The 56000-nt window shown below is 59.4% G+C and carries 56 protein-coding genes and 1 pseudogene (2 of these 57 cut by a window edge); 22 read left to right on the top strand and 35 right to left on the bottom strand.

What is annotated here, in order from left to right; all coding sequences use genetic code 11:
* The 5 genes from QRN60_RS23345 to QRN60_RS23325 all read right to left on the bottom strand — a co-directional run.
* Nucleotides 1-1030 carry the 5' portion of an NAD(P)/FAD-dependent oxidoreductase gene (locus QRN60_RS23345; protein WP_111784972.1) on the bottom strand. The gene continues 773 nt to the left of window position 1, outside the view, so the window shows 1030 of its 1803 coding nt (coding positions 1-1030); its start codon is at nt 1028-1030; the stop codon falls past the left edge of the window.
* Nucleotides 1031-1143: 113 nt separating this feature from the next.
* The gene (locus tag QRN60_RS23340; RefSeq protein ID WP_112278135.1) at nt 1144-2217 is read right to left on the bottom strand and encodes a 2,3-butanediol dehydrogenase; all 1074 of its coding nucleotides are present in this window, start codon (nt 2215-2217) and stop codon (nt 1144-1146) included.
* A gap of 158 nt (nt 2218-2375) precedes the next feature.
* The gene (locus QRN60_RS23335; protein ID WP_112278136.1) at nt 2376-4259 is read right to left on the bottom strand and encodes a sigma-54-dependent Fis family transcriptional regulator; all 1884 of its coding nucleotides are present in this window, start codon (nt 4257-4259) and stop codon (nt 2376-2378) included.
* A gap of 153 nt (nt 4260-4412) precedes the next feature.
* Entirely contained in the window at nt 4413-4724 is a 312-nt protein-coding gene (locus QRN60_RS23330) for a tetratricopeptide repeat protein (RefSeq protein WP_223568689.1), read from the bottom strand.
* A 96-nt stretch (nt 4725-4820) separates the two neighbouring features.
* Nucleotides 4821-5900, bottom strand: coding sequence for a LacI family DNA-binding transcriptional regulator (locus tag QRN60_RS23325; RefSeq protein ID WP_060727208.1), 1080 nt, complete (start codon nt 5898-5900; stop codon nt 4821-4823).
* A 237-nt stretch (nt 5901-6137) separates the two neighbouring features.
* On the opposite strand from QRN60_RS23325, the gene QRN60_RS23320 reads away from it, so the two are divergent.
* From QRN60_RS23320 to QRN60_RS23285, 8 genes are all read left to right on the top strand, one after another.
* A complete protein-coding gene (locus QRN60_RS23320; RefSeq protein WP_003521644.1) occupies nt 6138-7115 on the top strand; it encodes a substrate-binding domain-containing protein in 978 nt (325 codons plus the stop codon).
* 117 nt (nt 7116-7232) lie between these two features.
* Entirely contained in the window at nt 7233-8723 is a 1491-nt protein-coding gene (locus tag QRN60_RS23315) for a sugar ABC transporter ATP-binding protein (protein ID WP_060727324.1), read from the top strand.
* Entirely contained in the window at nt 8716-9732 is a 1017-nt protein-coding gene (locus QRN60_RS23310; protein ID WP_111791425.1) for an ABC transporter permease, read from the top strand. Before QRN60_RS23315 ends, QRN60_RS23310 begins: the two co-directional genes overlap by 8 nt.
* A complete protein-coding gene (locus QRN60_RS23305) occupies nt 9729-10724 on the top strand; it encodes an ABC transporter permease (protein WP_111791424.1) in 996 nt (331 codons plus the stop codon). The genes QRN60_RS23310 and QRN60_RS23305 overlap by 4 nt, the downstream gene beginning before the upstream one ends.
* A 1-nt stretch (nt 10725) precedes the next feature.
* Nucleotides 10726-11574 (top strand): sugar phosphate isomerase/epimerase family protein, encoded by an 849-nt coding sequence (locus tag QRN60_RS23300; protein ID WP_111791423.1) that lies wholly within the window; start codon nt 10726-10728, stop codon nt 11572-11574.
* A 29-nt stretch (nt 11575-11603) separates the two neighbouring features.
* A complete protein-coding gene (locus QRN60_RS23295) occupies nt 11604-12269 on the top strand; it encodes a nucleoside triphosphate hydrolase (protein WP_113100913.1) in 666 nt (221 codons plus the stop codon).
* Between the two features lie 64 nt (nt 12270-12333).
* The gene (locus QRN60_RS23290) at nt 12334-13203 is read left to right on the top strand and encodes a D-psicose 3-epimerase (RefSeq protein ID WP_111791421.1); all 870 of its coding nucleotides are present in this window, start codon (nt 12334-12336) and stop codon (nt 13201-13203) included.
* Between the two features lie 158 nt (nt 13204-13361).
* Nucleotides 13362-14357, top strand: coding sequence for a hypothetical protein (locus tag QRN60_RS23285; RefSeq protein WP_111791420.1), 996 nt, complete (start codon nt 13362-13364; stop codon nt 14355-14357).
* A 26-nt stretch (nt 14358-14383) separates the two neighbouring features.
* Here the strand turns inward: QRN60_RS23285 and ehuA are convergent, their stop codons facing one another.
* The 11 genes from ehuA to QRN60_RS23230 all read right to left on the bottom strand — a co-directional run bounded on the left by ehuA (nt 14384) and on the right by QRN60_RS23230 (nt 26310).
* The gene (gene ehuA, locus QRN60_RS23280; RefSeq protein WP_020009904.1) at nt 14384-15163 is read right to left on the bottom strand and encodes an ectoine/hydroxyectoine ABC transporter ATP-binding protein EhuA; all 780 of its coding nucleotides are present in this window, start codon (nt 15161-15163) and stop codon (nt 14384-14386) included.
* Complete coding sequence (ehuD, locus tag QRN60_RS23275) at nt 15160-15852, bottom strand: ectoine/hydroxyectoine ABC transporter permease subunit EhuD (RefSeq protein ID WP_111784952.1); 693 nt, start codon at nt 15850-15852, stop codon at nt 15160-15162. Before ehuD ends, ehuA begins: the two co-directional genes overlap by 4 nt.
* A 12-nt stretch (nt 15853-15864) precedes the next feature.
* The gene (ehuC, locus tag QRN60_RS23270) at nt 15865-16530 is read right to left on the bottom strand and encodes an ectoine/hydroxyectoine ABC transporter permease subunit EhuC (RefSeq protein WP_065695384.1); all 666 of its coding nucleotides are present in this window, start codon (nt 16528-16530) and stop codon (nt 15865-15867) included.
* Nucleotides 16531-16591: 61 nt separating this feature from the next.
* Complete coding sequence (ehuB, locus tag QRN60_RS23265; RefSeq protein ID WP_113100912.1) at nt 16592-17443, bottom strand: ectoine/hydroxyectoine ABC transporter substrate-binding protein EhuB; 852 nt, start codon at nt 17441-17443, stop codon at nt 16592-16594.
* A 61-nt stretch (nt 17444-17504) separates the two neighbouring features.
* Entirely contained in the window at nt 17505-18518 is a 1014-nt protein-coding gene (gene doeB, locus QRN60_RS23260; protein WP_020009908.1) for a N(2)-acetyl-L-2,4-diaminobutanoate deacetylase DoeB, read from the bottom strand.
* Nucleotides 18519-18522: 4 nt separating this feature from the next.
* Nucleotides 18523-19701 (bottom strand): ectoine hydrolase DoeA, encoded by a 1179-nt coding sequence (doeA, locus tag QRN60_RS23255; RefSeq protein ID WP_113100911.1) that lies wholly within the window; start codon nt 19699-19701, stop codon nt 18523-18525.
* A complete protein-coding gene (gene eutC, locus QRN60_RS23250; protein ID WP_113100910.1) occupies nt 19698-20711 on the bottom strand; it encodes an ectoine utilization protein EutC in 1014 nt (337 codons plus the stop codon). The genes doeA and eutC overlap by 4 nt, the downstream gene beginning before the upstream one ends.
* A complete protein-coding gene (gene eutB, locus QRN60_RS23245) occupies nt 20708-21727 on the bottom strand; it encodes a hydroxyectoine utilization dehydratase EutB (RefSeq protein ID WP_162690409.1) in 1020 nt (339 codons plus the stop codon). The genes eutC and eutB overlap by 4 nt, the downstream gene beginning before the upstream one ends.
* Nucleotides 21728-21795: 68 nt before the next feature.
* Nucleotides 21796-23244 (bottom strand): MocR-like ectoine utilization transcription factor EhuR, encoded by a 1449-nt coding sequence (gene ehuR, locus QRN60_RS23240; RefSeq protein ID WP_112589804.1) that lies wholly within the window; start codon nt 23242-23244, stop codon nt 21796-21798.
* Between the two features lie 170 nt (nt 23245-23414).
* Nucleotides 23415-24818: an aspartate aminotransferase family protein gene (locus tag QRN60_RS23235; RefSeq protein ID WP_111791416.1), complete on the bottom strand. Its 1404-nt coding sequence runs from the start codon at nt 24816-24818 to the stop codon at nt 23415-23417.
* A 13-nt stretch (nt 24819-24831) separates the two neighbouring features.
* Nucleotides 24832-26310, bottom strand: a complete 1479-nt coding sequence (locus QRN60_RS23230; protein ID WP_129567238.1) for an NAD-dependent succinate-semialdehyde dehydrogenase — start codon at nt 26308-26310, stop codon at nt 24832-24834.
* A 120-nt stretch (nt 26311-26430) separates the two neighbouring features.
* Here QRN60_RS23230 and QRN60_RS23225 point away from each other — a divergent pair, with 120 nt between their 5' ends.
* Complete coding sequence (locus QRN60_RS23225; RefSeq protein ID WP_020009915.1) at nt 26431-26898, top strand: Lrp/AsnC family transcriptional regulator; 468 nt, start codon at nt 26431-26433, stop codon at nt 26896-26898.
* A gap of 16 nt (nt 26899-26914) precedes the next feature.
* On the opposite strand, the gene QRN60_RS23220 is transcribed toward QRN60_RS23225, so the two are convergent.
* From QRN60_RS23220 to QRN60_RS23210, 3 genes are all read right to left on the bottom strand, one after another.
* Nucleotides 26915-27328: a curlin gene (locus QRN60_RS23220; RefSeq protein ID WP_026363551.1), complete on the bottom strand. Its 414-nt coding sequence runs from the start codon at nt 27326-27328 to the stop codon at nt 26915-26917.
* Nucleotides 27329-27496: 168 nt separating this feature from the next.
* Entirely contained in the window at nt 27497-27895 is a 399-nt protein-coding gene (csgH, locus tag QRN60_RS23215; protein WP_111784958.1) for a curli-like amyloid fiber formation chaperone CsgH, read from the bottom strand.
* A gap of 60 nt (nt 27896-27955) precedes the next feature.
* A complete protein-coding gene (locus QRN60_RS23210) occupies nt 27956-28393 on the bottom strand; it encodes a curlin (RefSeq protein WP_111784959.1) in 438 nt (145 codons plus the stop codon).
* A 420-nt stretch (nt 28394-28813) separates the two neighbouring features.
* Between QRN60_RS23210 and QRN60_RS23205 the strand changes: the two genes are divergently transcribed.
* Nucleotides 28814-30748: an ABC transporter ATP-binding protein/permease gene (locus QRN60_RS23205; protein ID WP_129565028.1), complete on the top strand. Its 1935-nt coding sequence runs from the start codon at nt 28814-28816 to the stop codon at nt 30746-30748.
* A 159-nt stretch (nt 30749-30907) separates the two neighbouring features.
* Nucleotides 30908-31720 carry a nickel-binding protein gene (locus QRN60_RS23200; RefSeq protein ID WP_111784962.1) on the top strand — a complete coding sequence of 271 codons (813 nt, stop codon included), beginning with the start codon at nt 30908-30910 and terminating at the stop codon, nt 31718-31720.
* Nucleotides 31721-31802: 82 nt separating this feature from the next.
* On the opposite strand, the gene QRN60_RS23195 is transcribed toward QRN60_RS23200, so the two are convergent.
* From QRN60_RS23195 to QRN60_RS23175, 5 genes are all read right to left on the bottom strand, one after another.
* Nucleotides 31803-32291: a cupin gene (locus QRN60_RS23195; protein WP_111820872.1), complete on the bottom strand. Its 489-nt coding sequence runs from the start codon at nt 32289-32291 to the stop codon at nt 31803-31805.
* Between the two features lie 135 nt (nt 32292-32426).
* The gene (locus QRN60_RS23190) at nt 32427-34430 is read right to left on the bottom strand and encodes an aq_1923 C-terminal domain (protein WP_111820797.1); all 2004 of its coding nucleotides are present in this window, start codon (nt 34428-34430) and stop codon (nt 32427-32429) included.
* Nucleotides 34431-34578: 148 nt separating this feature from the next.
* The gene (locus tag QRN60_RS23185; protein WP_060727185.1) at nt 34579-35472 is read right to left on the bottom strand and encodes a DMT family transporter; all 894 of its coding nucleotides are present in this window, start codon (nt 35470-35472) and stop codon (nt 34579-34581) included.
* Between the two features lie 250 nt (nt 35473-35722).
* Nucleotides 35723-36127 (bottom strand): hypothetical protein, encoded by a 405-nt coding sequence (locus QRN60_RS23180; protein ID WP_020009925.1) that lies wholly within the window; start codon nt 36125-36127, stop codon nt 35723-35725.
* Nucleotides 36128-36173: 46 nt separating this feature from the next.
* Nucleotides 36174-36392, bottom strand: coding sequence for a hypothetical protein (locus tag QRN60_RS23175; RefSeq protein WP_003505772.1), 219 nt, complete (start codon nt 36390-36392; stop codon nt 36174-36176).
* Nucleotides 36393-36674: 282 nt separating this feature from the next.
* Between QRN60_RS23175 and QRN60_RS23170 the strand changes: the two genes are divergently transcribed.
* Nucleotides 36675-37016, top strand: a complete 342-nt coding sequence (locus tag QRN60_RS23170; RefSeq protein WP_060727184.1) for an ArsR/SmtB family transcription factor — start codon at nt 36675-36677, stop codon at nt 37014-37016.
* Nucleotides 37013-37936 (top strand): SRPBCC family protein, encoded by a 924-nt coding sequence (locus QRN60_RS23165; protein WP_060727183.1) that lies wholly within the window; start codon nt 37013-37015, stop codon nt 37934-37936. Before QRN60_RS23170 ends, QRN60_RS23165 begins: the two co-directional genes overlap by 4 nt.
* A gap of 529 nt (nt 37937-38465) precedes the next feature.
* Here the strand turns inward: QRN60_RS23165 and QRN60_RS23160 are convergent.
* From QRN60_RS23160 to QRN60_RS23145, 4 genes are all read right to left on the bottom strand, one after another.
* Complete coding sequence (locus tag QRN60_RS23160; protein WP_129565030.1) at nt 38466-39275, bottom strand: transglutaminase-like domain-containing protein; 810 nt, start codon at nt 39273-39275, stop codon at nt 38466-38468.
* A gap of 132 nt (nt 39276-39407) precedes the next feature.
* Nucleotides 39408-39632: a hypothetical protein gene (locus QRN60_RS23155; RefSeq protein WP_003499608.1), complete on the bottom strand. Its 225-nt coding sequence runs from the start codon at nt 39630-39632 to the stop codon at nt 39408-39410.
* A gap of 128 nt (nt 39633-39760) precedes the next feature.
* Nucleotides 39761-39970: a cold-shock protein gene (locus QRN60_RS23150; protein WP_060725689.1), complete on the bottom strand. Its 210-nt coding sequence runs from the start codon at nt 39968-39970 to the stop codon at nt 39761-39763.
* A 117-nt stretch (nt 39971-40087) separates the two neighbouring features.
* Entirely contained in the window at nt 40088-40414 is a 327-nt protein-coding gene (locus tag QRN60_RS23145; protein ID WP_284766945.1) for a hypothetical protein, read from the bottom strand.
* Between the two features lie 107 nt (nt 40415-40521).
* On the opposite strand from QRN60_RS23145, the gene QRN60_RS23140 reads away from it, so the two are divergent.
* Both QRN60_RS23140 and QRN60_RS23135 read left to right on the top strand, forming a co-directional pair.
* Nucleotides 40522-40815, top strand: coding sequence for a hypothetical protein (locus tag QRN60_RS23140; RefSeq protein WP_060725691.1), 294 nt, complete (start codon nt 40522-40524; stop codon nt 40813-40815).
* On the top strand, nt 40812-41081 hold the full coding sequence (locus QRN60_RS23135; protein WP_129565031.1) for a DUF1488 family protein: 270 nt from the start codon (nt 40812-40814) through the stop codon (nt 41079-41081). The genes QRN60_RS23140 and QRN60_RS23135 overlap by 4 nt, the downstream gene beginning before the upstream one ends.
* 78 nt (nt 41082-41159) lie before the next feature.
* Here QRN60_RS23135 and katE read toward each other — a convergent pair whose 3' ends face one another.
* Nucleotides 41160-43307: a catalase gene (gene katE / locus QRN60_RS23130; RefSeq protein ID WP_129565032.1), complete on the bottom strand. Its 2148-nt coding sequence runs from the start codon at nt 43305-43307 to the stop codon at nt 41160-41162.
* Between the two features lie 427 nt (nt 43308-43734).
* On the opposite strand from katE, the gene QRN60_RS23125 reads away from it, so the two are divergent.
* From QRN60_RS23125 to QRN60_RS23115, 3 genes are all read left to right on the top strand, one after another.
* On the top strand, nt 43735-44052 hold the full coding sequence (locus QRN60_RS23125; RefSeq protein WP_129565033.1) for a PepSY domain-containing protein: 318 nt from the start codon (nt 43735-43737) through the stop codon (nt 44050-44052).
* A 21-nt stretch (nt 44053-44073) separates the two neighbouring features.
* Nucleotides 44074-44667 (top strand): general stress protein, encoded by a 594-nt coding sequence (locus QRN60_RS23120; protein ID WP_035228422.1) that lies wholly within the window; start codon nt 44074-44076, stop codon nt 44665-44667.
* Between the two features lie 65 nt (nt 44668-44732).
* Entirely contained in the window at nt 44733-45449 is a 717-nt protein-coding gene (locus tag QRN60_RS23115; protein WP_129565034.1) for a DUF72 domain-containing protein, read from the top strand.
* Here the strand turns inward: QRN60_RS23115 and QRN60_RS23110 are convergent.
* The 4 genes from QRN60_RS23110 to QRN60_RS23095 all read right to left on the bottom strand — a co-directional run bounded on the left by QRN60_RS23110 (nt 45427) and on the right by QRN60_RS23095 (nt 48579).
* Entirely contained in the window at nt 45427-45714 is a 288-nt protein-coding gene (locus QRN60_RS23110) for a hypothetical protein (RefSeq protein WP_060727319.1), read from the bottom strand. The genes QRN60_RS23115 and QRN60_RS23110 overlap by 23 nt on opposite strands.
* Before the next feature lie 656 nt (nt 45715-46370).
* On the bottom strand, nt 46371-46559 hold the full coding sequence (locus QRN60_RS23105; protein ID WP_060727175.1) for a hypothetical protein: 189 nt from the start codon (nt 46557-46559) through the stop codon (nt 46371-46373).
* Between the two features lie 27 nt (nt 46560-46586).
* Nucleotides 46587-47861, bottom strand: a complete 1275-nt coding sequence (gene fabF, locus QRN60_RS23100) for a beta-ketoacyl-ACP synthase II (protein ID WP_129565035.1) — start codon at nt 47859-47861, stop codon at nt 46587-46589.
* Nucleotides 47862-47991: 130 nt separating this feature from the next.
* Nucleotides 47992-48579, bottom strand: a complete 588-nt coding sequence (locus QRN60_RS23095; RefSeq protein WP_111791554.1) for a TetR/AcrR family transcriptional regulator — start codon at nt 48577-48579, stop codon at nt 47992-47994.
* Nucleotides 48580-48676: 97 nt separating this feature from the next.
* Between QRN60_RS23095 and QRN60_RS23090 the strand changes: the two genes are divergently transcribed.
* Together QRN60_RS23090 and QRN60_RS23085 are read left to right on the top strand one after the other, a co-directional pair.
* Nucleotides 48677-49786 carry an efflux RND transporter periplasmic adaptor subunit gene (locus QRN60_RS23090; RefSeq protein ID WP_111784215.1) on the top strand — a complete coding sequence of 370 codons (1110 nt, stop codon included), beginning with the start codon at nt 48677-48679 and terminating at the stop codon, nt 49784-49786.
* Nucleotides 49786-52893, top strand: a complete 3108-nt coding sequence (locus QRN60_RS23085) for an efflux RND transporter permease subunit (protein WP_111784214.1) — start codon at nt 49786-49788, stop codon at nt 52891-52893. Before QRN60_RS23090 ends, QRN60_RS23085 begins: the two co-directional genes overlap by 1 nt.
* A 475-nt stretch (nt 52894-53368) precedes the next feature.
* On the opposite strand, the gene QRN60_RS23080 is transcribed toward QRN60_RS23085, so the two are convergent.
* A complete protein-coding gene (locus QRN60_RS23080; RefSeq protein ID WP_111793034.1) occupies nt 53369-54091 on the bottom strand; it encodes a sulfite exporter TauE/SafE family protein in 723 nt (240 codons plus the stop codon).
* A gap of 309 nt (nt 54092-54400) precedes the next feature.
* Nucleotides 54401-54949, bottom strand: a complete 549-nt coding sequence (locus QRN60_RS23075) for a TetR/AcrR family transcriptional regulator (protein ID WP_111784212.1) — start codon at nt 54947-54949, stop codon at nt 54401-54403.
* A 113-nt stretch (nt 54950-55062) separates the two neighbouring features.
* Between QRN60_RS23075 and QRN60_RS23070 the strand changes: the two genes are divergently transcribed.
* Both QRN60_RS23070 and QRN60_RS23065 read left to right on the top strand, forming a co-directional pair.
* A complete protein-coding gene (locus tag QRN60_RS23070) occupies nt 55063-55851 on the top strand; it encodes an SDR family NAD(P)-dependent oxidoreductase (protein WP_284766929.1) in 789 nt (262 codons plus the stop codon).
* A 54-nt stretch (nt 55852-55905) separates the two neighbouring features.
* Nucleotides 55906-56000 (top strand): annotated as a pseudogene (locus QRN60_RS23065) (oxidoreductase) (its annotated part continues 163 nt past the right edge of the window); the annotation flags it as partial.

Here is a 56000-nt window from a genome sequence, read left to right as displayed (position 1 = left end):
CATGCGCCGAGTTGTTGGAGCCGATCACCACGACCTTTCTGCCGGCATAGGCGTCCGGACCCGGATGCTGCGAGGAATGCTGTTGCTCGCCCTTGAAGACATCCTGTCCAGGGAATTTCGGGATATTCGCCTTGCCCGACATGCCGGTCGCCAGCACCAGCTGTTTCGGCCGCAGTACGACCTCCTTGCCGGCGCGGTCGACAATCACGGTCCATTCGCCCGTCACCTCGTCATATTGTGCCGACTTGCAGGTGGTGGAGCCCCAATAATTCAGCTCCATGACCTTGGTGTACATTTCCAACCAGTCACCCACCTTGTCTTTCGGCGTGAAGACGGGCCAGTTTTCCGGGAAGGGAATGTAGGGCAGGTGATCGTACCAGACGGGGTCATGCAGGCAGAGCGACTTGTAGCGCTTGCGCCAGCTGTCGCCGGGCCGCTCATTCTTTTCGATGATGATCGCCGGCACACCAAGTTGGCGAAGACGCGCGCCAAGTGCAATGCCGCCCTGTCCGCCACCGATGATGACGACATAGGGCTGCTCCGAATAGCCGAGTTCGGCGGCTTCGGCCTCGCGTTTTTCCTTCCAGGTCCGGCGGTTGCGGTCGTGGCCGTGCTCTGCGCCCATCGGTCGGCGGATACCCTTCGGTTCCTCATGGCCCTTCAATTCGCTCATGGTGGTGAGCAGGGTCCAGATCAGCCCGTCCTTCAGGCGGATGTGGCCGTAACCGCGGGCGACACCGGTCTCGAACTCGAACCAGCCTTCGGTGACGCCATCGCCTTCCGAGGCTTGCTCCTTCACATCCTGCACCAAGCCCGAGGGTTTGATGGCGGAAAGCTGGCTCGTCAGCATGTCGCGGATCTGCTCACGGCCTTCCAGCGTCTTCAGGTTCCAGGTGAAGGTCACGAGGTCGCGCCAGTAACAATCGGCCTGAAACAGGTTGACGGCGGCGTCTATATCTCCATTTTCCAGGGCATTGCCGAGCTTGGAAAGAACCGTGTCGATTTTGGTGGCGGGACTGACATCAAGCATATTCATTTCCTCCATGGTGCTTGGTCTGGTGGTGGAGCGGCGAAGTCGCCGCCCCGAAAGCCAACGGCTCCCGCATACCGGGCTCCTCTTCCCGGCATGCGGAGGCGGAAAGCCTATTTCGAAAGATCGATCAGGATCTTCAGATGAGTGCCGGCGGGATCGAGCAGGGCATCGAAGCCCTCAGACACGGCCGTATCGAGCGTGATCCGCTTGGTAACGATCTTCGTCGCCGGCAGCAGGCCGGAGACGATGAGTCGGATGACCCGCGGCCAATAATGGGTCGGATAGGCCCATGAGCCCTTGATCTCCAGATCGCGGAATGTCACCTGGAACCAGTCGATCGGGTTTTCATGCGGATGCAAGCCGGTCTGTACGACGACGCCCTGTTTGCGCACCGCATCGACGCAGGCCTTGAGCGCATGTTCATTGCCTACGCATTCAATGGCGACATCGCAGCCGACCTTGCCTTCCGTTGCCGCGCGCACGACATCACCGACATTGTCGCGCTTCGGGTTGATAGTGATGACGTCGGGGACGATGCTGCGGGCAAGCTCAAGGCGGGCATCATTGAGATCGGACACGAAGAGCTGGACCGCGCCGGCCGCACGCGCGGCCAGAAGCGTGAGCATGCCGATCGGGCCGGCGCCCGTGACCAGAACGCTGTTGCCGGCGGTGACGCCGCCGCGGTCGCAGGCATAGACAGCAACCGCTGAGGGTTCCACGAGTGCGGCCTCTTCATCTGTCATCTCGTCGGGAATCTTCTGAACGTTATATTCGTTGACGAGTGCTGCCTGCGCCATGCCGCCGCCTTCCCAGCTGAGACCGACCAGCGCCAGCTGCGTGCTGAGATGAAAGAGGCCACGGTCGGCGAAATAGTCACCGGATCGCGGCATGATGAGCGGCTGGATCGAGACGCGATCACCGACGCCGACCGAGGTGACGCCTTCGCCTATGGCCTCCACGACACCGCCGAATTCGTGACCGAGAATTTGCGGGCCATGTGCGCCGGTAAAGGGGTGCGGTTCGGTGGGGATGAAGATCGGACCGTAACTATATTCATGCAGATCGGTGCCGCAGATACCGACGAACCGGTTGCGGACGAGAACCTGCCCCGGCCCCGGCCGTTTCGGCTCGGGAATGTCTTCGATCCGCAGGTCCCTGGCTGCGTGAAATCTGAGCGCGCGCATGTTTTCTCCTCGATGGCTCCTGATGCCGGAGAAGGTGCAATGCCCGTGCCAGCACGGTTTGCCGTGCTGGAAGCCTGAAATTGCGGGGTTTTACCAGAATGCCGGTTTTGTATGACGCCACAGCTGTGGCGCAACAGCCGTGGCATATGCCTTACCTGTTAGTGAGGTTTTCCGATGCCGAGGCGTCGCATTCGCCGGTGCATCGTCGTGCGATCGATGCCGAGCCGGCGTGCGGCCTCCGACACATTGCCGTTGCAGGCCGCCAGAAGCGCGCCGAGATCGGCACCGCGACTGTCGATCATGGGGGCTGACGTTGCGGAGACCAGATGATCGGGAAGGTCTTCAGCCGTAATCACCCCGTCATCGCAAAGGGCGGCGGCAAAGGCTATCGCATTGTCCAGCTCGCGGATATTGCCGGGCCAGGAATGGCCAAAGATCAACATCCGGGCTGCGTTGGAGAGCGTCAGAGGACGACCCGGCAGCCCATGTTTTTCCAGAAGCCTATCGAGGAGCCAGGGGAAGTCGTCGCGCTCGCAAAGCGCCGGCAAGGTCAGCACGGCCGCATTCAGGCGGTAGTAGAGATCTTCGCGGAAATCACCTGTCCGTACCATGTCGCTCAACGGGCGGTGCGATGCGGAAATCACCCTGAAATCCACCTTCTGTGGGGTGGAGCCACCGACGGGCAGAATCTCGCCTTCGGCCAGCACCCGCAAAAGGCGGCTTTGTGCCGCAAACGGCATGTCGCCGATTTCGTCGAGGAAAAGCGTTCCGCCTTGTGCCTCTTCCACCAGTCCCTTGCGTCCTTTCGCCAGCGCACCCGTGAAGGCTCCCGGCAGATAACCGAACAATTCGCTCTCGATCAGCTGTTCGGGAATGGCGGCGCAATTGACGGCGACGAAGCGGCCGGAAACGCCGCTGGCGTCATGAATGATGCGGGCGAGATGTTCCTTGCCAGTTCCGGTCTGGCCCTGCAGTAGGATCGGCAGTTTTGCAGGCGCCAGTTTTTCCACCTTGCGCCTGAGGTTTCGAACCGCCGGTCCATCGCCGCCGATCTCTTCCATGACAGGCTGGGATTTCGGATGGGCAAGCGGCACGGTCGACCGGCGCTGCTGCGGTTCGATCGCGTGCGCATAAAGCACCGTGCCGTCCTTCACGACGATGCGCCTCTCCTGCGGCAGGCTTGACCGGGTGAGGGAGGCGAGTTCATCGAAGCCGGCCTCGAAAAACTCCTCCACGCGCTCTCCGAGGAGGCGTTCCGGCATGCGCCAGTCAAGCCCGCGCGATGCGGCGAGAAGGCGGGCGGCGGCGTGCGTCATGCCCGTTATCCGGCCAGAGCCATCGACGGACAGGGCCGCTTCGGGGTCGACATCCAGAAATTCGGGCGCGCCAGCAAAGCGCAGCACGAGATCATGACGGCTGCTGGCCATCAGATTTGCCAGTTCGATCCTTCGCACGGTCGACGAAACCAGATGTCGCGCCATGTTCTGGCTGGTCTTGAGGATGGGGGAACTCAGCAGCGAAATATCGAGTACGGCGGTGAGTGCGCCCTGGGTATCGTAGATCGGGGCGGCGGTACAGGAAAGCGGCGTATGTGTCACATCAAAATGATCGGTCTGGTGGATCGTCAGCGCTTCGCCGGTGGCAATGCAGGCGCCGACGGCGCAAGTGCCGGCGCGCGGTTCCGACCATTCAGAGCCCAGGTAAAGCCCGGCCTTGCGCAGATTGTTGTTGAATGACGGGTCGCCCAGAAACTCGACCGTCACTCCCTGCTGATCCGACAGAAGCAGAACGTAATTCTGCTCCGCCACCTGCCGGTACAGCCGCTCCAGGCCGGAACGGGCGATGTGGACGAGGTCTTCCGCCCGCTGGCGATGCTCGCGCAGGCATGTTTCGGAAACGATGACGGCTTCGCGGGCCTTGGCCGGATCAAGCTGATAGGTATCGAGACAACGCCGCCAGGATTCAAGCACCACCGCATCGCGGCCGGTATTCCTGCCCTGTCCGACGTGCTCGATTTCCTTGATGTGATCCGAAAAACCCATAAATCACCGGCCCTCGACAGCCGCCTCCCGTGATTTTTCCGGCGATCATAGCCAGTTTTATGAAATCTGGCTAACCTTCCGGCGATTTTTTGCGCATGGGCTCGATTGTGCTGGCAACGACGCGACCGAGTTGCGCCCGTGATTCCCGTCTTATCAACTGACGCCCTTTAAACTGCGTGACCGTAAACGTCGCAGCCGGACCTCCATCTGCCTTTTGGCCTGAATGTCGCCACGCCTGATGGCCACCGACATGCCTTTCACCCACGCCGCAATGGCGCCGTCCTCATCTCCCAACCGTGCGCGGCATTCGCCGAGTTCGGCCCAGACCGCCGAATAGTCTGGGTCCTGCCGGATAGCCTCCTGCAGATGATGCGCGGCATCTTCGAATTGCCCTGCGCCCGCCAGAGTCCTCGCGATTGAAAAGCGCAGGAGCGGACTGTCCCGTCCGTCTTCCAGCATCTTCATGAGTTTTTCTATCATCGTTATCCCGTTGCAATGGTGAAGCACCATGCAATCGGTACGACCTCAAGCACAGTTGAGGTCAAGCGGTATTCCGCGCGTTCATCTGCCCATGCGGCGTAATGCAACCGGGTCCCAGATATCGTCGAGCGGGCCTTCCAGCGCGGTTCGCGGGGGAATGAGCTGCGGTTCGATAATGATGACCTCGGGTTCGCTCCGGTTCTCTTCCAGCAGTTCGAAACCCTTTTCGAGCATCTGCGCGATATCGGGCTTGATCATATAGACAGGGAAGGGAAGGAACGATGCGAACGGGTCGTAGTCGAAGCAGCCGACCACGATGTCGCCGAAGGTCTCACCGTCATGACGCCCCATGAAACGAAGCAGCCCTTCGAAATTTATCGATGAGTTGACGAAGAAACAGCGGGGCAGGCGGCCCCTGCGCTCGAAGAAACCTTCGAAAGCCAGTTCCGTCATGCGAGGGGAATAGCCGGTAATCTCGATATCGTCTCCACTCTCAGCCCCGAAATAGGCGGCCTTGGCAGCGTGGAAGCCGTCGATGCGGGCGCGGCTGGCGTGGTCGTCGTGACCACCGAACAGGATGACGTCATCAGGACCGAGAGGCCCGCCTTTTGCCGCATGGGCAAGGATTGCCGATGTCAGTATTTCCGCGCCGCGCCTGTTGTCGGAAATGACCGAGGACGCAAACTTGCCGGGAAGATCGATATTGACGTGCGGCAGCGCCGCGCGGGCGCAGACCTGGTGCACGCCGTCGGGATCGGTCACACCGGCAATGAAGAGCGCATCGATCGAATAGGCGATCAGGGTCTCCACGGTGCGACGTTCTTCCTCGGGATCGCGCCGACCGGAGACGACCATGGGCGACAGGCCGCGTTTGCGCGCCTGCCCCTCGAAGGTCTGCGCCATAGAGGAAAAGAACCGGTTGTCATAAACGGGCACCAGAAGCCCGACGAGACCGGATTTCGAGCTCCTCAAACCGCGGGCCTGCAGGTTGGTGGTGTAGCGATGCGCCTTGGCAAGCGAGAGAATCTTATCGGCAGTCTCCTCGGAAATCCGCCGCTTGCGCCATGATCCGTTCAACACGGCGCTTACCGTCGAGGCTGATGCGCCCGACAATATCGACAAGTCATAAATGGTGGCTTTCTTGGAACTTATGCCCGTCACTGTGATCTCCCCAACTGATTCCAATTATTAGAGCAGGCGTCCCCTTGACGGAAGGGAGCTTCATGATATGGTTATTGCACCATCGATTGTGCAACTTGGCAATATCGATTGTGCAAGATGGTTGCTGTGGGAGTGGCAAGGGAGAGTCTCGAATAAGCGAGATGAGAAATTTTGAACGCGCCAGATGAGAAATGGCTGCGGCGGGTTTCGGTTGCCGATTTTTTGAGGAGGAACATCATGAAGAAAATTATTGCTGCAGCGGTCGGCCTGTCGCTCGCGCTGCTTTCATCCGCCGCCTTTGCCGAAGGGCCGAAGGTTGGCGTCGTCGTCAAGATCGGCGGCATTCCGTGGTTCAACGCCATGGAGGCCGGTATCAAGGAGCAGAGCAAGAAGCTCGGCGTTGACGGTTTCATGGTCGGCCCGACCAGCGCCGACCCGGCGCTGCAGGTTCGCGCCATCGAGGACCTGATCGCCCAGAAGGTCGATTTTATCGGCGTCGTGCCGAATGATGCAAAGGTGCTGGAGCCGGTGCTGAAAAAGGCCCAGGCAGCCGGTATCAAGGTCATCACCCATGAATCGCCCAAGCAGCTTGGCGCTGACTGGGATTTCGAGCTCGCCTCCGCCAAGGGTTTCGGTGAAGCGCATGGCAAGCTCCTGGCGGAAAAGATGGGCGGCAAGGGCTCCTATGCTGTCTTCGTCGGCTCGCTTACGGTTCCGCTTCATAACGCCTGGGCGGATGCCGCCATCGCCTATATCAAGGCCAATTATCCCGACATGAAGCTGGTCGGCGATCGCTACGGTGTCGCTGAAGACCTCGACAAGAGCCGTTCGACGGCGCTTGACCTGATGTCCGCCAATGCTGACCTGAGTGGTTTCCTCGCCTTTGGTTCGCAGGGGCCGATCGGTGCCGGCCGCGCCGTCGAAGAGCGGCGCAAGGATGGCAAGGTCTTCGTCATCGGCCCGTTCTCGCCGGGGCAGGGCGCGAAGCTCATCAAATCAGGCGCGCTGACGGGGGGCTTCATGTGGAACCCGAAGCAGGCCGGTGAAGTCTTCATCACCCTCGCCGATCGTATCGCCAAGGGCGAGACGCCCAAGGCCGGCGACAATATCGAAGGTCTAGGCACCATCAATCCCGAGGGTAACACCATCGTCGTCGACCAGCTTTTGAAGATCGACAAGGAAAGCATCGACAAGCTCGTTTCCATGGGCCTCTGATCCTCCCCAAGGCCAAGGGCGTCGCGCGGGTGCGATACGCGCGCGACGCCTCATCAGGAAAACATGCCGAGCGCCACGTCTGCAAAGCTGCCGTGGCGGAAGGAGATTTACGTTATCATGAGCGCAGAACCGCTCCTGTCCCTCAAAAATGTCAAAGTCACCTTCGGTGGTGTGCGCGCCCTGAAGGATGTTTCCTTCGAGGTCAATCCGGGGGAAGTGCATTGCCTTGCCGGCGAAAACGGCTGTGGCAAAAGCACGTTGATCAAGGTCATAACAGGCGTTTATACGCCCGAAAGCGACGCCGAACTCTATTTCGACGGCAAGCCGATAGCGGCGATGACCCCGACGCTTGCGCAATCGCTTGGCATCCAGGTTATCTGGCAGGATCTGGCGCTGTTCGATGAAATGACGGTGGCTGAGAATATCGGCTTCCAGTACGCGGTGAATGGAAAATACGGGCTGGTCGACAAACGCGCCATCGAACAGGCTGCCGAAAAGGCGCTGGCCCGGCTCGGCGTCGAGATCGATCTTGATAAGCCGCTGAAGGAACTGCCCATCGCCCAGCGCCAGATCGTGGCGATTGCCCGCGCGCTGGTCGGGGAAGCGCGGCTCGTTTTCATGGATGAACCGACCGCGTCGCTCACGCAGTCCGAAACCGATTATCTGATCGACATCGTCCGCAACCTCTCTGCCTCGGGTGTGGCGGTCGTCTTCGTCTCGCATCGTCTTGCGGAAGTGCTGGAGATTTCAGACCGCATCACCGTGCTGCGGGATGGATCGCTTGTTGGCGTCTTTCCCGTTGAAGGCATGACCCAGTCACGGGTGACCGAACTGATGACCGGTCGCAATTTCGACAGCGCCGTCATCGCCGCAGATCACGACGACAAACCCGTTGTTCTCTCGGTGCGCGGGCTGAGCCGGGCCGGCGAATTTGAAGATGTTTCGTTCGATCTGCGGCGGGGAGAAACACTCGGCATAACCGGTCTCTTGGGAGCCGGCCGCACGGAACTGGCCTTGACCCTGTTCGGCATGCATCGGGCGCAATCGGGTGAAATCCTCATCGATGGAAAGAGGGTGGATTTCCATTCCAACCGCGATGCGATCCGGGCGGGTGTCGCCTATCTTTCCGAGGACCGGCTCTCGCTTGGTCTGAACCAGCCGCAGTCCATTGCCGATAATCTCGTCATGGCCTCTCTCGACCGCTTGCTGAGCGGTGGCCTGATCTCTCCGTCGAAAAAGGCGGATGTCGTTTCCCGCTGGATTTCGGCGCTCGGCGTCAAGATCGGATTGCCGGAAGATCCGATCCGCACGCTTTCAGGCGGCAATCAGCAGCGTGTGGCGATTGCCAAGTGGCTGGCGATCGGGCCGAAAATCCTCATCCTCGACGCGCCGACCGTGGGTGTCGATGTCGGTGCCCGCGCCGGCATCTTCGAAATCGTCCGCAAGCTCGCCGCAGAAGGTCTCTCGATCATCGTGATCTCCGACGAAGCGCCGGAAGTTTATTTCAATACAGACAGGGTCATCCACATGGTCGAAGGCCGGTTCCACGCCACCTATGATCCGCGACGCCTGTCGCTTACCGAACTGGAGTCCGCCATCTATGCGTAGGCTCATCCTCGGACATACGACCGAATTTACCCTGCTTGTGGTCATGGTGCTGCTCTGCACGGGACTGTCCTTTGCGACCGACCGCTTTCTCACCATTTCCAATGCATTCGACGTGCTGAATGTCTCGGCGGTCAATATCATCTTCGCGGTTGGCCTGCTCGTGGTGCTGATTTCAGGCGGTATTGACATCTCCTTCGCGGTCGCGGCCTCCGTCGTCCAGTATGTGACGGTGCTGGCGCTCAATGCGCTCGGCGGCGGCAACTGGGCGGAAGGTTTCATCATCGCCGGCGCCGTTGGCCTCGGTCTCGGTTTCGTCAATGCCTTCCTCGTCTGGCGGCTCAACATCATTTCCATCGTCGCGACCATCTCCACCTTCAACATCTTCTTCGGGCTGTTGATGTTCTTCACCAAGGGCGTGTCGATCTACGACCTGCCGGAGTGGCTGTCGACGCGCGTGGTGCTTTACGAGCGTGAGATGCCTGATGGTTCCTGGGTCGAGCTGACATTGCCCGTTGTCGTCATGATCCTCTGCTGTGTCGCCACCTGGTTCATGATTTCGCGCACCACCGTCGGGCGCAAACTTTATGCCTTCGGCGACAACCCTGAAGGCGCTCGCCGCTTCGGCATCAATATCGGTGCCATGCATTACATCTCCTTCGGCTGGCTCGGCCTGATGGCGGGCATTGCCGGGCTCATGCAGGCGCATTATGCGCAGGAGGTGGTGCCGAACGCGCTTTATGGCCGCGAGCTGGATGTTCTTGCAGCAACCGTGCTTGGCGGCGCGCGGCTTGGCGGCGGCAAGGGGTCTGTCATCGGCTGCGTGCTAGGGGTGCTGATGGTATCGATCACCCAGAACGGCCTCAACCTGATGGGGGTCTCTCCCTTTGCGTTCAAGATGATCGTCGGGGCCATCATCCTCATCGCCATCACGCTCTCTTCCACCCGGTTCGACAAGCTTCTGCCGAGCGCCTTACGGACATCCGCAAAGAAGGGGAGCGCCCAGCGATGAGCAGCCTTGTCAGGAAATTCAACGCGATCTTCGGTGCCGATATGGCCGGGCCGGTTATTGCCTTCATCGCGGTCATGCTCATCTTTGGAACGCTGGCGAACAATTTTCTTTCGCTCGGGACATTCGGTTCGGTCGCATTCCAGCTGCCGGAGCTCGGCCTGCTGACACTGGCGATGCTGCTGCCGCTTCTGACGGGCGGTATCAATCTTTCCGTCACCTTCGCCGCCAATCTGTCAGGTCTTGCTGCGGCTTGGGTGCTGCAGGTCCATGGCGGGGTGGATGCGCCGCCGAGCGCATTTCTGCTGGCCTGCCTTGCCGCACTTGTCACCGGCGGGGCTGCCGGTGCCATGACGGGAGCGGCGATCGCTTACACCCGCGCGCACCCCATTCTGGTGACGCTGTCGATGATGATTTTTTTGCGTGGCCTTGGCGAGTTTCTGACACGCGGCGGTGACGTTTCGGGTTTTCCCGCCTATATGGCGCCGCTTGGCCACGGCACGCTTCTCGGTCTGCCGATCCCGCTTCTGATCTTCATCGTCTGCGTCGGGCTCTGGCATGTGCTGCTGACGCGCACCAAGCTCGGCTTCGGCCTGTTGATGATCGGCTCGAATATCGAGGCCGCGCGTTATTCCGGCCTCAATACGCGCAAGATCCAGGTTCTCGTCTACACGCTCTCGGGTCTGATGTGCGCTGTTGCCGGCATCATCATGCTTGCCCGTTTCAACTCCGTCCGTGTCGGCCACGGGGAATCCTATCTGCTAATCACGGTGCTGGCGGCCTTTCTTGGCGGCATCAATCCGTTCGGTGGTTTCGGTCGGGTGCTGCCCGTTTTCGTGGCGCTCATCGTCCTGCAGCTCCTATCGTCCGGCCTCAATCTTCTCGGGGCCAACCAGCATCTGGCAACGGCGCTCTGGGGCGTGCTGATGATTGTCGTCATGGCGGCGCGCGGCCTGTTTTCAAGCTACTTCGCATCTCTCAGAAGGAAGGTATGACGTGAAAGGCTTCGGTGTTCACGCAATGATGTGGTCTCTGAAATGGGACCACGAAAACGCCAGACGGTCCATTGCCGCTGCCGCGGATTACGGTCAGGATTTCATCGAGATTCCGCTCATCGATATTCCCTCCGTCGATGCAAAACACACGCGCGCCCTGCTGGAGAAATACCGTCTACGCGCCGTCTGTTCGCTCGTGCTGCCGGAGCCCGCCTGGGCGTCTGTACGTCCCGACGCGGCTATCGACCATCTGAACACCGCGCTCGACAAAGCCGCAGAAATCGGGGCGGAAGCGCTGACGGGGGTCACCTATGGCGGCACCAATGAGCGAACCGGATTTCCACCGACGCAGGGTGAATATGACAACCTGACAAGGGCGCTTTCGCGGGCTGCCGGCCACGCGAAAACGCTCGGCCTGCAATTCGGCATCGAGACCGTGAACCGCTACGAAAACCATCTGCTCAATTCCGCCGAACAGGCGGTGGCGCTGGTCGAACGTATCGGTGCCGACAACGTCTTTATCCATCTCGATACCTTCCACATGAACATGGAGGAAAAGGGTATCACAAACGGCATCATCACCGCCCGCAACCACCTGAAATACATGCATATGTCGGAAAGCGACCGCGGCACGCCGGGGTTTGGCAACGTTGCCTGGGACGAAGTGTTTTCCGCACTCGCCGCCATCGATTTCAAGGGTGTGCTGACCCTCGAAAGTTTTGCCGCGATGCCCGAGGAGATGGCGGGCGCGATTTCGACCTGGCGGCCGGTTGCGCCGAGCGCTGATGAGGTTCTCGACAAGGGCCTGGCATTCCTGCGCGACAAGGCAAACCAGTACCGGATTTTCTGACAGTATTCATTATCGAGGCGAAGAATACCTTGAGCAAAATTGACGACAATGCCCGTGAAATTGCGGGCCTGACCCTCAAACGTCTCGCTGGCGGCAAAGGGCGGCGCGTGATGATTGCGATCGCCGGCGCGCCGGGATCGGGAAAATCCACCATTGCCGAGCATGTGGTTGACGTCTTGAACGCAGGCGAAAGCGTGTCTGCAGCGCTCTTTCCGATGGATGGCTTTCATTATGACGATGCCGTGCTGGAAGAGATGAAGCGCCGTCCCTTCAAGGGCGCAATCGATACCTTCGATGCTCACGGCTTGCGCCACATGCTTGAGCGCCTGAAGGCTAATGAGGACGACAAGGTTGCCGTCCCCGTCTTTGATCGCGCAATGGAAATTGCCCGCGCAGGCGGCCGTCTGATCCCGCAATCCGTCGATATCATCGTCTGCGAGGGCAACTATCTCCTTGCCAGCCAGTCGCCCTGGGATCGTCTCAAACAGATTTTTGACCTGACTGTCTTTGTCGATGTCGATGAGGACGACCTGCGTGCGCGGCTGAGAGATCGCTGGCGCAGCTTTGGCCTCGGTGAAGACGAGATCAATCGCAAGGTTGAAGAGAATGACCTTCCGAATGGCCGGTTCATCATTTCCTCGAGCACGGAGCCGGACCTTCGTATCGGAAATCCGGGAAGCAAGCCGACTTCCTGAAGCCGGCTGAACCGCTGCTCCGCCCAAATCAAATCCAGCGAAACGAAAAGCGAAAGAGATCCCCATGAAACACGGCATCTATTATTCTTACTGGGAACATGAGTGGAGCGCCAAGTTCGGCCCCTATATCGAGAAGGTCGCCAAGCTCGGTTTCGATATCATCGAAGTCGCCGCACACCACATCAACGACTATAGCGACGCCGAACTCGCTGCCATCAGGCAGAGCGCCAGGGATAACGGCATCATCCTCACCGCAGGTATCGGCCCTTCGAAAACGAAGAACCTGTCGTCCGAGGATGCTTCCGTGCGCGCAGCCGGCAAGGCGTTCTTTGAACGTACCCTTTCCAATGTCGCCAAGCTCGACATTCACACGATCGGCGGTGCGCTGCATTCCTATTGGCCGATCGATTACTCCCAGCCCGTTGACAAGGCGGGAGACTATGCGCGCGGCGTCGAGGGCATCAATGGCATCGCCGATTTCGCCAATGATCTCGGCATCAACCTTTGCATCGAAGTCCTCAACCGCTTTGAAAATCACGTGCTCAACACGGCGGCCGAAGGCGTCGCCTTTGTCAAGGATGTCGGCAAGAACAATGTGAAGGTCATGCTGGATACCTTCCACATGAATATCGAGGAAGACAGTTTTGGCGAAGCCATCCGCACGGCCGGCCCGCTTCTCGGTCATTTCCACACCGGTGAGAGCAATCGCCGCGTACCGGGCAAGGGCAGGATGCCCTGGCACGAAATTGGTCTGGCCCTTCGCGATATCAATTACACCGGTGCCGTTGTCATGGAGCCCTTCGTCAAGACCGGCGGTACGATCGGCTCTGACATCAAGGTGTGGCGCGATCTCAGCGGCGGCGCCGACCTTGCGAAAATGGACGAGGACGCCCGCAATGCCCTGGCATTCTCCCGTTTCGTCCTTGGCGGCTGATACCCATAAGTGCGTTGACCGGGCGGCCGCCATCCGTCGCCCGGACAACCACCGCTATGTCCGTCCGCCATCACCGAGTTGAAATGACAGCCGCTTGTGGGCTAAAGCACTGATGTCTCTTCAGGATCAAAACGATCCGCCCAGGACCATTGGTTTGCATGATCCCTGTCGCATTGCCCTCCGTCGAAGCGCTGCTTCTCCTTGCCTTCTTTCTCGTCACGACCCTTGTGTGGGTCGTCTGGACGTTGTTGCTGTTCGTCCGATACGTGAGCGGCCGCTGGAAGCGCCCGATGATCCTGCCTTACGGGCTGGTGACCGCCGTTGCGCTTTTCACGCTCTTTCGGTTCGGTGATTTTTATCTGCAGATGAGTGCTTACGACAGGGAAAGAGCGGCAAGCTATCGGCCGGAACTCTCGCAGCCGGCTCGCCTTGGCGGGATCGATATGCCCAAGGGTACGAAACTTGAACTGGCCATTGCCGATAACAGGCAGGCCTTCAACCGCGCCGTGTTTCCGCATCCGGTGCGGATCGCTGATATCGATGCCATCGAGATCGCCCGTTATATCACGATAAAGACCAATGAGAATTACGAAACGATCGGCTTTACCCCTGGCAACATGCGCATAACCGGCAATGGAGTGACCACCCAGAGCGGCTGGCGCTGCGACGCGACGCGGCCGGTTGAGTTCGATCTCTTGCCCGATGGCGGCATCTCCGCCTTCAGCAAATGCATTCTCGCCGATGGCAATGTTGTTGACGGCATCGGCCTGCCGAAAGGCACGTCCCTGCGCGCCTCCACCGGTAATGTCTACACCGACGGCTTCGTCGATTCAGACAGATGGGTTCTCGACACGCCGCAGGAGCAGACCGTTCACATCGACAGTTTCGATCTTTCGGAAGTAACGCTTGCCCTTGATGGCAACCAAAAACTCCACGAAATCAGCAGAGGTGTCCTGTCAAAAGATGCAACGCTCGGAACGCTTCACCATGCCGCCGGAACCAATATTCGTTATAACCCCCGGCATCTTCGCAACGGCTATCCCGGCGCGTGGTTGATAGTCCCGCCTCTGCCTGCACCCGATGCTCTACCGGTTCCGTCGCATGATATTGTGCAGGGCAGGGACGGAAAGGTTCTGTCCACCTCTGCGGATTGATTGCATGAGGGAGGGGCAACCAAAATTCACCGCAAGACGGAAGCGAGAAATTCGCGTGTACGGTCTTCTTTCGGCTGGCCAAAAATCTCGTCCGGTTTTCCCTGTTCGCAGATACGGCCTTTGTCAAAGAAACAGACGCGGTCCGATACTTCCCGGGCAAAGCGCATTTCATGGGTGACGAGAAGCATCGTCAGATCATGCTCATGGGCCAGATCGCGGATGACGGACAGGACTTCCCCCACCAGTTGCGGGTCCAGCGCCGAGGTCGGCTCATCGAAAAGCAGGACACGCGGACGCATGGCGAGCGAGCGGGCAATGGCGACACGCTGCTGTTGCCCACCGGAAAGCTGCACCGGATAATGGTCCTTCTTGTCCGCCAGCCCGACCATCTTCAGCAAGTCGATTGCGCGCGCTTCCGCCTCCGCGCGGCCGATGCCCAAAACCCGAACCGGCGCCTCCACGATGTTGCGGAGCACCGTCATATGCGGAAAGAGATTGAAGCTCTGGAAAACCATGCCGACATGGTTGCGGATCTGCCGCAGATGCTTTTCCGAGGCCTTGAAAGGGCCTTTGCCTCCCTGCTCATGGTAGGACATGTCGGCAAGGGTCAGCTTTCCCTCCTGGAACGGTTCCAGCGTCATGAGAATACGAAGAACCGTCGACTTGCCGGAGCCGGACGGACCGATGAGGGTGACTTTTTCGCCTTTTGCCACGTTGAAATTGAACTGGTCGAGTACTGTCAGAATGCCGAAGCGCTTCGTGACATCGGAAAATTCGATCAGTGGCTGATTGGTGTTGTTTGTCATCGCAAGGGTATTCCTGCTTTTGGAAGCGCCCTTTGCAGGCGGCTGAGGCCTGCCGAGCAGATTATTGTCAGAAGGAGGAAGATCAGGCCGACAAGCGTCAGCGGCACCAGATATTCGAAGGTGCGTTCGCCGATCATATTGGCAAGCCCCATCATCTCGAGAACGGTGACGACGGAAAGCACCGGCGTTTCCTTGATCATGGCGACAAGATAGTTGCCCATCGCCGGAACGATGCGCGGGATCGCCTGGGGAATGATGATGTCGCGATAGGTCTGCACAGGCGTCAGGTTCAGCGCCGTTGCCGCTTCCCACTGGCCGTGGTGCACCGCCTCTATGCCGCCGCGATAGACCTCGGAAGTATAGGCGGCATATTGCAGGCCAAGTGCTAACGCGCCGGTCAGAAAAGCGGGCAGAACGATGCCGAAATCCGGAAGCACGTAATAAAGGAAGAAGAGCTGCACCAGAAGCGGCGTATCGCGAAGGAACTCGACAATCAGCGCGGTGGGCCAGGAGATCATCTTGACGCGGCTGCGGCGCAGCAGCGCAAAGACAAGCCCCAGAACCAGCGCGATCGCAAAGCCTGCGGCGGCGGCCTTCAGCGTTACCGTCAGGCCAATCAGGATGATGGGCAGGATCGAGGTCGTGTAGGTGAGCCAGGTGGTCGTATCCCATTCGTAACCATACATCATGACAGGATATCCTTATGAATGGCGGGTGCGCGGGAAGACGTTGCCGCGCCGCACGAAGTGCTCGATGACCCGGATGACGACCATGAGGATCAGGGACATCGCGAAATAGCAAAGCAGCGTAATCGAATAGATGCTGGCGCTATCCAGCGTCAGGTTGCGGATCGACTGCGCCGCGAAGGTGAGGTCGGCAATGGAGATCAGTGACACGAGCGAGGAAAGCTTCAGCGTCTCGATCGCCAGATTGCCGAATGCCGGCATCATCTCAACAACGGCCTGCGGCAGCGAGATGCGAAAGAGCGTCTGCAGGCGTGTAAAATTCAGCGCTCTTGCTGCCTCCAGTTGCTGCACTGAGACTGAAGACAGCGCGCCGCGAACGATTTCCGCGCCATAACCGCCGGCGTGGGCGGCAAGCACCAGCACGCCCGTGGTGATCGGATCAAAACTCAGCCCAACCAGCGGCAGGGCGTAATAGAACCAGAAAAGCTGCACCAGCAGCGAGGTGCCGCGAAACACTTCCGTGTAACAGAGCGCGATGGCCGACAGGATCGGTCCTCCCTCGACGCGCAGAATGCCAAAAAAGAAGGCGAGAGCCGTTCCGACGACAAGGGCTGCCAGCGTGATCGTCATGGTGACGACGGCGCCTTGCCACAACATCGGCAGGTAAGCGGTCATGTCCATCTGGAGTTTTCCCGAGTTCTTGATGAACGGCGCCCGGATATGCCCCGGGCGCCGGCTGGCATTATTTGCCGACGCAGAGATCGGCGACCTTCTTTTCGGCCGCTGCAGCGATACTCTGTTCGGAGAGGCCGTATTTGGCGAGGATTTTCTTGTAGTCCTCCGTCTTGCGGAATTCGACAAGCGCCGCGTTGAAGGCGTCACGCAACTCCTTGTCTTCCGGCCGGAAGGCAAAGCCGCCGTAATTGCGCACCGGAGCATCCTTCACAACGGGATCGACGAAGGGCTTGACCTGCTCGACATTGGCCTGACCCTTGGCGAGTTCCGAAACCGTGAGCTCCGTGGCGGCATAGGCGTCGGCGCGGCTCTGTACGGTGGGAATGGCGTCGGCATTGGCAGGGATGAACACGATCTGCTCTTCCTTGACGCCGACTGCGCGCAGGAAATCGACGTTGTTTGCGCCGGAAACAACGGCGATCTTCAATGAGGGGTCCTTGGCGATATCGGCGTAGGTGGTAAGCTTTTTCGGATTTCCTTTCTTCACCAGCAGGCCTTCGCCATAGGACGAGTTCGGTTCGGTGAAGGCAACCTGCTTGCAGCGCTCGGGCGAGATGTTCTGTTCGGCGGCGGCAAAATCGAAGCGACGCGCCTTCAGGCCGGGGATCAGCGTGCCGAATGGCGTCACCGTCCAGTTGACCTCTTCGATGCCCATCGATTTCAGGACAGCATTCGCCACATCCGGGCCGATGCCGGCGGAGGTGCCGTCGGGCTGCATGTAGGAATAGGGCACTTCATTGGCCGTTGCGGCGCGGATATAGCCCTGGCTCTTGACGTCTTCGACGGTCAAGGCGCTGGCCGACGTTACGCCAATGGTGAGAGCGAGGGCGGAAAGCCCGGCAATTCTGGTCATACGCATGTTCTTACTCCTCTGGTTGGGTTGCGTGGTCCGTTTTCGGATCTCACGATGGTTCTTCTGGTTAGGTATTCTCCGTGACCGTGGCGATGACGGAAAGGCAGTCTCCGGCCTTGATGAGGCCGGGAACGTGACGGGCGGCAAGCACGCCATTGATGGAAGCGCGGTAATCAACCGGCGCAAGACCGGTTTTTCCAACGGGATAAACCAGGGCGACCGTTTCACCTGCCATGACCGCGTCTCCCAGATCGCGGACAAAGGCGACGAGCCCGTCGTCTTCGGCAAAGGTGAAACAATCGCTGGAGGGCATGTCCAGCCAGCGGCTTGGCGTTGCCACCGGTGCGCCGGCGAGGATGCCGGCATGGCAGAGCAGATTGACAATGCCTTTGCGGGCGATGTCGATCGATTTCGCGCTCGCCGTCCCCGCGCCGCCGAGCTCGGTGGTGACAAAGACCTTGCCCAGTTCCTCAACTGTCGTGTCGAGCATGCCGACGGCGTCAATCTCCAGCATCTTCATCGAATAGGGCGCGGCAAAAGCCGCCACCGCTTCAAAACACCGGGCCTCCTGCGTCTTGTCGGATAATTCGTGAGCTGCGGCATAGGGCAGGAAATCAAGCGTCCTGCCGCCGGAATGAAAATCGAGAACGATATCCGCAAGCGGTATCAGATGGCGGGTGACATAATCGGCAATCTTCTCCGTCACCGTGCCGTCAGGGCGGCCGGGAAAGCTGCGGTTCAGGTTTCCCCGGTCGATCGGCGAGGTGCGCGTTCCCGCGCGAAAGGCGGGATAGTTGAGTGCCGGCACGATGATGATGCGGCCGCTTACCTCTTCCGGATCGAGTTTATGGGCGAGTTCGAACAGGGCGGCCGGCCCCTCATATTCGTCGCCATGATTGGCTCCGGTCAAAAGCGCCGTCGGCCCCTCGCCATTGGCGATGACGCAGATCGGGATCATCACCGAACCCCAGGCGCTGTCATCGCGGCTATATGGCAGTCGCAGATGACCGTGCTGCACGCCCTGCGCGTCAAAATCGACGGTGGGCGTGATCGGCGAGGGGCGAAGCGCGGTCTTCAACATCGTCTCAGCCTTTCACGAAGAGTTGCCGCGGCACATTGGAAAGGCATTCGACACCGGTTTCGGTGATCGCGATGCTTTCGGTGATTTCGAGTCCCATGTCTTCCAGCCAGAGGCCGGTCATGAAATGGAACGTCATGCCGGGCTTCAGCTCGGTCCGGTCGCCCGGACGCAGGCTCATGGTGCGCTCGCCCCAGTCCGGCGGATAGGAAAGGCCGATCGGATAACCGGTGCGGTTGTCCTTGATGATCCCGTATTTTTTCAGCACGGCGAAAAACGCATTGGCGATGTCTTCGCAGGTGTTGCCCGGCTTCGCTGCGGAAAGACCGGCCTCCATGCCCTCAAGCGTTGCCTTCTCCGCATCGAGAAACGCCTGCGTCGGCTTGCCGAGAAAGACGGTGCGCGATAGCGGGCAGTGGTAACGCCGGTAAGCGCCGGCGATTTCGAAGAAGGTGCCTTCTCCCAAGCGCATCGGCTTGTCGTCCCATGTCAGATGCGGTGCGGATGCGTCTGCGCCCGAGGGAAGGAGGGGAACGATGGCGGGATAGTCTCCACCGAACTCGGCGGTGCCACGAATGCCGGCATCGTATATTTCGGCCACGAGGTCGCATTTGCGCATGCCCGGTTCAACCACGTCGACGATACGTTTGTGCATCAGTTCGACGATCTTGCCTGCCTTGCGCATATAATCGAGTTCGGTCGGGCTTTTGACCGCGCGCTGCCAGTTTACGAGACCGGCGGCATCCCTGAAACGGGCGTTCGGCAGATGTTTCTGCAGCGATGCAAAGGCGGCGGCTGAGAAATAATAATTGTCCATCTCGACGCCGACCGTCAGGCCGGACCATCCCCTCTCCTGGATGATCTCGGACAGCAGGTCCATCGGGTGCCGTTCTGTGGATTGAACGTAGTGGTCCGGGTAACCGATGATGTTGTCATGGGCGAGATACGCCGTGCGCCTGGCGCCATTGGCGTCCTGCTTGCGTCCGTACCAGATCGGCTCGCCATCCGGCGGCACCAGCACGCATTGATGCACGTAGAAGGACCATCCGTCATAACCGGTCAGCCAATGCATGTTGGACGGGTCGGTCACAATGAGAAGATCGATCCCGGCCTTGTTCATGGCATTGCGGGTTTTAGACAGGCGCGCGGCATATTCCTCGCGCGTAAAGTTCAGCGTTACGCTCACGCTGCGTCTCCCATTTTTATGGCGTTTTCGATGATTTGGCCGCTCTTGGCCTCCTTTGCGCGTGCAAAGGCGAGATTGGCGATGGCCGTGTCCTGCACCCCGGTGCCCGTGAGATCGGCAAAGGTGATGTCTTTGGTCGAAACACGACCCGGCAGCCTGCCGGCAATGACGTCCCCAAGTTCGGCGAAGTGCTGATCCGACGCGGCGCGCCCGGCGGCGATGGCGTGGTGCAACTCACCGAGAATACGGGTTTGCGAGAGCCGGTCCGCGACGTATCGCGCCCTGCCGAATACGGTCGGATCGATCTCGTTCTTGTGTTCGGCGTCCGACCCCATGGCGGTCAGATGCTGGCCTTCTTCCAGCCAGTCGGCAAGAAGGATCGGCTTTTCGGCCGGTGTGGTGGTCACGATGATATCGGCGCCGCGAATGGCCGTCTGCGGATCGGCCACGGCGGTCACCTCAATGCCGTATTCCCGGACCAAATCGCCCGAAAGTCTCCCAGCCTTGTCATGGTCGCGCGCCCAGATTCGCGCCGACCGGATCGGGCGCACCAGCATCAGGGCTTCGAGTTGCAGACGGGCCTGCATGCCGGCTCCGAAGAGGGCGGCGACGGAAGCATCTTTGCGGGCGAGATGTCGTGCCGCGACTGCGCCTGCTGCTGCGGTGCGCACATCGGTGAGATAGCCATTGTCGAGGAGAAGGGCCTGCACCAGCCCGGTTTTCGCGCTGAAGAGGATCATCAGGCCATTCAGGCTTGGCAGACCAAGCTTGGGATTATCGAAGAAACCGGGGCTGACCTTGATGGCGAAACCGTCAAAGCCCGGCACATAAGCCGTCTTGACATCCACCTCCCCGCGAAACTCAGGAATATCGAGGCGCAGGATCGGCGGCATGGCGACAGTCCCCGTGGCGAGAGCCGCAAAGGCTCGCTCCACGCAATCGACTGCGGAAAGGTCCAGCTTGACGATGGCGCGCAGGTCTTTTTCCGTCAGGATGGTAACGTGGCTCATGCGGCTCCCCCGTCGATGATCCTCTTGTGAACCGCCGGATCGATGTTCCCGCCCGAAACGATGATGGCGGTCGGGCCGGTGATGTCGATCTTGCCGGAGAGGATCGCCGCGAAACCAACGGCCGCCGCGCCCTCCACCGTCAAACCTTCTTCCTGTGCGGCGTGGCAAATGCCGGCCGCGATTTCGTCCTCCGAGACCAGCACGATGTCATCGAGCAGTTCGCGGCACAGCGCGAAGGTCACGCGGTTCGCCAGACCAATCCCGCCGCCAAGCGAATCCGCCAGGGTTTCTTCTTCCTTGACAGAGATCGGCCGGCCGGCCGTGACCGAGGCGTGCATGGCTGCGCCCCGCTCCATGGAGATGCCGATGACCCGGGCCTGTGGTTTCAGCGCCTTGACAGCAACGGCAATGCCGCCTGCAAGGCCTCCGCCTGAAAGAGGGATGAGTACAGCGGACAGATCGGGCATATCCTCGATAATCTCGATGCCGATCGTCCCTTGGCCTGCCACGACGTCTGGATCATCAAAAGGCGGGATCGCAGTCAGGCCGTTGCTTGCGGTCAGGCGCTCCACTTCCTCCTGCGCGTCATCCTGGGACATGCCGATGATCCGGATATCTGCGCCGAGCGCACGGATGGCTTCGACCTTGTTCGCCGGCACGAGTGCCGACATGCAGATCGTGGCGGGAATTTCGAGCTTGCGCGCCGCATAAGCAACCGCGCGGCCATGATTGCCGGTGGAGGCGGTGACGAGGCCGCGTCTGCGCGCACTGTCATCAAGCGAAAGGACGGCGTTCATTGCGCCGCGCAGTTTGAAGGCGCCGATGGGCTGCAGCGTCTCCAGCTTGAGATGAACGGGGTGACCGCAGCGTTCCGACAGATTGTCCGAGTAAACCAGCGGGGTGCGTTCCACCTGTCCTGCAAGCCGCGCTGCAGCCTGCCTGATCGCGGCCAGCGAGACCGGAAGCGGATTTTTTCCAGCGGATATGGACAGGTTTTCGCTCTTCATGATTGTCATGTTGAGAGCGAACTAAAATCATGTCAATTATTATATTGTAATGATTCAATGATTTTCAACCGGCCGCCTCAGCCGATTGAACCGATATCGTAGACGGGCGGCAATTGCTCGAAGGCCTGGCGCACGGTCGTCAACGCCTTGATAAGGGCGGGATGATTGAGGCGGCCACCGAGGCAAATGCGGATGCCGCCGCCATGGCCCGGGCCGGCAACAAACGGTTCCGAAGGGGTGACTGCGACGTTCTGGTTTGTCAGCGAGCGCACCAGTCCATCCTCTGTCCAGCGTGTGGGAACCTTGAGCCAGGCGCAAAAGGAGAGGGGATGGGTCGAGGCTATGTGGTCGCCCAATATCTCCGTCGCAATCTTTTGCCGTGCGCGTGCTTCGGTGCGCTGCACGTCCAGCAGACGCCGCGCGGTGCCGTTTTCCACCCAGCGGGTGGCGATCTCGGCCGTCAGATAGGTTCCGCTCCAGCTCGACACACGCAGGATCGAGGCGGCGCGGATGGAGTAGGCAGGAGGCACGACGAGATAACCGACGCGCAGCCCGGTCAGCACCGTCTTGGTAAAGCTGGTGACGAAAAAGCCCAGATCAGGCAGCATTTCCGCGATGGATGGCAGATCATCCTCTATCATCGGTCGGTAGACCTCGTCTTCGATGACAAAGACCCCATGCCGCTCCGCAACTGCGGCTATGGCCCGTCTGCGCTCTGCGCCTGAGACATGTCCGGTCGGATTATTGAGCGTTGGAATGAGCACGATAGCCCTGACGCCGCCTGCTTCGCAGGCAGCCTCCAATGCGTCCGGCAGAATGCCCTCCTCGTCGGTGGGCAGGCCCTTGAGGCTGAAGCCCAGAATGTTCGAAAGGCCGATAATGCCGTGATCGGTGAGGTTTTCGCAGAGAACCACGTCGTTCGAGCGGACAATGCAGCTCAAGGCAAGGAAAATGCCGTGTGCTGCGCCGTTGGTGACAAGGATGCGTTCGGCCCTCGCAGTCACGCCCATCATTTCAAGCCATGTCCGCGCGGTTTCACGATGGCTGTCGAGACCCGCGACCGGCCGGCATGGGCGCATGAAGCCTGAATTGTCACCGTCGGCCAACTCACGAAGGATGGCGCGCGAGGCGGCCTCGTGTTCCTCCAGATAGACGCCGCGGATGATGGAGAGATCAAGCACCTCGGTCGGGCTGTGATCAAGCATCATGCGGCCGGCACGATCCGTGACGCGCGCCTTGACGAAAGTGCCGCGGCCGATTTCGCCGCTGAGATAACCGAGCCGCTCAGCCTCCTTGTAGGACAGGCTGACGGTCTGTACCGAAAGGCCAAGCTCGCGCGCCAGATCCCGGTGGGTCGGCATGCGATCCATCGGCTTCAGGACGCCGGCGTCGATATCGGCAATGATGCGTTCCGTCAGCGCGGAATGTTTCGTTTCACCCTTCTGCTTGGCCAGCATCGGCCGCCACGCCACCGGCCTGGTTGATGGCGCCGGATCTGGGCTGAGCGGATTGGCTTGACGACGCATGAAATTGTCTCGTTTTTAGAGGGGTAATTTCATGACATTATGCACGCTTCTGCAAAAAGATGAAGCCTTATGCAGAGGAGATGACAATTGCACCGCAAATAGGCGCAACTGTCATCTCTTTGCCGTGCAGATAAGCAGCGTTAGCGCCCGTTGAACGCGACGTCTGAGGGTCAGATTTTCTCGCCGGCCTGAACCAGATCATCCATGACGCTGCGGACGGCTGCTTCGGCTATGGCAATGATCTCGTCCACCTCTTCCCGGGTCGTGACCAGCGGCGGCGCAAAACCCAGAATGTCGCCATGTGGCATGGCCCGTGCGATGAGACCGCCGTTGCGCGCTGCCTTGGAAACGCGAGCGCCAACCGTGAGATGAGGGGCAAAACGGGTCTTCTTTTCCCGATCAGCGACGAATTCGATTGCGCCCATCAGGCCGACGCCACGCACCTCTCCGACGATTGGAAGCTGCGCGAATTTCGCCTTCAGCTGTTCCTGAAAATAGCTGCCGACGGCCCGCGCATTGCCCGGCAGGTTTTCTTTTTCCACGATGTCGAGCACGGCATTCGCCGCAGCCGCACCGATCGGGTGGCCGGAATAGGTGTAGCCGTGCGAAAAAGCGCCGACGCGATCCGCCCCTTCCTCCATCACCTTGTAGACCTTCTCGTCGACAATCGCGCCCGAGAGAGGGAAGTAGGCCGAGGTCAACCCTTTGGCGACCGTGATCAGGTCTGGCTCGATCCCGTAATGTTGTGAACCGAACATGGAGCCGGTCCGGCCGAAGCCGGTGATGACCTCATCGGCAATCAGCAGGACATCGTATTTTTTGAGGACGGCCTGTATCGCCGGCCAGTAACCTTCTGGTGGCGGCGTGATGCCGCCGGTGCCAAGGACCGGTTCGGCAATGAAGGCGCCGATCGTGTCCGGGTCTTCGCGTAGAATGAGCTCTTCCAGCTCTTCGGCGCGCCGCCTGGAAAATTCGAGTTCCGTTTCGCCGGCTTCCGCGCCCCAATAGTGATGCGGAACGCCGGTATGGAGGATGCCTGCGCGCGGAAGGTCCATGTGGTCATGATAAAAACTCATGCCGGTCATGGAGCCCGAGACCACGCTGCAGCCGTGATATCCCCGTTCGCGGGAGATGATTTTCTTCTTTTGCGGCTTGCCGCGCAGGTTGTTGTAATACCAGACGAGTTTGGCCTGGGTCTCGTTGGCATCGGAACCGGACATGCCATAAAACACCTTGCTCATCTTGCCGGGCGCCATCTTCACCAACCGGTCGGAAAGAATGGCCAGTTCGTCCGTCGTATGGGCGGCGTAGGAATGGTAATAGGCAAGCCGGTAGGCCTGACGGGAAATGGCCTCGGCCACCTCGGTGCGGCCATAACCGACATTGACGCAATAAAGCCCCGCAAAGCCATCGATAAGCTGCCTGCCATGGGCGTCCTGAATGCGGATGCCCTTGCCGGTTTCAACGATGGTCGGTTCGCCGAGTTTGCCGCTGGCGAAATCCTTCAACTGCGTAAAGGGATGCAGAACCGCATTTCGATCCATTTCCGAGATAGTCTTGATGTCGATGGTCATAGGCGAGTTCCTTTCATGCAGCCAGATTGCCGAAGCAGACATATTTGGGTTCGAGATATTCCATGAGGCCGTGGCGCGCGCCCTCGCGGCCGAGGCCTGATTGTTTCCAGCCCCCGAATGGAATGGGCGCACCGGTGAATTTCGGTGTGTTGACTGCCACCATGCCGTATTCGAGCTGGTCGGTCAGGCGCATCGCCCGGCCGAGATCGTTGGTGTAGACGTAGGCCGCAAGCCCCATCTCCGTCGCATTGGCGCGCCGGATCACCTCCTGCTCGTCATCGAAGGGCAATATGGCGGCGACCGGACCGAAAGTTTCTTCGCGGGCGATCAGCATGTCGTCAGTCACGTCGGCGAGCACGGCGGGCGTGACGAAATTGCCGCCGAGCGGACTGTCCTGTCCGCCGCAGACGAGGCGCGCGCCGGCAGACTGAGCCTGCGCGATCTGCTTTCGGCACTTTTCGGCGACGGACGGCCGCGTCATCGGGCCGATGTCGATACCCGGTTCAAGCCCATGGCCAACCGTCAGTTTGGCGGTTGCGCTGGCAAAGCGATCAATGAAACGGTCATAAACCCCGCGTTGAACATAGATGCGGTTTGCCGCGAGGCAGTCCTGTCCCGATGTGGCGAATTTGGCGGCAAGGCAGCCCTGCACGGCTTGAGCGAGATCCGCATCGCCGAAGACGATGAAGGGCGCATGACCGCCGAGTTCCAGCGAGGCTTTCTTGATGGTCGCCGCCGATTGCGTGAGGAGCAGGCGTCCAACCTCGGTGGAGCCGGTGAAGGAAAAAGCCCGCACCTGCGTGTGTTCCAGCAGCCGACGAGCAAGCGGCGCGGCTTCACCGGGCAGAACCTGCAACACGCCTGCCGGCATGCCCGCTTCCTGCGCCAGCCTTGCCAGGGCCAGCGCCGAAAGCGGTGTTTCGGGTGCCGGTTTGACGATCATCGTGCAGCCGGCAGCAAGCGCCGCGCCCGCTTTGCGGGTGATCATGGCTGAGGGGAAATTCCACGGTGTGATGGCCACCGTGACGCCGATCGGCTGCATCCGCACGGAAAGATTGCCGCCTTTAAGGTGGCTCGGAATTGTTTCGCCATAGGATCTCTCGCCCTCGCTCGCAAACCAGTCGAGAAAACCGGTGGCGTAGGAAATTTCGCCGAGCGATTCCGAAAGCGGCTTTCCCTGTTCTGCGCTGATGATGGTGGCGAGGTCACGGAGATTGTCGCGCATCAGGCGGCCCCATGCGCGCAGAATATCGCCGCGTTCGACGGGCAGCATGTCCCGCCACGCCAGAAAGGCGCTGCCGGCTGCTTCCACTGCGGTATCGACATCTTCAATTGTGCAGGAGGACACATCAAGCAGATGATCGCCACTTGCCGGATCGACAACGCCCAGCGTCTCCTGGCGCGCCACCCATTGTCCGCCCAGAAAGGCACGATGCTCGATCAGCTCCGGTCGTTGAAGATTTTTCAGCGCTGCGCTGGCGATAGCTTTCATGAGCAGATTCCCTTTTTATTTGTCAGAAGCTTAACTGCGCTGCATGATTGACCGGCAGCGTTTAAGCGCGCTTTGACGCAGGAATAATGCTTAGTTTCATATAAAATGCAGGGATTCCGCATGAATCAGATTGACCGAGCCGACCGAGCGCTGCTTGACGCCGTGCAGAAAAACAATCGCCTGACATCGGAAGAGCTGGCCAAAATCGTCAACCTGTCACCAACCGCGTGCCAGCGTCGGTTAAAGCGCCTTCGTGATGAGGGGGTGATCGAAGCCGACGTGGCAATTATTTCGCCCAAGGCCGTCGGGCGTGGCATCACCATGATCGTTCTCGTCTCGCTGGAGCGAGAAAGGGCCGATATTGTCGATCGCTTCAAGGCCGCCATTCGCGCCACCCGGGAGGTCATGATCGGTTATTATGTGACTGGTGATGCCGACTTCATCCTGGTGATCACGGCCAAGGATATGGAAGATTATGAAGCCTTCACCCGCCGGTTCTTTTACGAGAACCATGACATCAAGGGGTTCAAGACGATGGTCGTCATGGACCGCGTGAAGGCGGGATTCGCCTTTCCGATCGACCCATGATCGGACTCCGCTTTCCTTACCAGCCATAACTGAAGGTCAGCCCGCTGCCGTTATTCCCATCCTGCACCACATTGGTTTCCGTGTTGCGGCCGTACTGGAAGATGCCATAGGCATTGTTGTTGCCATTCTGCTGCAGCGTCGCGGAATGGCCGACGCCGCGTTGCCGGATAAAGCCGAGATTGCCGCCGCCGTTCTGGGCGATGCCGGCGGCGTTGCCACGGCCAAGCTGGCGGATATCGGCATCTTTCAGGCCACGGTAGAGCGAATAGGCGCGAAGACCTGTCGAAAGAAGGTCACCATCGGCGGCATTGCCGGGTGCGAGGTCGAAGGAGATGCGGCCGCCGGCATGGGCGGGTGCGGCAAATCCAATGGGTGTCAGGCCACCAACAAGCAGGGTAACGGTAAGAAGTTTCAATATGTTGCGGGTCATTCTGATCTCCATCTGTCAGCGCCTTGCCGATGATCGATAATCGCATCCCGCAACTGAACCCGACCGGAATTGCCCATTCACATGTCGTTCAGTCGTTCGGCGCGATCAAAAGAAAAGGGCGCCCGAACTGGCGCCCTCTATGTGAATAATTCACAAACATGCCGCGGCTTAGTCGCCGCCAACCTGCTTCGTGCAGCTGAAACTCCTGCCATCGATCATCATATCGAGCACGGCCTTGTAACGGGCTCCCTTGGCGTCCAGCGTCACCGCGCTCAGCAGTTGCGAACGTCCGGCGGCGGCATCAAAGTCGCCGCCCTGATTGATGACTGAACGTCCGCCGCTTCCCGACTTTTCGACGTGAAAGGCATAGGTCCCGCCGGCAGACGTTTCGCCCCTGGCAAAGGCCTCCAGCCTCACCATGCCCGCCTGCGGCGTCGCCTTGATCTCGCAGACCTTTCCCTCTGCCGGTTCCCTTGCTGTCGATATGGCCGCAACGGCGCCGGCGGGAAGCAGCGCCAGTGCAAGGATCGCCGCTAGGCGGTGCGGACGTCTGACGCTATGGGGCATGGCTAGTCTCCCTGATGACCTGATGTTTCGATCCCGACCGGTTTCACGTCGCCCCGCCGCTTAAGGGCAGGCCTGCACGAAGGCCGCAACATTGTCGTTGCCGCCCTGGCTCACATTGGCGCTGCAGCCGCGGCCCACCTGCACACCGGCCGCGATATTGCCGTTGCCATCCTGCGTCAGGATGGTGGTGTGGTTGGAACCGAACTGGCCGATGCCGGCCACATTGCGGCTGCCGTTCTGATAAGTGGAGCCGTAATTGTCATGCCCTTCCTGGCCGACAGCAGAAAGGTTATGCCGGCCATACTGGTGACCGGCAATCCGGTTGTAGCCGCCGTTCTGGTAGGTGCGGATCCGGTTGCCATACCCTTCCTGTGCACCACCGGCAGAGTTGGACCAGCCATATTGTTCGATGCGCACATCATTGGCCATGGCGGGCGCCGCGGCAGCGATGCCGACGAGAGTGACGAGTGCACTTGCAATGAAAGACTTCCGGATCATGACTGTGTCTCCTCAGGCGGATAAGACCGCGGTTGAACGTCTTTGTTTTAGACGGTCCCGCCGGAACGGAAGCTGAAGGCACTATTCAGTCGGGGTTCATTGGCAGGGCACCGCTCATCGCCTTCGGCGCCACGGAAATCCGTCTCGCCGTTCTTCCAGTATCCTGAGACGGTGATACGGCTGCGATCGATCAGGCGTCCCGGTGCTGCGGTCAATATCACGACGCAGTCACCGGGCACGATCCCGATGAAAGCCCGCCAGGTCTCACGGAGCGGGTAATTGCCGGCGCTCTGCCCGGACCGGGATTTGGTTATCTGCTGAAGTGGGGAAAAACCAGAGGTCGCGAGCACGGCCGCCTTGGGCCAAAGGCAAATCATTCTGGACCGGCAACCTTTCAAACCGCCATCCGTTTAAGCATCCATGACCGATGCTGACGCAAAACCGAAACCAGTCGATGGCACCGGCCAGAATGGTGCAGAGAATGTTCATGCTAACGATGATCCCCTCCCGCCGGAGGAAATGGAACCTGCTTCGGATTTGACACCGGAAGAGGCCGCAGAGGCCCGCAAGAAATATCTTCTGAAACGCTTCTGGATCAGCGCGCGAGGGTTCTGGAGCCGCCGTGGCGATGCGTTGGCATGGCCGTTCTCGATCGGGCTCCTGGCGATGATCGGCATAAATGTCGGTTTCCAATATGGCATCAACGTCTGGAATCGCGGGATTTTTGACGCGATTGAAAAACGGGATGCATCCACGGTTTATTTTCTCGCTTCGATATTCCCGCCGCTGGTTCTCGGAAGCGTTATGATCGTGACGTCACAGGTCTACGTCAGAATGCGCATCCAGCGGCGCTGGCGCTCCTGGTTGACCAAGGTGCTGGTCTCCCGATGGATTGCACATGGCCGCTATTACCAGCTCAACCTGATCGATGGTGACCATCAGAATCCGGAGGCGAGGCTGTCGGAGGATATGCGTATCGCCACCGAAGCACCCGTGGATTTCGTGGCGGGCGTCATTGCCGCCTTCGTGTCGGCGTCTACCTTTATCGTCGTCCTGTGGACGATCGGCGGCGCCCTGACGCTGCCGATCGGCGGGGCATCGATGACGATACCCGGCTTTCTCGTGATTGCGGCGGTGATCTATGCGCTCATCACATCGAGTTCCATCGCGTTGATCGGCCGGAACTTCGTCAGGGTCTCCGAGGTCAAGAACCAGCTGGAGGCGGAATTCCGCTACACGCTGACCCGCGTCCGGGAAAACGGGGAAAGCATCGCCCTGCTTGGCGGCGAAGAGGAGGAGCGAAGCGACCTCGACAACAGATTCCGCAATGTCCGGCAGCAGTGGAAGCAGATGGCGCAGCAATATATGCGCACCACTGTCGTGTCGCATGGATCGATGTTGATTGCGCCGGTTGTTCCGCTTCTTCTCTGCGCGCCCAAGTTTCTCGACGGCAGCATGTCCCTCGGTCAGGTCATGCAGGCGGCATCCGCTTTCACCATCGTTCAATCCGCCTTCGGCTGGCTGGTCGACAACTATCCCCGGCTGGCGGATTGGAACGCCTGCGCACGCCGCGTTGCCTCCCTGATGATGTCGCTTGACGGGCTAGAGCGGGCCGAACAGAGCGAAAAGCTTGGCCGGATCGTCCGTGGTGAAACGGAAGGCGAGACCATGCTCAGCCTCAAGGATGTTTCGGTGTCGCTCGGCGACGGTACGGCCGTCGTCAAGGAGACCGATGTCGAAATCGGGCGCGGAGAAAGAGTGCTCGTCGCAGGTGAATCCGGATCCGGCAAAAGCACGCTTGTTCGGGCAATTGCGGGCCTGTGGCCATGGGGCGGGGGCAGCGTCAGTTTTCGCGCCGGCAGCCGGCTTTTCATGTTGCCGCAGCGGCCATATATTCCCTCCGGCACCCTTCGCCGGGCGGTCTGCTATCCGCAGGCGGCCGAGAGCTGGACTTTCGAAGAAATAGGGGAGGCTCTCGACAAGGTCGGTCTTGGCCATCTCAAGGACAAGGTGGAAGAGGAAGCGCCGTGGGACCAGACGCTGTCAGGCGGTGAAAAACAGCGGCTGACCTTTGCCCGCCTGTTGCTGAATAATCCTGACATCATCGTCATGGACGAAGCGACCGCAGCTCTCGACGAAAAAAGCCAGGACAGGATGATGCAGACGGTGATTGACGAATTGCCAGACGCCACGATCATCAGCGTGGCGCATCGTGCCGAGCTCGAGGCTTTCCATAGCCGAAAGATAACGCTGGAACGTCGGGAAGGCGGCGCAAAGCTGGTCAGCGACATCCTCCTCATTCCCCGCAAGGCCCGATCCGGCTCCCTGCTTCGGCGTATGGTCAAGCGCCGGTAAGAGGCCGTCAGTGGCCCCGAAATTCTAGCGAGAATGGATATCGCCCTTTCCGGTGTTCCCGTCTTGTCCGGTGTCACCCGTAAGAACGATAGACGACCATGCGGTGACGTCATAAAATGGCTGGCAGAGGAGGCAACGAAATACTCTTGGGAGGAAACAATGCCTATCTTCATGGACCGGCACGAGCTTGCCGGCGTTTCCGCCGCGGATATTGCTGCGGCACACCTTAAAGATCTCAACATCCAGGATCAGTATGGCGTCAGGTTCTTGACCTACTGGTTTGATGAAAGACGCGGCACGGCCTTTTGCCTTATGGATGCCCCGGACGCCGCAACCGCGCAGTGCGTGCATCGCGAAGCGCACGGGTTTGTCGCCAGTGAAGTGGTGGAAGTCGCGCTGTCGGCGGTGGAAGCGTTTCTCGGGCGCATACAGGATCCGGTGGCTGTTGGGGCTGTCTCGAAAGATATGGACGCCGGCCACCGCGCGATCCTTTTCACTGATATTGTCGGTTCAACCGAGATGACGGCCCGCCTCGGTGATCGCATGGCGGCGGAACTCATCCGTGCGCATGATGCCCTCGTTCGTGGTTGTCTGGGGCGACGATCGGGACGGGAGGTCAAGCATACCGGTGATGGCATAATGGCCGTATTCTCCTCCGCGCCGTTTGCCGTGGACTGCGCCATTGATATCCAGCGCGAGTTCCATCGTTACAACAGCGACAAAGGGGAGCCCATTCACATCCGCATCGGGCTGGATTGTGGGGAGCCGGTGGAAGACAGCAATGACTTCTTCGGCACGACGGTGCAATTGGCAGCAAGGCTTTGCGCTGCTGCTGAGAGCGATCAGATCCTGATATCGGACAAGACCTTCCAGGAATATGGCGGCGCTGATGTGCTCGTGCATGGCGATCGTTACAGGCTGAAGGGCTTTGCCGAGCCGGTCCTCGCTTATAGTTGCGAGTGGCTGCATTAGCTACGGCACGCAGCCCTTGCGCAAAATCCTGGGCTGAAAGCGCATGCCTGCGGGGTGTAAGGGTAGATCGGCGGGCTGGCCTTCAGCGCCATATTTCCATCAGGCCGCCTGCGGTGCCATGCACTGGGTCTGTCTCAGGTTTCGGCAGGGACCTTATCCGCTCAAGCATTTCCGCGCTTGGTGCAGAGGTCTGAATATCGGCCTTTTGCCCGGGCGGATAAGCACCTACCACTTGAAAATCCGCAGAAGATCTCAGCTTCATATGGCCGGTTCCGGCGGGCAGTATCAGGCAGTCACCCCGGGTCACGTCAAGAATTTTCCCCTCCGGCCCGCCAATCTGCAATGTCGCCTCACCACGCCCCACGCCCAGAACCTCGTGTGCGCCGCTGTGGTAGTGGTGGTAGTCGAACACGCCATTGCGCCAGATGCCGCTCCATCCGTTGCGGGAAAATATCGCTTCGAAATCCGCGGAATGAAAGTCTGTGCCGACATTTCGATAAACGACGACGGCAAAGGTCTGATTGTTGGGAACCTGCCCGCCGGGGCCGAAAGTGAGTTGCTCGGTTTTCATGTTGATGCTCCTCATGGCCCTGGCCACGGGAGGGTGGGCTTATCAGAGGTTCAGGTCATAATCTCATGAGAATATCAGTTCCGGCGGTCTCAAACTCGGAAAACCAAGCTTAAGACTGCCGGAGAAGTGGCCGGTTTATTCGGCCGTCGCCTGAATATCGACCTTGTCGAGCAGACCCATCGGATTGTCGGAAGCGGAAACCAGGTCAAAAATACCGAGGCCATTTGCGCCCGTGGATTTGACCGTTACCGTCAAGGTTCCAGGTTTGCTGATGAACTGGACGAGCGCTTCCACCGCGTTTTGCAGCTTCGGCTGTTCAGCTGCCACCTGCGGCAGCATCATGCCCGCCACCAGTGTCAGAGTCGCGCGCACCTGATCTTCCGTCATATCGTTCTGCAGGGCATAAAGCTTGATCGCCTTGGCCATCAAACCTTCGTCCTTGATCGTGAGCTTCACCTCGCGGCCGGCGAGCCCGAAGAGCGCCGCCTGCGCGCGATTGACGTCAAAAGAGAAGAACTCTTCGGTAAAGCCGCTTACCAGACCGGCAAAATTGACGCTGCCGAAATCCTTGCTGCTGAGCGAGATGTCACGGATCACCAGATTGCTGTTCGGTTCGTCCCAGCCTGCGGCGAGGCCGTAAGAGAAGGCCAGTGTCTCGAGACCCAGTTTGCGGGCTTCGACGAAAACTTCCTCCTCCGAGTCGGCGGGGATCGGAAGCGTGAGCTCGTCCTGCTTGATCTCGATATCGGTGGGGATGCCGTTGAAGGGCTTGGTCAGCCCCATCTCGAAATTCTTGAGTGAGAACTTGATACGCTCAGGCGTTCCCGTCGTTTCTTCCTCCGGCTTTTCCGGCGCGGCTATGTCGACGTTGATGCCGCCGACGCGCACCCGGCCAAGTTCCGGTATGAGGCGGTTAAACTGAAAGGTCTCGATCTGCGTCTCGTCGAGCGCGATGATCTCGGAAATTCCCTTGATCGTCGAACTCCAGTCAAAGCCATTGAGGCTTGCTTCCGCGACTTCGATCTTGCCGTCGCCGTCTCCGATCGACATGCCATTCAAGCCGAAGTCGAGCTTGCGGCTGTCCATCTGCATGTCGATGCGGTCGATGGCAACCTTGACCCTTTTGCCCGCAGCCCCTTCTTTTTCATCCGGCGCATCGACCTTCATGCCGATTAGCTGCATGTTGCTTTTGCCGATCATGTCGAGAATGGAAATGGCCTTTGCGAAAAGCGCCTGGCGCGCCTGCGGAGAAAGCTCGTCGGGATTTTGGGTCGCCGTTAGCGCTTTCAGGGTATCCAGCAGCGGCTCTGATGGCATACGGGCGGTAAAGCCGTCGCTGCGGATTTCATCGTAGCTGAAATGACCATCTCCGTCAGAGAATGAAACCGTCTTGACGGAGAGCGGCCCGTAGAGAGGTTTTGCCTCCTTGTCTTCGGGGCCTGCCTTTTCCGTATAGAGCCGGGCGAGATAAGCGATATCGATGACCTGGCCGGCGATTGCGCCGGTCGAGACGACCATATGCTTGTCCTTCATCGCGCCATCGCTGTCGGGAAGCTGCATCTTGATGTCGTAGCCGCCACTGTCGATCGAATAGCTGGCGATGCGACCGCCGGCAATCTCGGAGAGAGCCAGGTTCTTGTAAACGGTCTTCTGCTCGGTGGTCGCGACGGACTGGGTAAACGTCACCTCGGGCGTGGAAATGCGCGCGGCTGCGAAGCGCTCGATGCGCCGGGGCAGGGAGTTACCGTTTTCTTCCGGCTGTCCCGGCTTTTCGAAAGCGGCATTCTCGACGCGGGCCTGCGCCATCGAAATCTTTCCGGTGGGCACATCGATATCGATGGTCGTCATGTCAAGCGCGCCGTCCAGAAACGGAAGTTTCGGACGTCCGTCGATAGCCGCGATCTTGATATTCTTGCCGTCTTCAAGCGGCAGCGTCAGATCGCGAACATGAATTTTCCCGAGAAAATCGACCTCGATGGAAGTGGCGGTCGCGCCGCTGCGGGCAACGAGTTCCTTGACCTTTGCTTCGTAGAAGGTCTTGCCGCCGATGACGCCTGCGGCAGCAACGGCAATAATTGCAACCGCCGCCCAAAGCGCCCGGCGCCGACCCTTGCCGGTCTGGATGTTTTCCTGTTCCACGAAGTTGGTCCTCTCTAACGAACTGATATTAGCCGCCTTTTAAGCACGCAAAAGTTGCTTAGCAAGGGGGCAGCGCTGTCTGAATCCTGGTGTGAAAAGTCTCGACGCGGATGAGGCGTTTCCGCCCCCCTTCTCCATCGGGTTGACGTTATCTCCAGAACATGAGCGCCATACCCGCCACGACAAGTGCGGCGCCGGCCCATGCGCCGGGTGCCGGCACTTCCCGTGTTCTCAGCCACAGCAATGGCAGGATAATCACCGGCGTCGTTGCCGACAGTGTCGAGACAATGCCGACCTTGCCGCCGGAAAGGGCAAAGAGAAGCAGCGTCATGCCGAAAGCCAGGGCGATGATGCCCGTGAACGCCGTCTGGAGAAACAGGCTTCTGGTCATCGGGCCTCTGGGCCTGACAGCCTCGATCGGCAGCATGGTTAGCGCCGTCAGGCAAAGGGCGGCCACCCCGACACGCAGCATCGAAGCGGCAAGAGGATCGATCCCGGTCGCCATCACGGGCCTTGCGATGAGCGAGCCGACCGCCTGGCTGAGCGCGGCCAGAAGGCCGAAGAGCACGCCGAGCCAGAGCGACCCCTTCACGCTCTCCCACTCATGCAGCTGCGCCTTGCGCTTGCCGAAGAGGATTGCCAGCAGCACGCCGCTGAGTGTCAGGCCTATGCCGGTAATGGCGCTCGCGGGAAGCTGCTCGCCAAGCACCGCCCATGCCAGCAGTGCGGCGATCGGGGCATTCAGCGCAAACAGGATTCCCGAACGGCGCGGCCCCAGCCGGTTGAGGCAGGTGAAGAGAAGCGTGTCGCCAACAAAAATGCCGATGAAGCCGGAAAGAAGAAGTGACGACAGCGCCTCTGGCTGAAGCTCCCGCCAGGAGCCTGACGCGAACACATAGACCCCGAGCAGAGCGGCGACAAAAAGCTGCCGCGTCCTGTTGAAGGCGAGCGCTCCGAGCCGCCCCGCCGGGCCCGCGGCAAGAAGCCCGGTTATCGCCCAGCACGTCGCGGCGCCCACTGCAGCCAGTTCATAGATCGGCATGTTTTCCCCGTCGATTCGCAGTCTGCTTCCGGCTGCGGACACTATCCCTGTCTGCACCCATCGCAGATTCCGGGGTTGCCCGCTATACCACAAGCATCGCCATCAACGGCATGAATCCGCATATGCCTGCGCCGCGCCAGCCGGCACGGTCGCTCCGCCACAGATGCTCCGCACCCGTACAGCCGCCTGCTTCTCGATGCCAGCGTGCGCCGGCATCGAGACTGCGAAGGGGCAGTTTGTTCACCGTGCGTCACGCACCATTGATGATATTGCAGATGCCCTCGCGAATAACGTTCTTGTCCGCGATCTGTCCTGCCTGAATGTTGAAGACAGCATCAATCCGTACCGCAGCGCCTTTCTGCCGGGCCACGACCCGCAGTGTCTGAATTCTGCCGCTGCCGCTGGTCTCCTGGTGCGCATCGATGGAAGACAGCGCCTTGTTGATCTGGATGCCTGAAAAACCTTCCGCCGCCACGGCCTGCGCGAGCTTTTGAAGCACGGCGGGCGCTTTCGCCTTGGGCAGTTCCTGCCAGGACTTGTAAGAGACAGCCGTCACCATCGGTACACCTGAGACAGTGAAGTTCTTCTCGCAGGATGCGGCGAGGACGGGGCTTGAGAAGGCGATCAGGCCAAGCGCTGCTATGACATATTTCATTTTGGATAATCCAATCGTTGGTGAAGGCTGAAAGCTGCCGGTCGCATCAGAATGTCGACCGTTTTCCTCTGTAGGTAGACGGAGGCGGAAGAGCCTCATGGGCTTGCGCCAGCGTCTCAAGCCATGTCGCCAGGCCAGCGGGAACCTCCTCGTTGCCCGCTTCCAGCGCCTCAATCCATGAAAGTTCGCATTGCAGCGCGGACGCAATATTGATCGGCGTCCAGCGGATCACCCGCAGGCATTGATTAAAGCGTTCCGGTGACATGATGATTTGATTTTTCCCCGTCTTTTCCCGGCGAAGCTCACTCAGGCAGCTGCGAGAGTCAATCTTTTTTTGCAACTTTTGATGGCTTGTTTCCAGCCCAGCAGTCGCATCTGCCGCCCGTTGCCGAACGCCATGCGCATGAAGGGGAATGGCTCGGTTACCCGAACGAAACGGCCGGGCGACGCATCGGTATTTCATCCCAGGGCAATTCCTCCCGATGAAACCTAGTTAATGTGCTAAGTTTTCCTTGCTCGGTCATGGTGGAACATGATAGTTAGCAACATGACTAAGCATCATCAGGAACTTTCATTGATCTTCCAGGCTCTGGCCGATCCAACGCGGCGGGCGATTCTGGCGCGCCTCGGCGGCGGGCCGGCACCGGTGATGGAGTTGTCCGCGCCCACGGGGCTGCGTCTGCCCACGGTGATGCGGCATCTTTCCGTGCTGGAGGAGGCGGGGCTGATCATCACGTCCAAGGATGGGCGGGTGCGCACCTGCGCCATCGTGCCCGAAGCGCTGGAGCCGGTCAGAACATGGCTCGATGAGCAACGGGCCGTGTGGGAGAGCCGGCTTGACCGGCTGGAGGCATTTGCAATGCAGACCATGAAGGAGGATTCGGAATGACAACGAAACCCGGTCAACAGAGCGCACGCGCTGAACCACATCTGCCACAAGAGCGTTTTGCGACGCTCAGCTTCGAACGGGAGATTGCCGTTCCGTTATCGGCGCTCTGGCAGGTCTGGCTGTCACCTGCTGCCCGGGCGGTCTGGGCCTCTCCCGCGCCCTCGGTTACCTTGGAATTTCTGGAGGCGGACAGCAGGCTGGGCGGTCGAGAGGTTTCGCTCTGCAAGGTTGCCGGCCAGCCGGATATGCGCTGTGAATGCGGCTGGCTGGAACTGCAGCCAACCCGCCGCAGCGTGAATTACGAGGTGGTCTCATCCGGCGGCGTAACGCAATCGGCAGCGCTGGTGACTGCCGATTTTCAGGCCACGGAAGAGCGTAGCCGCTTGACTGTAACGGTGCAGCTTTCCTCCCTGGCCGATGATATGCGCGATGGCTATCAACAAGGTTTCAGCGCCGGTCTCAACAATCTGGCGAACGTGGCCGGGCGGACCATGGTGCTGGAGCGAACGATAAAGGTGCCGCGAAACATTGTCTGGAAAGCCTGGATGAACGAAAAGACGCTGCCGCAATGGTGGGGACCCGAAGGGTTTTCCTGCCGCACGAAGAGGATTGATCTGCGAACCGGCGGGGAATGGCTTTTTGACATGATCGGTCCTGACGGCACAGTCTTCCCGAACCATCATCGTTATGTCGAGGTCCGGCCCGAAGAGAGGATCGGCTATACGCTGCTATGGGGCGAGAACGGGTCGAAACATGCCGACGCCTGGGCCTCCTTCGAAGATCAGGACGGCGCGACGAAAGTCGTGCTGGGCATGGTGTTCAGCACGGAGGCCGAGTTCCAGCAAGCGAAGGGCTTCGGTGCCGTGGAACTGGGTCAGCAAACGCTGGGCAAATTGGAACGCTTCGCCAAGGCCCCATAGATGCGCCGTGCTCTCAGCTCCCTGTGCGAAGGTCTCGATATTGGCTTCTGTCCAGACCGGCATTGTTCTTCAAAGCCGCTCTGCGTGCGCGAGATCGTCTTGCAGGTTCCACCAAAGCAGGGCAGCAACGGCAAGCCGGTTCCTATGATGACCTTCGAATTCTTGATCCTCATTCGTGTTTTCCCGTCTGAATAGAAATATTTCGCCCCGCCGACAAAGTGAAGAATAGTCCGTTTGACGTCGTACGACCCTGACCATACCGACAGAGCGGCCATAGCGTCCTGATGGTGCGCGAGCTTGGGCTGTTTTCCGTTGCGGAAGGTATCGAGAAGGAAGAGCGGGCGGTCTATCTGCGGGAACATAGTATCGACTTCGGTCAGGGCTGGCTCTTTTCCAGACCGCTTCCCGCCGAAGAATTCATCGTCTTTCCCCGGCAGAACAAGTCGAGATACGGGTCGGCTCCCGAGGTCATTCAGGTCGCGTCTGTCGAGGTCAAAGCGAAAACGTTGCGATTCCCCCGTATTGGTCGTTATCCAACCAGTTCGTCTGTGATCACCTCGAACCGCTTAAGTATAGCCGGTCCAAATGCGGTGGACAGCGCGACGTCTGTGGCATCACGTCCTGTCGCCATCAATATGCGTCCGATGCGGGGCGTGTTGTGACGGGCATCGACCGTATACCAGCGGCCGCTGAGATAGACTTCGCACCAGGCGCTGAAATCCATCGGGTTGGAGTCTTTGGGCACGCCGATATCACCGAGATAACCGGTGCAATAGCGGGCCGGGATATTCATGCAGCGGCAGAGGGTGATGGCAAGATGCGCGAAATCGCGGCAGACGCCCGTCCTGTCATTGAACCCGCCGAAAGCCGTCCTCAGCGGATCGGCTTTCTCGTAGTTGAAGACAATACGGGAATGGACGAAATCGACGATCGCCTGAACACGGGGCCAGCCGAGTGGTGTAGCGGAGAAGTTTTTCCAGGCAAAGTCCGCCAACCGGTCGGTGTCGCAGTAGCGGCTGCCCAGCAGGAACACCAGAACATCGTCCGGTAAATCCTTGATATCGTGCTGGAAGGCGTTTTCAGGAACGGGATCCGGCAGGCCGCCGTCATATATGTCGAAGCGCGTGGAGATCGTCGTCAGTCCGGGCGGTGCGGATATGCGGCTGCAGGCATTGCCGAAGATGTCCAGATATCCCCAGGCCTTGATCGGCCGGTCGAAAGTCAGGACCTGTTCGGTGAGCAAATCCGCGCGCCGGTCGGGATGGATGTTGAGAACCAGCAGCATCGCCGTCTCATTTTCGCATTCATAGGCAATATCGAACCCGGCGCGTATCTTCATGCAGCACTGTCCCTGAAAGAGCCATCGTCATGTCCTTTAGTCTGCAACGCTTTTACGCTCGCGACGTTCCGGCCGGTGGTCAGGTTGTCAAGGCAGGTCTTGTGCGGAGGACGATCACGGCGCGGATATCGATCAGCGCGCGCGGGCGCGTTTGGCAAGGAGAGCGGATGTTGCGGCGGTACGATCCGACAATTCCTTGGCAAGACGGGCTTCCCGAAGGCGCAGGGTCTTTGCATCGCGGGATTGCGCAATGGAATCGAGCTCCTCAAGCGCTTTTTCTTTTGCGAAGAACGGTGTCTGGATGTGGCTGAAGGCGAGTTCGGCCTTCTGGCGGGAAATACTGTATTTTTCTGTCATGGGTGTTCCGGTGATGATGCTCGAAGAGCGAGCGAAAAACAAAAGGCCAGGCAATTTGCCTGGCCTTGATTGGGTTGGCGTGCTTCGTCAGTGCCAGTACATCCGTGGTCAAAGGGAAGCACAGACCCTTAGGCAGCCTGCAGATTGCAGGCCGACATTTTGCCCGACTTGTTGTCGCGCTCAAGCTCGAAGCCGACTTTCTGACCTTCGACGAGTTCGCGCATGCCGGCGCGCTCAACGGCGGAGATGTGGACGAACGCATCGGCGCCGCCGTTGTCAGGCTGAATGAAGCCGAAGCCCTTGGTGGAATTGAACCATTTAACTGTGCCAGTGGTCATGATGAACCCTTTCATAGCAATAGAGAAACCACAGCACTCGTGCGCTGCGGATGATGATAGCGATTTTGAAAGGAAAGGTTCGTTCAGAACGCGGTGCCAGACGCGTGACAAGCAAAGCTAAGCAAGCAAATTCGATTGCTCCTTATATCCTGCCTCTGCCGGAGTGTCAACTATTGGTTTTTGACGACATTTAACCTCGTCAGAAAGTTGTGCTCTCCTATACGCGTGTGGCCGCTCATCGCCTTGTTTTCCGCGCAATCCGGGCGCACGATTGGGCTTCGTCATGCTGGCCGCATGGCGCTGCGGTGTCAGAGAGGCGCCGGCTTCTTTTCTTCGTCCGATTGCAAATGTTTGCGCAAGCGTTTCGGTGTCATTTTTGACGATGCCTTGAAGTTTTACCCATTGCGACAGACGCGTGCCGGATAGCGGGCGATCATACACCATCAGCCATTTCTTTATGCCTCCGCGTAACGTTCGTCCGGCGGAACATGGCAATAGCGGCGTAGAATGAAACGGGCTCCACGCGGACGACATCCGCGTGCGAGTTCCATATGAAAGGCAACACCATGGAAACGTGTAACGAACACCGGCGCCAGGCGCTCAGGATAGAGACCTGGGAGAACGAAGGCGGAGCTCCCGTCTCCGATACGCTCGAGACCCAATATGGAAGACGGATCGAGAGGGATCAGAGCTGGACGATATACCATGTCTTCACCGGCGTGCCTGTGCGTATCGGCGGCCGCAGGCTGACCCATCTCAGCATAGCGGAGGCGACCGACGGCATGCTGTCCCTCAACCGGCGTAACGCCTTGCGCAGGAAAGAGCGCACGGGGAGCAAGTCATGACGCTCGCTTTCCCCAACACGGCCCGCAGTTTTGACGAGGTACGCAAAGCGGTTCGCTTTTTCGGCCATGACGGCATGTTCGAAATCCGGTTTTTTGTCGAGGCCGAGGCGCTCGCCAAGAGCCGGGGACACGCCATGAGCATGTCGGAAGCCCAGTGCCTATCTTCTTTCGACACGATGCGCACGGCCATCTATGCCGCGGCACAGAAGGTCTACGCCAAATCGCGTCGCAATATGAATATCCTGACAGCCTCCGACCTCGGCTAACCTGTCGCTGCGGATATTCCTTTCCCGAAGGTGCCTGCGCCACCAAGCGCGGCATCGCTGCCGCGCCCGCTGGTGATTTCATTTCACTGGTGGTGAAGCCTTTCCGAGCTTTACCGAAGGTTCCCGACCCCAGACACGCAGCTTGCCGAGGTTCGATACGAAGCCGGCGAGACCCTCCTCCCCGGGGAGGGCAATGGTGCCCTCATCAAGAGCGTCGGCAATGCCGGCTTTTTCCAGCAAGGAAAGCGCCGACTGATCATAGCCGATGAACTTGCAGTGCTGAAAGGCATCGGCCACGAAGTCCCGCGCCGTCGCCTCATTGACCAGATCGTCTATCGCTTCGGCGGAGGTCAGCACTGCGACCGCATCGAAAAGAACGGACGGCCCGCCATCGATCATGTGATGGGCCTCAAACCAGCTTCCATCCGACGCCGTGACGCCGCCGACTTTCGGCGCGATCAGTTCGCAGGCGGCTTTCTCTCTGGCAATCGCCGACATCAGGCCATTCAGAAGCTTGGCATCGACACCATCGGTGACGAGGATACCGAGCTTGCGGCCTTCGAAGCGCTTGGGGCCGCGCTCCACGATGCTGAGCGCTGGTGAAGGCTCGAGATCCTGACGGGTCGGCATGGCCGCATCCGCCGGCTTCGGCATCGACTTGAATCCCAGCTTCTGCGCAACGGCGGTTGCCAGCGTCTCGTCGATGTTCATCAGATGCGATACTATGCGTTCGCGGATAACAGGTGTTTCCACCTTGCTCAGTTCGAATGTCAGGGCGGCGGCGATGTGACGCTGTTCGGGTGGTGTCTGGCTGATATAGAATTGTCGTGCCTGGCTGTAATGATCGGCAAAGCTCTCGGGGCGAAGCCGCGCCTTACTTCCCTGTTCTTCCGCCGGGAAATGGCGATAGCCGCGGCTCGGCGATTCCCGCGGACCTTCACCAAACGAGTTCGGCTGGTAGTTCGCCCTGCCGACAGGATTGCGCATGGCCATGTGGCCATCCTGCTGGAAATGCGCGAAGGGACACTTTGGCGCATTGATGGGCAGGTGGGTGAAGTTTGGCCCGCCAAGCCGTTTCAGCTGGGTGTCGAGATAGGAGAAGTTCCGGCCCTGCAACAGCGGATCATTGCTGAAGTCGATGCCCGGCGGCACGTTCTGGGTCATGAAGGCGACCTGCTCGGTCTCGGCGAAGAAGTTGTCGGGCATGCGGTCGAGCACCAGCCGCCCGATCGGCTGCGGCTTCAGTATTTCCTCGGGGATGATCTTTGTCGGGTCGAGCACGTCGAAGTCGAAGCTGTCGGCAAAGTCCTGGTCGAACAGCTGCACCTGCAATTCCCATTCCGGGAAGTTGCCGGATTGGATGGCCTGCCAGAGGTCGCGGCGATGGAAGTCGGGATCGGCACCGTTGATCTTGACCGCCTCGTTCCAGGCGACCGACTGAAGCCCCAGCTTCGGCTTCCAGTGGAACTTGACGAAGGTCGATTCGTCCTTGGCATTGACCAGGCGGAAGGTGTGGACGCCGAAACCTTCCATGAAACGGAAGGACCGCGGTATGGTGCGGTCCGACATGGCCCACATGATCATGTGCATGCTTTCCGGCGTCAGGCTGATGAAGTCCCAGAACGTGTCATGGGCGGTCTGCGCCTGCGGAAACGCCCGGTCCGGTTCCTGCTTGGTGGCATGGATCAGGTCGGGGAACTTGATGGCGTCCTGAATGAAAAACACCGGAATATTGTTGCCGACGAGATCCCAGTTGCCTTCCTGGGTGTAGAGCTTGACGGCGAAACCACGCACATCGCGCGCAAGGTCGGCCGAACCCTTGTTGCCGGCAACCGTTGAGAAGCGGACGAAAGCCGGGGTCTTTTCGCCCGCTCGCTGCATGAAATCCGCCCTGGTATAGGCCGAAAAGGATTCGTAGGTCTCGAAGAAGCCATGCGCGCCGTAACCGCGCGCATGCACCACGCGTTCGGGAATGCGCTCGTGGTCGAAGTGGAAGATTTTCTCCCGGAAATGGAAATCATCCACGACAAGCGGCCCGCGCGCGCCGATCCGCAGAGAATTCTGGTCGTCGGCAACCGGCCCGCCTTGGGCGGTCGTCAGCACAGGCGCGTCTGTTTCGGCCGTCTGGTGCAGCTCGCCGCCGGCGCCGCGCTCCAGCTTCTGGTCGTGAATATTCACGGTCTCGGTCTTGTCTTGCGGAGATTTGCTGTTGGTGGTCTTGGCCATGGTGTGGCTCCCGAATTGGAAGGGGCCTATCGCGGCCCGGAAATGAAAAAGCCGCCCTGAAAGGCGGCCCGAACAGAGTGGGCGGCTCATGCCATTTTCGACTGGGCCTTCAGTGTCTGGTTTGCGGAAAAGCCGATGTCCTCGAGCCTGTTAGGCAACACGTCGTACAATGACTTTTCCGCAGGCATCTGGGAATCCGCTTTTGAGTGCTGGACTTGGAGAACCCTCGAACCGCGGCGACGTTCCTGCGGCGGCAAAATAATTTTCATTCCGCCGCAATGCCTGCCCGCGCAACACGTCGGGAAGCCATCCACCGTCACGATGACGTGGGTGCCATCCAATTCTATTTGCAGAGCGGCGGAACCATGCGGCGAGCATAGTGTTTGCTGTGGGAGCCTGCTCGAAAGGCTACAACGAGGAAAAAATCATGAAAAAACTTCTCTTAGCCGCAGCGCTTGTCGGCGCGTCGACGCTTACCGCCTTCGCACAGACCACCCCCGCCCCGGCAACCGATGGGAAAACGCCCGCCGTGGCCACGCCCAAGACCAAGAATCCGACAGCGCCTGTCGAAGGCGCAAACAGTTTCACCGAGGAACAGGCGAAAACGCGCCTCACGGAGGCCGGATATACCGATGTCAGCGGCCTTATGAAGGATGACAAGGGTGTCTGGCAGGCCAAGGCCTCGAAAGATGGCAAGCCCGTAAGCCTGGCGCTCGACTATCAGGGCAACATTGTCGCTAACTAATTCACTCTTCAGGAGAATCCTATGAAGACCGTTACAGGACTTTTCGACGACTACTCCGATGCCAGCGCGGCTGTCAGCGCGCTCGAAGAACGCGGTGTACCATCTTCGGATATCAGCATCGTGTCGAACAATGCAGATGAACGCCACGGCAAGTCTACAAACGCCGCTGAAGGCGCCGGCACAGGTGCCGGCATCGGTGCCGCCGTCGGTGGCGTGGGCGGTCTGCTCACCGGCCTTGGCATCATGGCAATTCCCGGCGTCGGGCCGGTGGTTGCCGCGGGCTGGCTTGCCGCTACGGCGGCGGGCGCCGTGGCCGGTGCCGTGGCAGGCGGTGCCGCCGGCGGGCTTATCGGCGCGCTAACGGAGTCCGGCGTGCCGGAAGACCATGCCCATGTCTATGCGGAAGGCGTTCGCCGCGGCGGCACGCTGGTAACCGCGAAAGTGGAAGACAGCCTTTATGCGGACGCGCAGGACATACTGCGCCAGTCCAACTGGGTCGATCCCGATCAGCGCCGTGAGGCCTATGCCAAAGAGGGCTGGTCACGCTTTGATGACACGCTGGATCCTTATGAACCAGCTGAAATCGAACAGGAGCGTCTGCGCTACAGACGCTAGATCTCGCAACGAAGAAAGGCCGGCACATGCCGGCCTTTCTTTCAAATCCAAGAGGGCGGACGAGAGTGCCGGTCATTGCAACATCTGGATGGTCCATCCCCAGGACCGTGGCCCACCCTTTTCCCGAAACGGGAAGCGGGCTCAGCCGTTATGCCGCTGTTTTCAACGGTGTCGAGATCAATTCCACCTTCTATCGCCACCATCGGATGACGACGTTCGAGCGCTGGGCAAACTCGGTGCCGGATGAGTTCCGCTTCGCCGTGAAACTGCCCCGCGAGATAACGCACGAGCATCGGCTGCATGCCGTCGGCCAAATTTTCAAGACATTCGTTGAAGAGCTCGCGGCGCTGAATGGCAAGCTAGGCCCATTATTGTGCCAATTGCCATCCACCCTTGAGTTCGATGGCAATGAGGCCACAGCCGCGTTCGAAGCCATGCGTGAGGTTTTTCCAGGCATGCTGGTAGTCGAGCCGCGCCACACAAGCTGGGCCACGCCCCCGGCGGAAGAGGTTTTGACACGATATGCCGTTGATCGCGTTCTGGCCGATCCGGCACCGGTCTGGCCCGCAAGTGATTTTTCAGAGCCGCCAAGATATGTCCGTCTGCACGGTGCGCCCAGGATGTATTATTCGGACTACAGCGCGGAAGAAATCCGCTCTTTTGAAAAACGCCTTTCCGCCGGCTCCTGGTGCGTGTTCGACAACACGGCCTCCGGCGCCGCAATCCAGAACGCACTGGCAATGCTCGATTGTGGCGTCGTTACGGAACAACGCGCGGGCTGACATCTTCGCTCGCGCCGTCAAGCGCCAATGCCTCATCAATCTCGGCTGATGATACCTGCAGGAACTGGCGTCGGGCCACCGCGATGGAAATCGCGGGTATCTCCAGATGGGTTGCCACCCGGCGATATGCCGTGAAGCTCAACCCTTCTATCAATTCCTCGTCCACGACCAGGCGATATGTGCCCGCGCCCAAGAGTTCCGTAAGGGCCTCCAGACGGAACGGATGCTTGAATGTGATTTCGGTCTCTGTTGTTCTTTCGATCATTTCGAACACCGTTTTCCGCTGCGTTGTAGACCGGCAGTTGCAGCCGGTTATCGCAACTATGCTCCGAAGAGGATGTAAACGATCAGCGCAAGGCTTGCCGCAGACAAGACGTAGCCAGCCACAGTTGCGAGATCATGTTTCGTGGGTTGGTGAAATATGGAAGACATGGCGTCCTCCTTTGTCAGGGCCAGGGTATTCAACCCTTAAACAGCAGCGCCCGTAAAATGGCTGCTGGAGCTATTACAGTGGACCTGTTCTGCAGGTTTGGCAACTAATCAATTGCAGTGGTTTGAAAGGTGTATTTGAAATCGTTGAATCGGCAATATGGTATCCAATTTGCTGATGGATTGGCAAAGTGCCGTTTGGCCGCTTCCCTCAATATGCGGGAAACACGAGTTTCTAACTCGCACATTCAGGCACGAACCTTGGATTGCAGGTGCGGTGAGATTGATGTGACAGATGCTCGTAGAGCACGAAGACTTCTGCTCGCCGGCAGTAGGAGCGCTCTGGGGAGATCGAAAGGCATTGCCGACAAAGGTTGGCCGGACCCACCATGTTCTCAGCCTATGTCGGATGCTCAGCGAGCTATTCAAGGTGTGCGCCTGACATGTGCGGTCCGCCGACTCTTGTGGTTGCCTCACAACGGCGAAGCAACATCACCCTGTATTTTCCGGGGCGTCTTTAGCCAGAGTTTCCTGCTCGGTCTGAGCGCTTAATCCGGCAACCTCCGTCTCCAGCCGGGCGAGCCGATTTTCCAGCGCGGTCAGGTAGTCTCCTTGCAGGTCGTCGACGCCGAGGAAGGCTTGCTCCCATATCTGCCATTTTTTTAGAAACCGCTTCAACATTTAAAACCTTCCATGGCCGTCGCTTTATTAAATCGCCATTGGCCAGCGCCGGAAAAGAACGCTGGCATTGACACCGCCAAAACCGAAACCGTTGGATATGGCATATTCAGCATCCAGCGACCGCGCTTCGTTTGCGACAAAATCGATCCCGCTCGACTCCGGATCGGGCGTGTTCAAGTTCAGTGTCGGGGGTGCGATCTGGTTTTTAAGTGCCAAAATCGCGAAGATGGCTTCCAGCCCGCCGGCCGCTCCAAGCAGGTGTCCCGTCGCAGATTTGGTTCCACTGACAGCAACCGATTTTCGTTGCCCAAATACACTCTTGATGGCCCTGATCTCTCCGAGATCACCGACTGGCGTCGATGTCGCGTGCGCGTTCAGATGGCCAATTTCGTGAGGGGCAATGCCTGCTTGGGCGACGGCGATCTCCATAGCCCTACGCGCCCCGCTTCCGTCCTCAGGGCCGGAGGTGATGTGGTGGGCATCGGCTGTCGTGCCGTATCCGACCAGTTCCGCAATCGGGGTGGCGCCGCGAGCAATAGCGTGGCTCAGCGCTTCTATGACGAGTACGCCCGCGCCTTCACCCATGACGAAGCCGTCGCGCGACGTGTCGAAGGGGCGTGATGCCTTGTCCGGCGTCTCGTTAAAACCGGTCGACAGCGACCTTGCCGCCGCAAAACCGCCGAGGCTGACGATGTTCATGCAAGCTTCTGTTCCGCCGCAAACTGCAATATCGGCTTCGTTCGACCTGATTAGTCTTGCCGCATCGCCGATGGCTTGAACGCCAGCGGCACATGCCGTCACGGGTGCTCCGAGCGGGCCCTTGAAACCATGACGGATGGAGACTTGGCCGGCCGCGAGATTGACGAGGAAGGACGGTATCGTGAACGGGGAGAGGCGGCGAGCACCGCTCTGATCGACGGTACGCACCGCCTGCGTGATCGCACGGAAGCCACCGATGCCGGATGCGATGATTGTCGCTGTTCGCAGCCTGTCTTCATTCGAGGTCGGTTTCCAATTTGCCTGCGCCAATGCCTCTTCTGCCGCCGCCAGCGCAAAGATGATGAACCGGTCGACCTTGCGTTGATCCTTTGGCGCAATGATCCTGTCCGGATCGAAGCCTCCTTCAGAGTCTTCGCTGACAGAAGGGACAACACCTCCCACTTTCGCAGGAAGATCTCCCACGACATCGTCGGTCAGCCGCCGAATTCCGCTCTTGCCGGCAAGGAGCCGCGACCATGAGATATCCACATTCGCACCAAGGGGGCTAACGGCTCCCATTCCTGTTACAACGATACGACGCATCTGTTTTTCACCTGATTTTGCCATAAAAATAGGCATGCCTTTGACGTCCCGACCGACAACAAGGCCAGGATCATTTCTCAAGACATGCGGTTCAAGCAGAGCCTAGGAGACTCTCATACGGCCGTCGCCATCAGTCATCACCACCACTGCGAGCTATACGCCTGACTTCGCCGGCGGCTGCGTCAAGAACGCGTTCCGATAAGCTTTCGTCCTCAATGATGCGGGAGAGCGTGACGGCGCCCACCATCATAGACAATATCGCTATAGCCTTTTCGCTGGGGCTTGAACTGTCAGCGTCTCCCATGAGCTCATCCAGTATCTCGAAGTGAGCGCGAATGCCGTCCTCGAACGGACGTCGAACATCCGCACTTTGCCTCGCCGCGTCCGCCCCCAGTGCAACGAGCGGGCAACCTTCCGCCTTTTCTCCCCTGTGATCTTTGGAAAGATAAAACGCCATAACAGCTTCGAGTGGATCTGAGGTATCTGCGGCCGCGGCGGACCATCTTCTCGTTGCGCTTTCCAGAGCGCGTCTGGATGCAAGAGCGGCAAGGTCATCTTTCGACGTGAACTGTTTGTAGAACCCACCTTGGGTAAGGCCGGCCCCTTTCATCAGATCCTTCAGCCCGATTCCGTCAAATCCATGCTCTCGAAACAGCCGGCTTGCGACGGTGATGATCCTGTCGCGATTTTCCTCGGCCTGTGCGCGGCTCACTCTCATGTGGATCTCCGATTAGATTTCATTTGACATCTATATTCGTTTTAGATTTAGATTGCAATCTAAGAATTATGTTATCGCCATCAAGAAGGCCAGTGCCATGAAACAAAAAATCCTGCTCTCGACCGTGGCAATGGCCGCCCTCATCGGGGTTGGCGCTGCTATTTTCCTGATGCCATCAACGGACACGAATGCGCAGGCCGCGGATCCCCGCAGCTTGGCTCCGCTTGTCAGCGTGACAAAGGTCAAGACCCCGGACACGGCAAGCCGAAGCTTCACCGGCACGGTTGCGGCCCGGGTGCAGAGCGATCTCGGCTTTCGGGTTCCCGGAAAGATCATCGAACGGGTGGTGGGCCTTGGCGAGGAAGTAAGGGCCGGGCAGCTTCTGATGCGGATCGACGAGACCGATCTTCGACTTGCCCTGACCGCGAAACGCAATGCCGTTATTGCCGCTGAGGCAACGTTCATACAGGCCCAGGCCGACGAGAAGCGCTTCGCGGTTCTCGTCAAGTCCAACGCTGCGTCCACCCAGCAGTATGAAAGATCAAAGGCCACTATGGATACGGCGACGGCACAACTTGCCGCAGCCAGGGCTGACGCAGCAGTCGCAGAAAACGAGGCAGCCTATGCAGTATTGCTGGCTGATGCCGACGGGACGATCGTTGAGACCCTCGGCGAACCGGGGCAGGTGGTCTCGGCAGGTCAGCCCGTCATACGGCTCGCGAAGGCAGGACCACGCGAAGCTCTCGTTTGGCTCCCTGAAAATCTGAGGCCTGAGATTGGCGCCGCAGCGCAGGCCACGGTCTATGGTCGCAGCGGGCAAGAGAAAGCGGTCCTTCGCCAGATATCCGATGCCGCCGATCCCCAGACCAGAACCTATGAAACGCGCTGGGTGTTGCAGGGGGCTGCGGCATCCGCGCCGCTCGGCGCAACGGTTACGATCAGCGTGGAAAACAAGGACGCGCTGGCGCATGCCGAAGTTCCCATCGGTGCGCTTCTGGATGACGGCACGCGCACGGGCGTGTGGGTCGTCGACGAACAATCCTCAAGCGTTCGTTTTCGCGAAGTGAAGGTCGAACGGATCGGCGAGGAAAAGGCCATCGTTTCGAGCCTGAGGGCAGGGGAGCCTGTTGTCGCCCTTGGCGCGCATTTGCTTCAGGACGGCGCAAGCGTGCGCACCGGCGTTGAAAAAGCAGAGGCGGCGAACTGATGAGTTTCAACCTTTCGGCGCTCGCCGTTCGCGAACGAGCCGTCACCCTGTTCTTCATCGTATTGTTGGCTGCAGCCGGCGCTTACGCCTTCGTCAAGCTGGGACGAGCCGAAGATCCGTCATTCACCATCAAGACACTTACCGTTACCTCGGTTTGGCCGGGAGCGACTGCGCGCGAAATGCAGGATCTTGTCGCCGAGCCGCTCGAAAAGCGTATTCAGGAATTGACCTGGTACGATCGTGTGGAAACGACCACACGCCCCGGCTACGCTTTCCTGACCGTGACGCTCAAGGACAATACGCCAGCCTCGGCCGTTGAGGGGGAGTTCTACCAGGCGCGCAAGAAACTTGGCGATGAATCCCGAAATCTTCCCCCCGGCGTGATCGGCCCTTTCGTCAATGACGAATACTCCGACGTCAGCTTCGCCCTTTATGCCTTGAAGGCGAAGGGGATGGCGATGCGTGACCTCGTGCGCCAGGCCGAGACGATCCGTCAGGACATGCTTCACGTTCCCGGCGTGAAAAAGATCAACATTCTTGGCGAGCAGCCGGAACAGATTTTCGTGGAATTCTCCTATCCCAAGCTGGCAACGCTGGGCATCTCGGCGCAGGATATCGCTTCCGCCCTGCAACGGCGCAATACCGTCACCCCGGCGGGTTCCATCGATACGCAGGGACCGCAGGTCTTCATCCGGTTCGATGGGGCTTATGACAGCGTCGAGTCGATTGCTGAAACGCCGATCGTCGCGGGCGGACGCGTCCTCAAGCTAGCGGATTTCGCCGCGGTGCGCCGCGGATATCAAGATCCCGCCACCTACGTCATCCGCCACGATGGCGAACCCGCCATCATGCTGGGCGTGGTGATGCAGCAGGGCTGGAATGGGCTGGAACTCGGCAAGGCCCTGGAAGACCGATCTTCGACGATTGCACAAACCCTGCCGCTTGGCATGACGCTCGCTAAAGTCAGCGATCAAGCCGTCAACATTGATGAGGCTGTCGGCGAGTTCATGTTGAAGTTCGCCATGGCGCTCGGAGTCGTGTTGTTCGTGAGCCTCGTTAGTCTCGGCTGGCGTGTCGGCATCGTCGTGGCACTTGCGGTTCCGCTCACACTCGGCGTCGTCTTTCTGATCATGCTGGAAACCGGGCGGTTTTTCGACCGCATTACTCTTGGTGCGCTCATTCTAGCGCTCGGGCTGCTCGTGGACGATGCCATCATCGCCATCGAGGTGATGGTCGTCAAAATGGAAGAAGGCATGGACCGCATCAAGGCGGCGGCATATGCGTGGAGCCACACGGCTGCCCCTATGCTTTCCGGCACACTTGTGACCATCATCGGGTTGATGCCGGTTGGATTTGCCAGGTCAACCGCCGGTGAATATGCCGGTAACATCTTCTGGATCGTTGGGTTCGCATTGATCGTCTCGTGGTTCGTTGCGGTGATCTTTACGCCCTATCTCGGCGTCAAGATGTTGCCCGAGATAAAGCCGGTGGAAGGTGGTCACCACGCGATCTACAACACGCCAAATTATCGCAGGCTGCGTAGCCTCATCGAATTTGCGGTCCGTCACAAATTCCTGACCTGTGGTCTCGTTGGCGTCATCATGGCCGCCTCTGTCGTTGGCATGGGATCCGTCAAGCAACAGTTCTTCCCGACATCTGATCGTCCCGAAGTGTTGGTGGAAGTGCGCATGCCCGAGGGCACCAGCATCGAGACGACAACGGCAACGGTCGAGAAACTCGAAGGCTGGCTGAAAAAGCAACCCGAAACGAAGATCGCTACCAGCTATGTCGGGCAGGGCGCGCCGCGCTTCTTCTTCGCCATGGCGCCTGAATTGCCGGATCCCGCTTTCGCCAAAATCGTCGTGCTGACATCCGATGCCCATACGCGTGAGGCGCTCAAACATCGTCTTCGCGAAGCGGTGTCCAGCGGACTTGCTCCGGAAGCCAATGTGCGAGTTACGCAGCTCGTTTTCGGTCCCTACACGCCCTTCCCGGTGGAGTTCCGCATCATGGGGCCGGATCCGGATGAATTGTACAGGATCTCTGAGCAGGCGCTTGCCATCATGAAGACCGTGCCCGACGTTCGCCAACCTAACCGCGACTGGGGCAACCGCACGCCTGTCCTGCGGTTCATCCCCGATCAGGACCGGCTCAACCTCATCGGCCTCTCGCCCGCCGAGGCCGCCCAGCAGATGCAGTTGTTATTGAGTGGTGTGCCGATCACACAGGTTCGCGAAAACATCCGCAACGTTCCCGTCGTTGCCCGCAGCGCCGGCGAAAACAGGCTTGATCCTTCGAGGCTTTCGGATTTCTCTCTGACGAGCAGAAACGGACGCCCGGTACCACTCGACCAAATCGGTCATTCCGAAATCCGTTTCGAGGAGCCGGTAATGAAGCGCCGTGACCGCACGCCGGTCATCACCATCCGCTCCGATATAAATGAGGCAACCCAGCCGCCGGAAGTGTCGCAACAGGTCTTCAAGGCCCTTCAGCCCTTGATTGCCTCGCTTCCCGTCGGCTACCGCATCGAAATGGGTGGCAATATTGAGGAGTCCCTCAAGGCGAATGTGGCGCTGGTGAAGATTTTCCCGGCCATGGTTGCCGCCATGCTTATCGTTATCATCCTTCAGGTCCGCAGCCTGTCGACGATGACGATGGTAATGCTCACCGGGCCGCTCGGGCTCGCTGGCGTGGTTCCAATATTGCTCGTTTTCAATCAACCCTTCGGCTTCAACGCCATCCTCGGGCTTATCGGCCTGGCCGGTATCCTCATGCGCAATACGCTGATCCTGACCGAGCAGATAAAGGAAAATCAGGCGGCGGGTCTGGATGACTATCATGCCGTCATCGAAGCGACCGTACAGAGGACGCGACCCGTTATCCTGACGGCGCTCGCTGCCGTCCTCGCCTTCATTCCGCTCACGCACTCGGTCTTCTGGGGATCGATGGCCTATACGCTGATTGGCGGTACGGCCGTTGGAACCGTCATGATCCTGTTGTTTCTCCCCGCGCTTTACGCGGCATGGTTCCGCATCAAGCCGCCCAAGGGCGAGAAACAATCGGAAGAAAGCGTTTCCGATCCGGTGCTTTCGATGGCTGCCGAGTGACTTCGGCCGCATCTCGAATCCCGACAGGTTTAAACTCCCATCTATCGTGCTCGGTGCAATGCCGCTTCGCTCTGGTCGGGGCATGCACTCGTTCGGGATTTAGGCGTGCCCACCACATGCTAGAGCCGATGCTGGCGAGCCGAACGGCGACAATGATTGGCGACCAGCTCGTTTCGATCTCCACTGCCGGCCGGACTTTGAGTATCCAGAGTTGGTGAGCGGCCGAAGCAGCAGGCGGCCGAGCACGAAGGCGAGATTGGTTGTTACCCCGACGCTCTGGGCGAAACGGCAGACACTGTCCGGCTTATCCGGCAGTTCGGGCGTTGAAGCACAGAAGAATGAAGGCAGATGTGTAGATCAGCATGCCAACGAGCAAGGGTGGAGATGCTCGATCATGTTGCTCTCCACGCGGAAGATCTCATAGAGAGCGGCGACCACATTGCGGTCTCGCGGGGATCGCCCCCGTAGGCCTTGCTTAAATTGTCGCTCCCCAAAGCAGGCTGAGTCCTGAGGTAACCAGCAGCGCATCCATGATATGGCGAAAAGCTTCGGGCGTGAGGCGGAGAAGGAAAGGTTTCGCTATAAAGGAACCGACCATCAGAGAGGCGCCCACAGTTAGGCCCTTCAGGATAACAGCGAAAGGAAGTGCTCCAGAGCCCTGAAAGGTAAGCGTTTTGGCAGTGTAGATCACTAACGAAGCTGCAGCTTCGGTTCCGATAAAGGCTCCCTTGGTCAGACCATAACCGATGAACACTGGTACGGAGGCAGGTCCAGAAGAGGCCACGATCCCGGTCAAGAAGCCGATGCATGCTCCGGCTGCGGCCAGATGGGGTAACCTTAAATGGATAAGGTTTGCTGCCAACCAGCGACGTCCGGGGATCATCAAGAGCAAGAATACTCCAATTGCCGCATCTACTGCCCGGGGCGGCAGAACAAGCATCGTTCGTGCACCAAGAACCGCTGTAGGAACGCCGGCAACCGCATAGGCTGCCACAGCACGCCAATCAACTCCCCGCCACCACGCAAGAATCCGGGCAATATTTGCCATGACGGCGGCCACCGCCATTATTGGTACAGCTTCTTTTGGCCCATAGACATAGGCCAAGACCGGGACGAGCATGATGGAAGAGCCAGTACCAATTATGCCACTGATGATCCCGGCAAGCAGGCCGATCATTAAGATGAGGGAAAGTCCCATTCGCTGTACACCGAAACTGCGTGATTGCTTACGCCCAGCTCTATCTCGATTCCAAACACCCAGACAAATTCAACTCGCCTAAATAACCGACTTGGCGGCGGCTCCGTGGCGCAAAGCTATGTGGCTTGGGCGCGTGATACGTGTCAGGGGACCGCTGCTTACATTTTAGCGGCATCTTATCCATCTGAAAATTACAAGTCTGCGTGGAGCCAAGGCGGCGTCCAGGCTCAGAGGGCCGCTCCCGAGATTCGATCGTTTCCTCGCAGCAGGCATAGACCAGGCGCTCTAAATGCGTGCTTTCCGATGCCCTTAGCCGACTCTGGCGTCGATCCAGGCACGCGTCTGCTCAAGAACTTCGTCTGACAGTTCAGGATCATCAACCGCTCTGGCCAGGATGACCGCTCCGACCATGGCCGCCCAGCTTCCAATCGCTGCACGGTGCTTGCCGGTTGCGTCTTGGTCCGGAAGGGCATCTTCGATACGTGCGATTTGGTTGCGTAGCCCTTCAGTCATGGCCGCTTTCGCGGCAGGTGTCTGGTGGCGAATTGCGGCGGCCAAGCCTGCCATCGGGCATCCGTTGCCGGGGTTGTCACGATGACGAGGCGCCAGATAGGAGCGGACGAAGCCACTGAACTCGCCGTCCCCGAAACTGTCTGCCGCAAGCGCATGGACAAGCGTCTGGGCGACCAGCTCGTCCTTCGAACTGAAATGGCCATAGAAGCCGCCATGGGTCATGCCGGCTGCCTTCATGACCTCAGCGACGCTGACCGCATCGAATCCTTTGTCCTTAAACAATCGGCTGGCGACGTCCAGGATGCGGCGACGATTTTCCGCCATCTGTTCTCGGCTGACTTTCATTTTCAAAATACTCCGAGCTGGCCATTGACATTTACATGATGGGCATCATATTTAAATCCAATCATGATGATCGTCATGAATATAGGATCAACCACAGAAAAGAACAATCCAAAATGAGTCAGATTCCTGCAGTTCTGATAACCCGCGCCTCCACAGGCATTGGGGCAACCTATGCCGAACGCTTCGCACGCCGCGGCCATGATCTCGTGCTTGTCGCCCGAGACGCTGTGCGAATGGAGGCGCTTGCAAGCCGTCTGCGCCAGGAAACCGGCGTCGCAATCGACATCCTCCAGGCCGATCTCACCAAGGCTGAGGATCTTGTTAAGGTCGAGACCAGGTTGCGCGACGATGAGCGCATCGGCGTTCTCGTCAACAATGCCGGTGCGGCAATCGGAGGAACTTTCGTCGACCAGAACGCCGATGACATGACCAAGCTCGTTGCACTCAACGCGACCGCACTGGTCCGGCTTGCCAGCGCCATTGCTCCCCGTCTTGCCAATGCGGGCGAAGGCGCGATCGTCAACATCGGTTCGGTCGTTGGGCTCGTCCCCGAATTCGGCATGACCGTTTATGGCGCGACCAAGGCCTTTGTCCTGTTCCTGTCACAGGGACTCGCCCACGAGCTTGGACCGAAAGGTGTGTACATCCAGGCTGTGCTTCCCGCCACGACCCGCACCGAGATCTGGGATCATGTGGGCGCCGACGTGAACGCCATGAATAATGTCATGGAAGTGGGCGATCTGGTGGATGCGGCCCTTGTCGGATTCGACCGCCGCGAACCGGTGACGATCCCGCCGCTGCACGACGGCAGCCAGTGGGACGCGCTTGATGGCGCGCGCAAGGCCATGCTCGGCAATCTCGTCAATGCGCTCCCTGCCGAACGCTATCGTACGCAGGCGTGAGCTTTCCGCAGTCGATGAACCCGCGCCGATAAATAGAAACGTCACAGGTATATCATGACCAAGACCACGCTCTTCGAACCCACCGCCCTAGGCGCCTTCACCCTTACGAACCGCATCGTCATGGCGCCACTCACCCGCAATCGCGCCGG

The sequence above is a fragment of the Agrobacterium sp. CFBP2214 genome (assembly GCF_030209895.1).
GTDB lineage: Bacteria > Pseudomonadota > Alphaproteobacteria > Rhizobiales > Rhizobiaceae > Agrobacterium > Agrobacterium radiobacter.
This window is presented reverse-complemented; position numbering and strand designations above follow the sequence as displayed.

Bases quoted from the DNA above. Each gene is read 5' to 3' on its own strand.
- QRN60_RS23340 (WP_112278135.1), bottom strand. From the start codon at position 2,217: ATGCGCGCGCTCAGATTTCACGCAGCCAGGGACCTGCGGATCGAAGAC.
- QRN60_RS23335 (WP_112278136.1), bottom strand. From the start codon at position 4,259: ATGGGTTTTTCGGATCACATCAAGGAAATCGAGCACGTCGGACAGGGC.
- QRN60_RS23330 (WP_223568689.1), bottom strand. From the start codon at position 4,724: ATGAAGATGCTGGAAGACGGACGGGACAGTCCGCTCCTGCGCTTTTCA.
- QRN60_RS23320 (WP_003521644.1), top strand. From the start codon at position 6,138: ATGAAGAAAATTATTGCTGCAGCGGTCGGCCTGTCGCTCGCGCTGCTT.
- QRN60_RS23315 (WP_060727324.1), top strand. From the start codon at position 7,233: ATGAGCGCAGAACCGCTCCTGTCCCTCAAAAATGTCAAAGTCACCTTC.
- QRN60_RS23310 (WP_111791425.1), top strand. From the start codon at position 8,716: ATGCGTAGGCTCATCCTCGGACATACGACCGAATTTACCCTGCTTGTG.
- QRN60_RS23305 (WP_111791424.1), top strand. From the start codon at position 9,729: ATGAGCAGCCTTGTCAGGAAATTCAACGCGATCTTCGGTGCCGATATG.
- QRN60_RS23290 (WP_111791421.1), top strand. From the start codon at position 12,334: ATGAAACACGGCATCTATTATTCTTACTGGGAACATGAGTGGAGCGCC.
- QRN60_RS23285 (WP_111791420.1), top strand. From the start codon at position 13,362: ATGATCCCTGTCGCATTGCCCTCCGTCGAAGCGCTGCTTCTCCTTGCC.
- ehuA (WP_020009904.1), bottom strand. From the start codon at position 15,163: ATGACAAACAACACCAATCAGCCACTGATCGAATTTTCCGATGTCACG.
- ehuD (WP_111784952.1), bottom strand. From the start codon at position 15,852: ATGATGTATGGTTACGAATGGGATACGACCACCTGGCTCACCTACACG.
- ehuC (WP_065695384.1), bottom strand. From the start codon at position 16,530: ATGGACATGACCGCTTACCTGCCGATGTTGTGGCAAGGCGCCGTCGTC.
- ehuB (WP_113100912.1), bottom strand. From the start codon at position 17,443: ATGCGTATGACCAGAATTGCCGGGCTTTCCGCCCTCGCTCTCACCATT.
- doeB (WP_020009908.1), bottom strand. From the start codon at position 18,518: ATGTTGAAGACCGCGCTTCGCCCCTCGCCGATCACGCCCACCGTCGAT.
- eutC (WP_113100910.1), bottom strand. From the start codon at position 20,711: ATGAGCCACGTTACCATCCTGACGGAAAAAGACCTGCGCGCCATCGTC.
- eutB (WP_162690409.1), bottom strand. From the start codon at position 21,727: ATGACAATCATGAAGAGCGAAAACCTGTCCATATCCGCTGGAAAAAAT.
- ehuR (WP_112589804.1), bottom strand. From the start codon at position 23,244: ATGCGTCGTCAAGCCAATCCGCTCAGCCCAGATCCGGCGCCATCAACC.
- QRN60_RS23235 (WP_111791416.1), bottom strand. From the start codon at position 24,818: ATGACCATCGACATCAAGACTATCTCGGAAATGGATCGAAATGCGGTT.
- QRN60_RS23230 (WP_129567238.1), bottom strand. From the start codon at position 26,310: ATGAAAGCTATCGCCAGCGCAGCGCTGAAAAATCTTCAACGACCGGAG.
- QRN60_RS23225 (WP_020009915.1), top strand. From the start codon at position 26,431: ATGAATCAGATTGACCGAGCCGACCGAGCGCTGCTTGACGCCGTGCAG.
- QRN60_RS23220 (WP_026363551.1), bottom strand. From the start codon at position 27,328: ATGACCCGCAACATATTGAAACTTCTTACCGTTACCCTGCTTGTTGGT.
- csgH (WP_111784958.1), bottom strand. From the start codon at position 27,895: ATGCCCCATAGCGTCAGACGTCCGCACCGCCTAGCGGCGATCCTTGCA.
- QRN60_RS23210 (WP_111784959.1), bottom strand. From the start codon at position 28,393: ATGATCCGGAAGTCTTTCATTGCAAGTGCACTCGTCACTCTCGTCGGC.
- QRN60_RS23205 (WP_129565028.1), top strand. From the start codon at position 28,814: ATGACCGATGCTGACGCAAAACCGAAACCAGTCGATGGCACCGGCCAG.
- QRN60_RS23200 (WP_111784962.1), top strand. From the start codon at position 30,908: ATGCCTATCTTCATGGACCGGCACGAGCTTGCCGGCGTTTCCGCCGCG.
- QRN60_RS23195 (WP_111820872.1), bottom strand. From the start codon at position 32,291: ATGAAAACCGAGCAACTCACTTTCGGCCCCGGCGGGCAGGTTCCCAAC.
- QRN60_RS23185 (WP_060727185.1), bottom strand. From the start codon at position 35,472: ATGCCGATCTATGAACTGGCTGCAGTGGGCGCCGCGACGTGCTGGGCG.
- QRN60_RS23180 (WP_020009925.1), bottom strand. From the start codon at position 36,127: ATGAAATATGTCATAGCAGCGCTTGGCCTGATCGCCTTCTCAAGCCCC.
- QRN60_RS23175 (WP_003505772.1), bottom strand. From the start codon at position 36,392: ATGTCACCGGAACGCTTTAATCAATGCCTGCGGGTGATCCGCTGGACG.
- QRN60_RS23170 (WP_060727184.1), top strand. From the start codon at position 36,675: ATGACTAAGCATCATCAGGAACTTTCATTGATCTTCCAGGCTCTGGCC.
- QRN60_RS23165 (WP_060727183.1), top strand. From the start codon at position 37,013: ATGACAACGAAACCCGGTCAACAGAGCGCACGCGCTGAACCACATCTG.
- QRN60_RS23160 (WP_129565030.1), bottom strand. From the start codon at position 39,275: ATGAAGATACGCGCCGGGTTCGATATTGCCTATGAATGCGAAAATGAG.
- QRN60_RS23155 (WP_003499608.1), bottom strand. From the start codon at position 39,632: ATGACAGAAAAATACAGTATTTCCCGCCAGAAGGCCGAACTCGCCTTC.
- QRN60_RS23150 (WP_060725689.1), bottom strand. From the start codon at position 39,970: ATGACCACTGGCACAGTTAAATGGTTCAATTCCACCAAGGGCTTCGGC.
- QRN60_RS23145 (WP_284766945.1), bottom strand. From the start codon at position 40,414: ATGGTGTATGATCGCCCGCTATCCGGCACGCGTCTGTCGCAATGGGTA.
- QRN60_RS23140 (WP_060725691.1), top strand. From the start codon at position 40,522: ATGAAAGGCAACACCATGGAAACGTGTAACGAACACCGGCGCCAGGCG.
- QRN60_RS23135 (WP_129565031.1), top strand. From the start codon at position 40,812: ATGACGCTCGCTTTCCCCAACACGGCCCGCAGTTTTGACGAGGTACGC.
- katE (WP_129565032.1), bottom strand. From the start codon at position 43,307: ATGGCCAAGACCACCAACAGCAAATCTCCGCAAGACAAGACCGAGACC.
- QRN60_RS23125 (WP_129565033.1), top strand. From the start codon at position 43,735: ATGAAAAAACTTCTCTTAGCCGCAGCGCTTGTCGGCGCGTCGACGCTT.
- QRN60_RS23120 (WP_035228422.1), top strand. From the start codon at position 44,074: ATGAAGACCGTTACAGGACTTTTCGACGACTACTCCGATGCCAGCGCG.
- QRN60_RS23110 (WP_060727319.1), bottom strand. From the start codon at position 45,714: ATGATCGAAAGAACAACAGAGACCGAAATCACATTCAAGCATCCGTTC.
- QRN60_RS23105 (WP_060727175.1), bottom strand. From the start codon at position 46,559: ATGTTGAAGCGGTTTCTAAAAAAATGGCAGATATGGGAGCAAGCCTTC.
- fabF (WP_129565035.1), bottom strand. From the start codon at position 47,861: ATGCGTCGTATCGTTGTAACAGGAATGGGAGCCGTTAGCCCCCTTGGT.
- QRN60_RS23095 (WP_111791554.1), bottom strand. From the start codon at position 48,579: ATGAGAGTGAGCCGCGCACAGGCCGAGGAAAATCGCGACAGGATCATC.
- QRN60_RS23090 (WP_111784215.1), top strand. From the start codon at position 48,677: ATGAAACAAAAAATCCTGCTCTCGACCGTGGCAATGGCCGCCCTCATC.
- QRN60_RS23085 (WP_111784214.1), top strand. From the start codon at position 49,786: ATGAGTTTCAACCTTTCGGCGCTCGCCGTTCGCGAACGAGCCGTCACC.
- QRN60_RS23080 (WP_111793034.1), bottom strand. From the start codon at position 54,091: ATGGGACTTTCCCTCATCTTAATGATCGGCCTGCTTGCCGGGATCATC.
- QRN60_RS23075 (WP_111784212.1), bottom strand. From the start codon at position 54,949: ATGAAAGTCAGCCGAGAACAGATGGCGGAAAATCGTCGCCGCATCCTG.
- QRN60_RS23070 (WP_284766929.1), top strand. From the start codon at position 55,063: ATGAGTCAGATTCCTGCAGTTCTGATAACCCGCGCCTCCACAGGCATT.